The 57,671-nt window shown below is 33.7% G+C and carries 56 protein-coding genes (2 of these 56 running past the window's edge); 27 read left to right on the forward strand and 29 right to left on the reverse strand.

The genetic code is table 11. The features are described from left to right. The 11 genes from ACKXGU_RS00430 to bshA all read left to right on the forward strand — a co-directional run. Nucleotides 1–966: the 3' portion of a 4Fe-4S dicluster domain-containing protein gene (locus ACKXGU_RS00430; protein WP_463466112.1), read on the forward strand. 342 nt of this gene lie to the left of the window's left edge; 966 of the gene's 1,308 nt are visible here — the last part of the coding sequence; the start codon falls outside the window, past its left edge; the stop codon is at nucleotides 964–966. Between the two features lie 9 nt (nucleotides 967–975). Continuing rightward, nucleotides 976–1,320, forward strand: a complete 345-nt coding sequence (locus tag ACKXGU_RS00435; RefSeq protein ID WP_463466113.1) for a hypothetical protein — start codon at nucleotides 976–978, stop codon at nucleotides 1,318–1,320. Between the two features lie 14 nt (nucleotides 1,321–1,334). Further along, nucleotides 1,335–1,781, forward strand: a complete 447-nt coding sequence (locus ACKXGU_RS00440) for an LNS2 domain-containing protein (protein ID WP_463466114.1) — start codon at nucleotides 1,335–1,337, stop codon at nucleotides 1,779–1,781. A gap of 5 nt (nucleotides 1,782–1,786) precedes the next feature. Next, the gene (locus ACKXGU_RS00445; protein WP_463466115.1) at nucleotides 1,787–2,578 is read left to right on the forward strand and encodes a (Fe-S)-binding protein; all 792 of its coding nucleotides are present in this window, start codon (nucleotides 1,787–1,789) and stop codon (nucleotides 2,576–2,578) included. Nucleotides 2,579–2,581: 3 nt separating this feature from the next. Next, nucleotides 2,582–3,061, forward strand: a complete 480-nt coding sequence (locus tag ACKXGU_RS00450; protein WP_463466116.1) for a hypothetical protein — start codon at nucleotides 2,582–2,584, stop codon at nucleotides 3,059–3,061. Between the two features lie 27 nt (nucleotides 3,062–3,088). Next, nucleotides 3,089–3,289 (forward strand): hypothetical protein, encoded by a 201-nt coding sequence (locus ACKXGU_RS00455; RefSeq protein ID WP_463466117.1) that lies wholly within the window; start codon nucleotides 3,089–3,091, stop codon nucleotides 3,287–3,289. Then, a complete protein-coding gene (locus ACKXGU_RS00460) occupies nucleotides 3,289–3,495 on the forward strand; it encodes a hypothetical protein (protein WP_463466118.1) in 207 nt (68 codons plus the stop codon). Before ACKXGU_RS00455 ends, ACKXGU_RS00460 begins: the two co-directional genes overlap by 1 nt. Nucleotides 3,496–3,507: 12 nt before the next feature. Then, nucleotides 3,508–4,266: a phosphatase PAP2 family protein gene (locus ACKXGU_RS00465; protein ID WP_463466119.1), complete on the forward strand. Its 759-nt coding sequence runs from the start codon at nucleotides 3,508–3,510 to the stop codon at nucleotides 4,264–4,266. 14 nt (nucleotides 4,267–4,280) lie between these two features. Then, nucleotides 4,281–4,766 (forward strand): ABC transporter ATPase, encoded by a 486-nt coding sequence (locus ACKXGU_RS00470; protein ID WP_463466120.1) that lies wholly within the window; start codon nucleotides 4,281–4,283, stop codon nucleotides 4,764–4,766. 151 nt (nucleotides 4,767–4,917) lie between these two features. Continuing rightward, the gene (locus tag ACKXGU_RS00475; protein ID WP_463466121.1) at nucleotides 4,918–7,836 is read left to right on the forward strand and encodes a glycoside hydrolase family 3 N-terminal domain-containing protein; all 2,919 of its coding nucleotides are present in this window, start codon (nucleotides 4,918–4,920) and stop codon (nucleotides 7,834–7,836) included. 2 nt (nucleotides 7,837–7,838) lie between these two features. Next, nucleotides 7,839–8,978 carry an N-acetyl-alpha-D-glucosaminyl L-malate synthase BshA gene (bshA, locus tag ACKXGU_RS00480; protein WP_463466122.1) on the forward strand — a complete coding sequence of 380 codons (1,140 nt, stop codon included), beginning with the start codon at nucleotides 7,839–7,841 and terminating at the stop codon, nucleotides 8,976–8,978. On the opposite strand, the gene ACKXGU_RS00485 is transcribed toward bshA, so the two are convergent. Further along, a complete protein-coding gene (locus tag ACKXGU_RS00485) occupies nucleotides 8,970–9,497 on the reverse strand; it encodes a GNAT family N-acetyltransferase (protein ID WP_463466123.1) in 528 nt (175 codons plus the stop codon). The genes bshA and ACKXGU_RS00485 overlap by 9 nt on opposite strands. A gap of 71 nt (nucleotides 9,498–9,568) precedes the next feature. On the opposite strand from ACKXGU_RS00485, the gene ACKXGU_RS00490 reads away from it, so the two are divergent. Then, entirely contained in the window at nucleotides 9,569–10,975 is a 1,407-nt protein-coding gene (locus ACKXGU_RS00490) for a Gfo/Idh/MocA family protein (RefSeq protein ID WP_463466124.1), read from the forward strand. Here ACKXGU_RS00490 and ACKXGU_RS00495 read toward each other — a convergent pair. From ACKXGU_RS00495 to ACKXGU_RS00505, 3 genes are all read right to left on the reverse strand, one after another. Beyond that, nucleotides 10,970–12,064 (reverse strand): phosphotransferase enzyme family protein, encoded by a 1,095-nt coding sequence (locus ACKXGU_RS00495; protein WP_463466125.1) that lies wholly within the window; start codon nucleotides 12,062–12,064, stop codon nucleotides 10,970–10,972. The two genes, ACKXGU_RS00490 and ACKXGU_RS00495, sit on opposite strands and share 6 nt — an antisense overlap. After that, a complete protein-coding gene (locus tag ACKXGU_RS00500) occupies nucleotides 12,046–12,912 on the reverse strand; it encodes a sugar phosphate nucleotidyltransferase (protein ID WP_463466126.1) in 867 nt (288 codons plus the stop codon). The genes ACKXGU_RS00495 and ACKXGU_RS00500 overlap by 19 nt, the downstream gene beginning before the upstream one ends. Nucleotides 12,913–13,003: 91 nt before the next feature. Continuing rightward, nucleotides 13,004–13,522: a hypothetical protein gene (locus tag ACKXGU_RS00505; RefSeq protein WP_463466127.1), complete on the reverse strand. Its 519-nt coding sequence runs from the start codon at nucleotides 13,520–13,522 to the stop codon at nucleotides 13,004–13,006. Between the two features lie 144 nt (nucleotides 13,523–13,666). Between ACKXGU_RS00505 and ACKXGU_RS00510 the strand changes: the two genes are divergently transcribed. Further along, nucleotides 13,667–16,597, forward strand: a complete 2,931-nt coding sequence (locus tag ACKXGU_RS00510) for an FAD-binding and (Fe-S)-binding domain-containing protein (protein ID WP_463466128.1) — start codon at nucleotides 13,667–13,669, stop codon at nucleotides 16,595–16,597. Here ACKXGU_RS00510 and ACKXGU_RS00515 read toward each other — a convergent pair whose 3' ends face one another. Together ACKXGU_RS00515 and ACKXGU_RS00520 are read right to left on the reverse strand one after the other, a co-directional pair. Then, entirely contained in the window at nucleotides 16,598–17,467 is an 870-nt protein-coding gene (locus tag ACKXGU_RS00515; RefSeq protein ID WP_463466129.1) for a hypothetical protein, read from the reverse strand. It abuts the gene before it with no gap. Nucleotides 17,468–17,545: 78 nt separating this feature from the next. Continuing rightward, a complete protein-coding gene (locus tag ACKXGU_RS00520) occupies nucleotides 17,546–18,385 on the reverse strand; it encodes a UDP-2,3-diacylglucosamine diphosphatase (protein WP_463466130.1) in 840 nt (279 codons plus the stop codon). 178 nt (nucleotides 18,386–18,563) lie between these two features. Here ACKXGU_RS00520 and aroC point away from each other — a divergent pair, with 178 nt between their 5' ends. From aroC to ACKXGU_RS00550, 6 genes are read left to right on the forward strand one after another with little or no spacing between them, the layout of a single operon-like run. Beyond that, nucleotides 18,564–19,625, forward strand: a complete 1,062-nt coding sequence (aroC, locus tag ACKXGU_RS00525) for a chorismate synthase (RefSeq protein WP_463466131.1) — start codon at nucleotides 18,564–18,566, stop codon at nucleotides 19,623–19,625. Between the two features lie 22 nt (nucleotides 19,626–19,647). Beyond that, a complete protein-coding gene (locus ACKXGU_RS00530) occupies nucleotides 19,648–20,973 on the forward strand; it encodes a dicarboxylate/amino acid:cation symporter (protein WP_463466132.1) in 1,326 nt (441 codons plus the stop codon). Nucleotides 20,974–21,017: 44 nt separating this feature from the next. Continuing rightward, on the forward strand, nucleotides 21,018–22,055 hold the full coding sequence (gene gshB / locus ACKXGU_RS00535) for a glutathione synthase (RefSeq protein WP_463466133.1): 1,038 nt from the start codon (nucleotides 21,018–21,020) through the stop codon (nucleotides 22,053–22,055). A gap of 14 nt (nucleotides 22,056–22,069) precedes the next feature. Continuing rightward, nucleotides 22,070–22,900, forward strand: coding sequence for a sulfurtransferase (locus ACKXGU_RS00540; RefSeq protein WP_463466134.1), 831 nt, complete (start codon nucleotides 22,070–22,072; stop codon nucleotides 22,898–22,900). A gap of 7 nt (nucleotides 22,901–22,907) precedes the next feature. After that, nucleotides 22,908–23,741 (forward strand): N-formylglutamate amidohydrolase, encoded by an 834-nt coding sequence (locus tag ACKXGU_RS00545; protein ID WP_463466135.1) that lies wholly within the window; start codon nucleotides 22,908–22,910, stop codon nucleotides 23,739–23,741. After that, the gene (locus ACKXGU_RS00550) at nucleotides 23,738–24,898 is read left to right on the forward strand and encodes a flavohemoglobin expression-modulating QEGLA motif protein (protein ID WP_463466136.1); all 1,161 of its coding nucleotides are present in this window, start codon (nucleotides 23,738–23,740) and stop codon (nucleotides 24,896–24,898) included. The genes ACKXGU_RS00545 and ACKXGU_RS00550 overlap by 4 nt, the downstream gene beginning before the upstream one ends. 531 nt (nucleotides 24,899–25,429) lie before the next feature. Here ACKXGU_RS00550 and ACKXGU_RS00555 read toward each other — a convergent pair. Genes ACKXGU_RS00555 through ACKXGU_RS00570 form a run of 4 tightly spaced genes read right to left on the reverse strand, consistent with a single transcriptional unit; the run spans nucleotide 25,430 to nucleotide 29,540 of the window. After that, nucleotides 25,430–26,101: a hypothetical protein gene (locus ACKXGU_RS00555; protein ID WP_463466137.1), complete on the reverse strand. Its 672-nt coding sequence runs from the start codon at nucleotides 26,099–26,101 to the stop codon at nucleotides 25,430–25,432. A 25-nt stretch (nucleotides 26,102–26,126) separates the two neighbouring features. Next, nucleotides 26,127–26,882 carry a DUF3575 domain-containing protein gene (locus ACKXGU_RS00560; RefSeq protein WP_463466138.1) on the reverse strand — a complete coding sequence of 252 codons (756 nt, stop codon included), beginning with the start codon at nucleotides 26,880–26,882 and terminating at the stop codon, nucleotides 26,127–26,129. A gap of 48 nt (nucleotides 26,883–26,930) precedes the next feature. Continuing rightward, nucleotides 26,931–27,350: a thiol-disulfide oxidoreductase DCC family protein gene (locus ACKXGU_RS00565; RefSeq protein WP_463466139.1), complete on the reverse strand. Its 420-nt coding sequence runs from the start codon at nucleotides 27,348–27,350 to the stop codon at nucleotides 26,931–26,933. Nucleotides 27,351–27,365: 15 nt separating this feature from the next. Further along, the gene (locus ACKXGU_RS00570) at nucleotides 27,366–29,540 is read right to left on the reverse strand and encodes an endonuclease MutS2 (RefSeq protein WP_463466140.1); all 2,175 of its coding nucleotides are present in this window, start codon (nucleotides 29,538–29,540) and stop codon (nucleotides 27,366–27,368) included. Between the two features lie 131 nt (nucleotides 29,541–29,671). Between ACKXGU_RS00570 and ACKXGU_RS00575 the strand changes: the two genes are divergently transcribed. Further along, entirely contained in the window at nucleotides 29,672–30,643 is a 972-nt protein-coding gene (locus ACKXGU_RS00575) for an alpha/beta fold hydrolase (RefSeq protein ID WP_463466141.1), read from the forward strand. Here the strand turns inward: ACKXGU_RS00575 and ACKXGU_RS00580 are convergent. The 3 genes from ACKXGU_RS00580 to ACKXGU_RS00590 all read right to left on the reverse strand — a co-directional run bounded on the left by ACKXGU_RS00580 (nucleotide 30,640) and on the right by ACKXGU_RS00590 (nucleotide 32,253). Continuing rightward, nucleotides 30,640–31,428, reverse strand: a complete 789-nt coding sequence (locus tag ACKXGU_RS00580) for a TerC family protein (protein ID WP_463466142.1) — start codon at nucleotides 31,426–31,428, stop codon at nucleotides 30,640–30,642. The genes ACKXGU_RS00575 and ACKXGU_RS00580 overlap by 4 nt on opposite strands. 1 nt (nucleotide 31,429) lies before the next feature. Next, nucleotides 31,430–31,801 (reverse strand): DNA topoisomerase IV, encoded by a 372-nt coding sequence (locus tag ACKXGU_RS00585; RefSeq protein ID WP_463466143.1) that lies wholly within the window; start codon nucleotides 31,799–31,801, stop codon nucleotides 31,430–31,432. Nucleotides 31,802–31,881: 80 nt separating this feature from the next. Beyond that, complete coding sequence (locus ACKXGU_RS00590) at nucleotides 31,882–32,253, reverse strand: helix-turn-helix domain-containing protein (protein ID WP_463466144.1); 372 nt, start codon at nucleotides 32,251–32,253, stop codon at nucleotides 31,882–31,884. Nucleotides 32,254–32,546: 293 nt separating this feature from the next. Between ACKXGU_RS00590 and ACKXGU_RS00595 the strand changes: the two genes are divergently transcribed. Genes ACKXGU_RS00595 through ACKXGU_RS00605 form a run of 3 tightly spaced genes read left to right on the forward strand, consistent with a single transcriptional unit; the run spans nucleotide 32,547 to nucleotide 34,772 of the window. Continuing rightward, entirely contained in the window at nucleotides 32,547–33,713 is a 1,167-nt protein-coding gene (locus tag ACKXGU_RS00595; protein ID WP_463466145.1) for a M14 family metallopeptidase, read from the forward strand. 53 nt (nucleotides 33,714–33,766) lie between these two features. Beyond that, nucleotides 33,767–34,246 carry an Lrp/AsnC family transcriptional regulator gene (locus ACKXGU_RS00600; RefSeq protein ID WP_103052053.1) on the forward strand — a complete coding sequence of 160 codons (480 nt, stop codon included), beginning with the start codon at nucleotides 33,767–33,769 and terminating at the stop codon, nucleotides 34,244–34,246. 7 nt (nucleotides 34,247–34,253) lie between these two features. Next, nucleotides 34,254–34,772 (forward strand): DinB family protein, encoded by a 519-nt coding sequence (locus ACKXGU_RS00605; RefSeq protein WP_463466146.1) that lies wholly within the window; start codon nucleotides 34,254–34,256, stop codon nucleotides 34,770–34,772. Between the two features lie 11 nt (nucleotides 34,773–34,783). Here ACKXGU_RS00605 and ACKXGU_RS00610 read toward each other — a convergent pair whose 3' ends face one another. After that, complete coding sequence (locus ACKXGU_RS00610; RefSeq protein WP_463466147.1) at nucleotides 34,784–35,077, reverse strand: hypothetical protein; 294 nt, start codon at nucleotides 35,075–35,077, stop codon at nucleotides 34,784–34,786. Nucleotides 35,078–35,158: 81 nt separating this feature from the next. Further along, the gene (gene aroB / locus ACKXGU_RS00615; protein WP_463466148.1) at nucleotides 35,159–36,226 is read right to left on the reverse strand and encodes a 3-dehydroquinate synthase; all 1,068 of its coding nucleotides are present in this window, start codon (nucleotides 36,224–36,226) and stop codon (nucleotides 35,159–35,161) included. Nucleotides 36,227–36,319: 93 nt separating this feature from the next. On the opposite strand from aroB, the gene ACKXGU_RS00620 reads away from it, so the two are divergent. Beyond that, nucleotides 36,320–37,495, forward strand: a complete 1,176-nt coding sequence (locus ACKXGU_RS00620) for a proline dehydrogenase family protein (protein WP_463466149.1) — start codon at nucleotides 36,320–36,322, stop codon at nucleotides 37,493–37,495. 1 nt (nucleotide 37,496) lies between these two features. Here the strand turns inward: ACKXGU_RS00620 and ACKXGU_RS00625 are convergent, their stop codons facing one another. From ACKXGU_RS00625 to ACKXGU_RS00640, 4 genes are read right to left on the reverse strand one after another with little or no spacing between them, the layout of a single operon-like run. Beyond that, a complete protein-coding gene (locus ACKXGU_RS00625) occupies nucleotides 37,497–39,848 on the reverse strand; it encodes a GumC family protein (RefSeq protein WP_463466150.1) in 2,352 nt (783 codons plus the stop codon). Nucleotides 39,849–39,858: 10 nt separating this feature from the next. Further along, the gene (locus ACKXGU_RS00630) at nucleotides 39,859–40,650 is read right to left on the reverse strand and encodes a polysaccharide biosynthesis/export family protein (protein WP_463466151.1); all 792 of its coding nucleotides are present in this window, start codon (nucleotides 40,648–40,650) and stop codon (nucleotides 39,859–39,861) included. A gap of 12 nt (nucleotides 40,651–40,662) precedes the next feature. Then, nucleotides 40,663–42,558, reverse strand: coding sequence for a polysaccharide biosynthesis protein (locus tag ACKXGU_RS00635; protein ID WP_463466152.1), 1,896 nt, complete (start codon nucleotides 42,556–42,558; stop codon nucleotides 40,663–40,665). After that, a complete protein-coding gene (locus ACKXGU_RS00640; protein ID WP_463466153.1) occupies nucleotides 42,551–43,672 on the reverse strand; it encodes an aminotransferase class I/II-fold pyridoxal phosphate-dependent enzyme in 1,122 nt (373 codons plus the stop codon). The genes ACKXGU_RS00635 and ACKXGU_RS00640 overlap by 8 nt, the downstream gene beginning before the upstream one ends. 362 nt (nucleotides 43,673–44,034) lie before the next feature. Between ACKXGU_RS00640 and ACKXGU_RS00645 the strand changes: the two genes are divergently transcribed. Beyond that, nucleotides 44,035–45,273, forward strand: a complete 1,239-nt coding sequence (locus tag ACKXGU_RS00645; protein ID WP_463466154.1) for a GNAT family N-acetyltransferase — start codon at nucleotides 44,035–44,037, stop codon at nucleotides 45,271–45,273. Continuing rightward, complete coding sequence (locus tag ACKXGU_RS00650) at nucleotides 45,266–46,243, forward strand: GNAT family N-acetyltransferase (RefSeq protein ID WP_463466155.1); 978 nt, start codon at nucleotides 45,266–45,268, stop codon at nucleotides 46,241–46,243. Before ACKXGU_RS00645 ends, ACKXGU_RS00650 begins: the two co-directional genes overlap by 8 nt. Here ACKXGU_RS00650 and ACKXGU_RS00655 read toward each other — a convergent pair. Genes ACKXGU_RS00655 through ACKXGU_RS00670 form a run of 4 tightly spaced genes read right to left on the reverse strand, consistent with a single transcriptional unit; the run spans nucleotide 46,240 to nucleotide 50,121 of the window. Then, complete coding sequence (locus tag ACKXGU_RS00655) at nucleotides 46,240–47,229, reverse strand: polysaccharide deacetylase family protein (RefSeq protein WP_463466156.1); 990 nt, start codon at nucleotides 47,227–47,229, stop codon at nucleotides 46,240–46,242. The two genes, ACKXGU_RS00650 and ACKXGU_RS00655, sit on opposite strands and share 4 nt — an antisense overlap. Then, nucleotides 47,229–47,819 carry a sugar transferase gene (locus ACKXGU_RS00660; protein ID WP_463466157.1) on the reverse strand — a complete coding sequence of 197 codons (591 nt, stop codon included), beginning with the start codon at nucleotides 47,817–47,819 and terminating at the stop codon, nucleotides 47,229–47,231. The genes ACKXGU_RS00655 and ACKXGU_RS00660 overlap by 1 nt, the downstream gene beginning before the upstream one ends. Continuing rightward, entirely contained in the window at nucleotides 47,816–49,021 is a 1,206-nt protein-coding gene (locus ACKXGU_RS00665; protein WP_463466158.1) for a DegT/DnrJ/EryC1/StrS family aminotransferase, read from the reverse strand. Before ACKXGU_RS00665 ends, ACKXGU_RS00660 begins: the two co-directional genes overlap by 4 nt. 5 nt (nucleotides 49,022–49,026) lie before the next feature. Continuing rightward, nucleotides 49,027–50,121 carry a glycosyltransferase family 4 protein gene (locus ACKXGU_RS00670; RefSeq protein ID WP_463466159.1) on the reverse strand — a complete coding sequence of 365 codons (1,095 nt, stop codon included), beginning with the start codon at nucleotides 50,119–50,121 and terminating at the stop codon, nucleotides 49,027–49,029. Nucleotides 50,122–50,200: 79 nt separating this feature from the next. Between ACKXGU_RS00670 and ACKXGU_RS00675 the strand changes: the two genes are divergently transcribed. After that, nucleotides 50,201–51,127 carry an ATP-grasp fold amidoligase family protein gene (locus ACKXGU_RS00675; RefSeq protein ID WP_463466160.1) on the forward strand — a complete coding sequence of 309 codons (927 nt, stop codon included), beginning with the start codon at nucleotides 50,201–50,203 and terminating at the stop codon, nucleotides 51,125–51,127. On the opposite strand, the gene asnB (ACKXGU_RS00680) is transcribed toward ACKXGU_RS00675, so the two are convergent. The 6 genes in view from asnB (ACKXGU_RS00680) to ACKXGU_RS00705 are tightly spaced (at most 9 nt apart) and all read right to left on the reverse strand, a layout consistent with a single transcriptional unit that may run on beyond the window. After that, entirely contained in the window at nucleotides 51,117–52,997 is a 1,881-nt protein-coding gene (gene asnB, locus ACKXGU_RS00680; RefSeq protein WP_463466161.1) for an asparagine synthase (glutamine-hydrolyzing), read from the reverse strand. The genes ACKXGU_RS00675 and asnB (ACKXGU_RS00680) overlap by 11 nt on opposite strands. Before the next feature lie 9 nt (nucleotides 52,998–53,006). Next, nucleotides 53,007–54,164, reverse strand: a complete 1,158-nt coding sequence (locus ACKXGU_RS00685) for a glycosyltransferase (protein WP_463466162.1) — start codon at nucleotides 54,162–54,164, stop codon at nucleotides 53,007–53,009. Between the two features lie 8 nt (nucleotides 54,165–54,172). Further along, entirely contained in the window at nucleotides 54,173–55,252 is a 1,080-nt protein-coding gene (locus tag ACKXGU_RS00690) for a glycosyltransferase (RefSeq protein WP_463466163.1), read from the reverse strand. Next, nucleotides 55,252–55,434: a hypothetical protein gene (locus ACKXGU_RS00695; RefSeq protein ID WP_463466164.1), complete on the reverse strand. Its 183-nt coding sequence runs from the start codon at nucleotides 55,432–55,434 to the stop codon at nucleotides 55,252–55,254. The genes ACKXGU_RS00690 and ACKXGU_RS00695 overlap by 1 nt, the downstream gene beginning before the upstream one ends. Next, complete coding sequence (gene asnB, locus ACKXGU_RS00700; protein WP_463466165.1) at nucleotides 55,412–57,106, reverse strand: asparagine synthase (glutamine-hydrolyzing); 1,695 nt, start codon at nucleotides 57,104–57,106, stop codon at nucleotides 55,412–55,414. The genes ACKXGU_RS00695 and asnB (ACKXGU_RS00700) overlap by 23 nt, the downstream gene beginning before the upstream one ends. Before the next feature lie 2 nt (nucleotides 57,107–57,108). Continuing rightward, nucleotides 57,109–57,671: the 3' portion of an O-antigen ligase family protein gene (locus ACKXGU_RS00705; RefSeq protein ID WP_463466166.1), read on the reverse strand. Its footprint extends 553 nt past the window's final position; only the last 563 of its 1,116 coding nucleotides appear in the window; its start codon lies off the right edge, out of view; the stop codon is at nucleotides 57,109–57,111.

The following is a 57,671-nucleotide window of genomic DNA, read 5'->3' on the forward strand; positions in this document are numbered from 1 at the left end:
ATATTAGCCGTATTAGTATTGATATCTGTTATTGTTTTTTGGATTCGAAGAAACATTATTAAAATTCAGCGCTTTTGGAAGTCCGAAATGACTGCCTGGCCAAAAAATGACGCGAATTACATTCTATACTTTGAAATGGTTTTAATGACCTTATTTTTGGTTATGAATGCTACAGATATCCCGTTTCAAAACATGGAATCAGGTAATGTCATTAGCCAATTTATAGCTCCTTGGTTCAGTAGTCTATCTGATTCAACTATCCATATCATTGAGCGATCTGCCTGGTGGTTACATATTTTGGGGATATTGGTGTTCTTAAATTATCTGTACTATTCCAAGCATTTACATATTCTGTTGGCGTTTCCTAATACCTACTATGGTAGTGTGAAGCCCAAAGGGCAATTTAATAATCTGGAAGCGGTCACTAATGAAGTAAAAATGATGATGGATCCCAATGTCGATCCATTCGCTGCACCGCCTGAAGGAGCTGAAAATGTGGCTCCGGCAAAATTTGGGGCCAGTGATGTGCAAGATCTTAATTGGGTGCAATTGCTAAATGCTTATACCTGCACCGAATGTGGACGATGCACGAGTGAGTGTCCAGCCAATTTAACAGGTAAAAAGTTGTCACCGCGTAAAATTATGATGGATACGCGGGATCGATTAGAGGAAGTGGGTAAAAACATCGATGCCAATAATGGTGAATTTAAAGATGATGGCAAGCAATTGTTGGATGATTATATATCCAGAGAAGAACTTTGGGCATGTACATCATGTAATGCTTGTGTAGAGGCTTGTCCGGTGAGTATTGACCCATTATCTATTATATTAGAAATGAGACGTTATTTAGTAATGGAACAAAGTGCGGCACCAGTAGAATTGAATAACATGATGACCAATATTGAAAACAATGGTGCGCCTTGGCCTTATAATCAAATGGACCGCTTGAATTGGAAAAACGAGTAAATCTTTGAGATGATAAGATGGCTAACTTTTGGGGTTATTTTGTTGATGGCTAATAGTCTGTATCCGCAGGGATATGCGAAAGACTCGCTACAGATAAAAGTATACACTGAAATTGATTATGAAAATAGAGAGGCAAAAGACATCAAATTAAAAAAGGTATTTTGTGATTATTGTTCTGATGCCCAAATAAGTAAAATAGGTTATGCGGCTTTGTTGCGAGCTCATGATGAGCGTTATTTGCCCGAGAATATTTTGGTGAATGGCACAAAGAAATTGGCTATCATAATACGAATATCTAAAGAAGATTTTGCAGCAATTACTAATGCTGCGACTAATAATGAACAAAAGGAATAAGGAACTTAACATTTATGAAAAGAGAAGACGCAGACAAGTTATTGCATGAAAAAGTTGAAGCAGGTGAAAAGGTAAGCCCCATTTTACCGAAAGGAGTCAAAAATTATTTAATTGATATTGATGGAACCATCACCGAAGATGTGCCTAATGAGGAACCCGAACGGATGGTGACTTGTGAACCGTATCCGGATGCTTTGGCAACATGCAACAAATGGTATGATGAAGGACATTTGATTTGTTTCTTTACATCACGAACTGAAGATCACAGAGAAGTGACCGAAAATTGGCTCAATAAGCATGGGTTTAAATTCCATAGTTTATTAATGGGAAAACCTAGAGGTGGTAATTATCACTGGATAGATAACCATTTGGTTAAAGCGACTCGTTATAAAGGAAAGTTTACCGATTTAGTTGATAAAAAAGTGACCATTCAAGTTTTTGACGATGGTCATCATGAATAAATATTATGAGTGAACAATTAAAAGTGCCTACCATGGCAGAGTATATGGCAGAAGGAAAACAACCAGAATATTTGTTTTGGGTTGGTTCTGCTGGAGCTTTTGACGATAGGGCAAAAAAAATCACCAAAGCATTTGTGAAACTGCTTAATAAAGCCAATGTTGATTTTGCTGTTTTAGGCACAGAAGAGTCAGATTCTGGTGATGCCGCTAAACGGGCAGGAAATGAGTTTTTATTTCAAATGCAAGCCATGACTAATATTGAAGTAATGAATATGTATCAGGTGAAGAAGATAATTACTACTGATCCACATGACTTTAATACACTCAAAAATGAATACCCTGGTTTAGGAGGTAATTATGAAGTGTACCATCATACACAATTCGTACAAAAATTAATTGCTGAAGGAAAAATAAAAGTCACAGAATCAGAATTCAAGGGTAAAAATGTTACATTTCATGATCCCTGTTATTTAGGCCGAGCCAACGAAGTCTTTGAGGCACCAAGAGCTTTAATTCAAACCTTGGGTGTGAACTTTAAAGAAATGAAACGCAGTAAGCGTACATCGTTGTGTTGTGGCGCTGGAGGTGCCCAAATGTTTAAGGAACCTGAAAAAGGAGATAAAGACATCAACGTTTTAAGAACAGAAGACGCATTGGAAACGAATCCAGAAGTTATTATTACGGTTTGTCCATTTTGTAATACCATGATGACTGATGGTGTCAAGGCAAAAGAAAAAGAAGATAGTATTCAGGTTATGGATATAGCCGAATTGATTGCCAATGCCCAGGATTTGTAAAAAATGATTATACCAAAGAACATCTTATCTATATTGCTGTTTTTAATGATAAGTGGCTCTAATGTTGTTTTTTCTCAATCTAAAGGCCAAGTTTCACCAACACAGCTTCAATTTTTGAAAAACAATTTTAATTGGGATGATGAGGACTTTCTCATTATAGGGTATAGAAATTCTAAAAACTATTGTACCCAATATAAAATTGAAAATAATAATGAAGGTGATAAAAATGATTGGATTTTAAGTCTCATGTCCTCTGCGAATATTAAAAATGCTCATGAAATATTAGTCATCAATGGACCAAAATCGTATAAAAATTCAAAGAATATTTTTCAAGATAAAGAGGAGTTTGTTTATAACGAGTTTTTAAATACGAGTTCATGCTATAGTTTACTGATATTTAATGAGAATGGTAATTATATATCAAGAATTGGTGAGTTTACAGAATTTGATATTAGAAAAATAATAAATCAATTAAAGCCATAACATTTAAACTTTAGAACAGATTTATTAATGAAAAAGGAAAAGTTACCATTAAGAACCAGAATTATTTCAGGTTTATTGCAAGGCTTGTTTTTCGCCATTGCTATGGAAGTGTTTTATTATTTTGATGGTGATGATTTTTTAATATGGCGATTCCTGTTTCATGGATCTTTTTTTGGATTTTTTATGGCTTTGGCATTTAGATATAAAGTAAAAAAAGAAAAGTACTAATGGGTCTTAAACGAGAAAAAATATCTTTAAAAATCAGGATTTTTATAGGTGTTTTCGAAGCGGCTTCTTTAATAGCTGGTTTGGGTCTTTGGGACTATTATAGTGAAGTGGATTTACAATATGGGAAATATGTTTTTCAAGGAGTTGGATTTGCTTTTTTAATGTCATGGATGCACAAATATAAAGTTGTTGAAGAAAAGAAATAATACTAGTTGATTTTGAAAAAGGTTTTGTTCTTTTGTCTATTATCCATCAATGTTTTTTCCCAAGTTAAAAAAGATTCTATTTCACCTACTATACGTTCTGTTCATAATCCTGAAATATTCAAACCTCAGGCCTTGATAGTTCCTGTAACATTAATTGGTATTGGAATAATTGGTTTAGAGAGTCATACCATTCAGGATTTTAATAGTGATATTAAAACGGAAGTTAATGAGCATATAGATGAGCAAATTACCATAGATGACTTTTCACAATATGCTCCTATGGTATCGGTATATGCTTTAAATGCACTCAATGTTGAAGGGAGACATAATTTTAAAGAGCGAACAGTCATATTAACAACGGCTTATGCCATTATGGCTTCCAGTATTTTTATTACAAAATCGGTTTCAAATGTTCAGCGTCCAGATGGCACCTCATTTAATTCATTCCCTTCTGGTCATACTGCAACTGCATTTATGGGAGCTGAATTTTTAAGACAGGAGTATAAGCACAAATCCATTTGGTATGGTGTGGCTGGATATTCTGTGGCTATAGGGACAGGTTTATTTAGGGTTTATAATGATAGACATTGGGTTAGTGATGTCGTTACTGGTGCAGGAATAGGTATATTAAGTACCAAGATAGCTTATTGGTTTAGCCCATTTTTAAATAATAAGGTTTTTAAGACCAAAAAAACAAATAAAAATCAGGTACTCTTGGTTCCATATTATAAGAATAAGGAAACCGGCTTGAATTTTGTTATGAATTTTTAATGTTAGAATAAATTATGCTAGTAGATTTTAAAAATTTACCCGAAGAATCTCGGGTTTGGATATACCAGGCCAATCGCTCTTTCACTGAAACTGAAATTGATGAAATAGAAAGCAAGCTGAATGTTTTTATTGAAAACTGGACAGCTCATGGTAGTGATTTACAATCAGGTTATTTAATTAAATATAAACGCTTTATAGTAATAGGATTGAATCAAAACTTGAATAAAGCAACAGGTTGTTCTATTGATGCTTCAGTGCATTTTATTCAGCAATTGGAAAAAGAATATCAGGTGGATTTAATGGATAAAATGAATGTATCCTATAAGCAAGGAGATTTTATAGCCTACAAGTCGCTGGCTGATTTTAAACAAATGGCCAAAGACAAAGCCGTATCCAAGAACACCATTGTCTTTAATAATTTGGTCAATAATATAGCTGAATTTAATGAGTATTGGGAGGTTCCTGCAAGTGAGAGTTGGCACGCTCGCTTCATTAAATAAGTCAAATTCCGTTAAATTTTCTTGGATAGTTTTTATCGGTAAAATTGTTAATTACCTTCTTTATAAATCTATCTTAAAGTTTTGTTGACTCTCTTCAAAATACTGTAATTTGGTATCGTTATTGATAATTATGTAAAAAGCCCTTGATTGTATGCATAGAGTCACATTTCTAGCAATATTTTTTTTAATATTTAATACGACATTTTCACAAAATAAAAATCCATTGGAAGCTAAAAACCCTGTTTTGCAGCAAAAATGGGTGGATAGTGTTTATAATAGCCTCGATATAGATCAAAAAATTGGTCAGCTCTTTATGGTTAGAGCATTTTCTAACCAAGGCTTGAAGCATGAGAATATTGTCAGTCAGTTGATAATGGACCAGCACATAGGCGGTATCATTTATTCTACTGGAGGTCCGGTTGCTCAAGCAAAATTAAACAATAGATTGCAGGCCTTATCAAAAACGCCATTGTTGATCGGGATGGATGCCGAATGGGGATTGAGTATGCGTCTGGATTCTACATTTGCTTTTCCTTGGAATATGACTTTAGGAGCTATTAAGGATAAAAAAATTGTTGAGCAGGTTGGTTATCAAATAGGTGAACATTGTAAACGCATAGGAGTTCATTTTAATTTTGCTCCTGTCGTTGACATCAATACCAATCCCAAAAACCCTATCATTGGCAATCGTTCTTTTGGTGAAGACAGAGATAATGTTACTGAAAAAGCTCTGGCTTTTATGAAAGGGATGCAGGACGCTGGTGTTCTGGCAAATGCCAAACATTTTCCTGGTCATGGCGATACGGATAGTGATTCGCATAAAACATTACCTACGATCAATTTTGATCAAAAACGGATTGATTCCATTGAAATTTACCCTTATAAAAAACTCATTGAAAAAGGATTATCCAGTGTTATGGTGGCACACCTCAATGTGCCAGCGCTTGAATCGGAATCTGGTGTCCCATCATCTTTGTCAAAACATATTGTGACTGATATCCTGAAGGATTCGCTTGGATTTAAAGGATTAATTTATACAGATGCTTTAGAGATGAAAGGTGTAGCTAATTTCAGCGAACCTGGTGATATTGATTTAGCAGCTTTTCTTGCTGGTAATGATGTGATGTTAATTTCTGAAGATGTGCCTAAAGCCATATCTAAAATGCGAGAGGCCTATGACTCTGGTGTCATTACCGAAGAGCGATTGGCACATTCGGTTAAAAAAATTCTTCAAGCAAAATTCAAGGTTGGATTGAATAATTTCAAACCTATTGAAGTTGAAAACCTGGTTAATGAATTAAACAGGCCAAAAGATGTCATTTTGAATGAAGTGGCTTTTGAAAATGCCATAACGGTTGTTAAAAACAAGTCCAATTTGTTACCAATCAGGAATTTAAAAGATAAACAGGTGGCTTATGTGCAATTGGGTGATGACTCCGGTTCTTCATTTTTCAATGAACTTAAAAAATACACTAAAGTCCATGAGGTTAAAGCCGATAATTTGGATGAACTTATTGAAAAACTTAAAGCTTATAATACAGTAGTTGTGGGATTCCATCGGTCTAATGACCACCCTTGGAAAGATTATAAATTCACCGATCAGGAGTTAGTTTGGCTCTATGAAATTGCTAGAACCAATACCGTAATTTTAGATGTGTTTGTCAAGCCTTATGCCTTATTGGATATAGCCACTTTTGAGAATATTGAAGGATTGGTGGTGAGCTATCAAAATAGCGAAACGGCCCAACAAAAATCGGCACAAATAATTTTTGGTGCCGCTGAAGCTAAAGGTCAATTACCGGTTTCCATAGGAACCTTTTATAATGAAGGTCATGGAATTGATTATAATTCAATGGCTCTATTGAGTTATTCGATTCCTGAACGTGTTGGGATGAATTCTGAAAAGTTGGCTAAAATAGATTCAGTTGCCCAATTGGCTGTAGATAAAGAAATGACACCAGGGATTCAGTTGTTGGTTGCTAGGAAAGGAAAAGTGATTTATAATAAGAATTTTGGCCATCATACATATGATAAAGATTCTGAATCGGTTACGTTTAGTGATATTTATGATGTGGCTTCCCTAACTAAAATTATTGCAACACTTCCTTTACTCATGGAACTGGAAGAGAAAGGTATTGTGACTTTAGATTCCAAATTATCCGAATTACTGCCGGAATACGCCAATTCTAACAAGAAGGATGTAACGCTCAAGAAGATGCTTTCGCATTACGCACGTTTAAAGCCATGGATTCCGTTCTATTACGCCACTTTGGATTCTGTCACTAAAAGACCAGATCCGAAATACTATAGCAATGAATTTAGTAGTAATTTCAGTGTTAAGGTTGCGAACAATTTATACATGCGCAAAGATTATCAAGATACGATACAAGGAATTATAAAAGATTCTGATTTGTTGAGTAGACTGCGTTATCGTTATAGTGATTTGCCATATTATATCTTAAAGAAATTTATTGAGAAGCATTACGACAAACCTTTGGATGAATTGGTTCAAGAACATTTTTATCAATCTTTGGGAGCAAATTATACAACATATAACCCTTACAACAAGTTTAGTAATAAATCCATTGTACCAACGGAAGTAGATGATTATTATCGTTATCAAGTAATAAAAGGATATGTTCATGATATGGGAGCGGCTATGCAGGGAGGTGTAGGTGGTCATGCTGGCATTTTTAGTAATGCCAACGATGTTGCCAAAATCATGCAATTGTTTTTACAAAAGGGATATTATGGCGGTAAACGCTATTTTAAACCAGAAACACTTGATAAGTTTAACACCTGTTATTTTTGTGAAAACGATAATAGACGAGGAGTTGGGTTTGATAAACCGCAATTGGGAGAATCGGGCCCTACCTGTGGGTGTATTTCCATGACAAGCTTTGGCCATTCAGGATTTACAGGCACTTACGCTTGGGCAGATCCTGAAGAGGAAATAGTATATGTTTTTTTAGCGAATAGAACATATCCGGTTGCAGGATCCAATACGTTGTTAAAAGAGAACATTAGAACAGAGATTCAGCGCTTGATTTATGAATCAATAGAAGACTAATTATGAAAATAGGAATTGTTTGTTATCCAACATTTGGAGGAAGTGGTGTTGTAGCAACAGAATTGGGTATTGAATTATCAAATAGAGGGCATGAGGTTCACTTTATAACCTACAAGCAACCGGTTAGGTTGGAATTATTGGGTAGCCATGTTCATTTTCACGAAGTCAATGTTCCTGAATATCCGTTGTTTCACTATCAGCCTTATGAATTGGCATTATCCAGTAAGTTGGTAGATATGGTGAAGTTGCATAAAATAGAAATACTTCATGTGCATTATGCCATACCTCATGCTTATGCTGCGTATATGGCCAAGAAAATGTTGCAGGAATCCGGTATTTATGTGCCCATTGTAACGACCTTGCATGGAACAGATATTACTTTAGTGGGAAGTCATCCCTTTTATAAGACAGCCGTTGAATTTAGCATCAATAAATCTGATGCCGTGACTTCTGTTTCGGAGAGTTTAAAGCAAGATACATTGCGATTGTTTGATATTAAAAATACGATACATGTCGTTACGAATTTTATTGATTTATCAAAACATGACCATGGTTTTACGGATTGCCAACGTTCCATGATGGCGCATGATAATGAGCGTATTATTACACATATCAGTAACTTCAGACCGGTAAAGCGTATTCAGGATGTTATTAAGGTTTTTTACAACATTCAAAAGCAAATACCAGCCAAATTAATGATGGTTGGTGAGGGACCTGAAAAAGAATCGGCTGAAAAATTGTGTCAGGATTTGGGTATTGAAGATCAGGTTGTTTTTCTTGGAAACAGTAATGAAATTGATCGTATACTTCGTTTTTCCGATTTATTTATTCTACCGTCTGAAACGGAAAGTTTTGGTCTAGCGGCTTTGGAGGCCATGGCTTCTGGAGTGCCTGTTATTTCAAGTGATACAGGAGGAATTCCAGAAGTAAACATTCATGGTGTTTCTGGATTTTTAAGTCATGTTGGTGACATTGAGGACATGAGTAAAAATGCCATATCCATTTTAAAAGATGTCCCGACCTTGATAAACTTTAAAAAACAGGCTCAAACTCAAGCGCAAAAATTTGATATTCATAAAATTGTACCGCAATACGAGGTTATCTATGAGAATACCCTGTCTAATTGTATGCAGTTAAAGTAGAATTCTATCCTTTTTTAATTCGAAAATGACATTGTTTTCATTGTTTTTGTCTTGTTTTAAGACATCATGCATGAATTGATTTTTTAAAAGAAGTTTTACGGAGTTGTTATTTTCTTTATGAGTAAAGGCTTCAATAGACTCTAGTTTCAATTCATGAAATCCAAATTCTAAAACTGCATTTAAGGCCTCACTCATCATACCTTTTCCTTGGTATTTTGGATGCAGTTCATAACCAACTTCAGCAGTTTTTTTGTCCTCTGAAAAATTCCATAGACAGATTGTGCCAATTGCTTTTGTGTGATTCTTCTCTGAAATGCACCAATAGCAAGACTTTTTGTTCCTATTATTTACTATAATAGTTTCGATGAAGGCTAAAACTTCTTCTATTTTTTTAGGAGCTTTTCTGTCTATGAATTCATTTACCCTTTTATCAGATCTTAAAAACATAATATCTTTGGCATCTTCTAAAGTTAATGTGCGCAACCTCAATCGCTTGGTTTGTAATTCTTGAAACTTCATAATTGAAAGATAGAATATTCCTATCAATTGGTTAAATATTTATATCTTTCTTAAATAAATCAACGATTATTATGAACCGAAAATCCTTTTTAAATCTAACAGCCAGAGCAGGACTTTTTTTAGGTCTATCACCATCACTATTTGCTCAAAATTCAAATAATAATGCTTTAGAGATCGAAACAGTGAACGATATGTTGCGTCAGCAAAAGGCAAAAGGCAATCTTGTTGGTTTAACTGCAGATCCTATAGATAAGGTAAGAGTGGGTATGATTGGAATGGGAAATAGAGGAAGTGTACTCATCCAAATGTTTGAATACTTAATTCAACATAATCATGCAGAGATTGTTGCTTTGTCCGATTTACGGGAGGATAAATTGAAGAAAAACAATGATTATCTTAAAACAATCCAACCAACTGGGGCCGACTTGTATTTTGGTAGTGAAACTGAATGGAAAAAGTTGGTGGATCGGGATGATATAGATTTACTCATTATAGCAACGCCTTGGGAATACCATACCGAAATGTCGGTTTATGGTATGGAAAAAGGAAAACATGTGGCCTGTGAACAACCTATGGCCATGACTTTGGATGATTGCTGGAAACTAATTGAAGTAGCCGAAAGAACCAAAAAGCATTGTTTTTACATGGAAAACTGTTGTTTTAATGGCGAGGAACTTTGGGTTTTGAATATGATTAATGAAGGTGTTTTTGGTGATGTGAATCATGCCGAAGGAGCCTATATCCATGATTTGAGAAAGCATATGCTTGATGAAACCTATTATGAAAACCAATGGCGTATAAAACACCATGAAACCAAAAACGGTAACTTCTATACAGGTCATGGACTGGGACCCGTTAGTTTTTACATGGATATCGGTAGGGGCGATAATTATGACTATCTGGTCAGTATGAGTTCGGTTGAAAAAAGCTTGAGTGAAGCTGCCGAAAAACAAAATTTCAGGACAACGAAATTTGCCTGTGGCGATATGAATACGTCTATTATTAAAACAAAGAAAGGCAGAACAATCATGTTGCAATTTGATACGCACACTGGTCGCCCATATTCTAGGTTAAATACAATAACAGGAACCAAGGCTGCTCATCAGGGGTATCCATCACGACTATACATTGGTCATGAAGAGTTACAATGGGGTCATGCTTGGTTAGATGATGACCAATATAAAACATACAGGGAGCGCTATGATCATCCGCTTTGGAAAAAGTTGAGAGACCAAATTGATGCCAACGCTGTGGGACATGGCGGTATGGATTTTGTTATGGTATATCGATTGATTCGTTGTTTGAACAAAGGTTTGCCTTTGGATATTAACGCCTACGACAGTGTCCTTTGGAGCGCCATTACGCCTTTGTCTGAGATTTCAGTTGCTAATAAAAGTATGCCAACTGTGGTGCCCGACTTTACGGGTGGAACATGGGAGACTCACCGAAAAAATGAAGTTTTAAGAGATATTTTATGATCCGAAGTTGTTTTGGGTTATGGTGTTAACCTGATCCAAGTTTTCGATAAGATTGGTAAATAGAGTAAATTGATTACGGGCTCTAACGAAATTATGCGTTTCATATTGAATTTTGTAATAGGTGTCATGGTTCAAAAAATCAGTTAAAAATCGTAACCCCATAATAAAAATCAATGTTTGGACACCAAGAGGCAAATATTTAATTTCTAATTTGGTGAGTAAGTCTTTGGTTTCTGAAGCAAAGCCTTTACAGAAAGCATCGTAATAGTTTAGATTTAAATAAACATTATCTGGGTTTGCATCATCTTCAGTGGTACTGGAACAAATAGACCTTACAGAATCTCCAAAATCAAATGCCGTAAGTCCCGGCATAACGGTATCTAAATCTATTACTGCCAATCCTTTTGGAGGTTGTGTCTGACTAAACAATATATTGGATAGCTTGGTATCGTTGTGGGTAATTCGTATTGGTAAAACTTGATCTTCTTTCAATTTCCATAATTTGCTCATAGGCAATCTATATTTGGATATTAATTCAATCCAAGGTCGAGAAACCGTTATTCTTTCTTTTGTAGCAGATTTCAAAGCATTGTCAAATTGCTTCAAACGCCATGGGACGCTATGAAATTCTGGAAGGGTTTCAGATATTTTTGATTTATCAACTGTTTTTGTAACATTGATAAAATTGCCATAAAGTTTACCTGCTTCATAAACTAGGTTGCTATTGGTAGCTTTTTCAAAAACTTGAGAATTGTTAATAAATGGCATAAGCATCCAAATTCCATTATTAATTTGATAGTAATAGGAACCTTCATTTGTTTTTATAAACTGAATGGAACAGTAGTTTGAGGTTTTATTTTGGCTGTAGTATTTACTTAAATGGTTGCTTACAATTACTTTGTTTTGAATAACCTGACTGTAGTTTTTGAAAACGGCCGTATTGAGTTTCTGAAGGACGTATCTTTTATCATTATAAGAAAACGCAAGAAAAGTATCATTAATATGACCTGAAGAGATAGGCTGTAACCTTTCTATATTGTCAGTAATTGTAAATTTTTTACAAATTGAGATCAACTGTTCTTGTAACATAGGTTAATAGGGTAGTGGTTTGATTTGATGAGTTGTTCTAGATGCTTTATTATCTCAATGCTATCTTGTTTGTAAGTTATTCCATACCATTGTGTATCGTTAGTTAAAACTTTAAATTCCTGCATGTTGTTAATGCTCGCATCTACAATTGTAGTGATATAAAATTCATCAGTTTTTATATTAGTTGTTTCTCTTAAAAATTTTTGAAAAGCCATTTTGCCTACATCAAATATGCTTGTTGTGAATCCCCAGAAATTCATGGATACTATCGTATTGTCAGAAATAGGGGTATCATGGTCATACACAAGCTTATTGTTTTGAATCCTAATACTGTGCCGTTCTATAATGCGTTTTAAGCAATTGTCTTTATCGACGATACATTCCCCTCTGGAAACAGATCCATGTGGTGATAGTGTTTTGTTGATACTGTAGCCCATTAAAAAATGACTTTGTGCGTCATTTTTATATAAACTATCATGCATTTGTTGAAAAGCTTTTTGTCCATAAAAATCGTCAGCATTGATTAAGGCAAATTTTCCAGAAACAACATTGCTCAATGATAACAATGCATGGCCCGTGCCCCAGGGTTTTAATCGTTGAAGATCTTTTTCAGAATAGTTTGGTAGTTCCAGTGTTTGAAAAACAAAAGTTATTTTAATTCGGGAAGTATCTATATTCAGGAAATGCTTTTGAAATTGCGGTAAAGTTTCCTTTCGGATGATACATATGATTTCAGTGAAGCCAGCGCGCCAAGCATCATATATTGAAAAATCAATGATGGCAAATCCATTTATCAGAGGATGCAACTGTTTAAGACTTCCGAATCGTGTGCCTAATCCAGCTGCCATAATGCATAAGGCTTTTTGTGGCATAGTCACAAATCTAATAAAAAAACCACCTTAAATAGGTGGTTTTGCTGTATGTTTAATATGCTAGATTTTAAAACTGATATCTTACACCAAGTCCAACATCAATATCTAAATCGTTGTTATCGTAAAGGTCGTCGCCAAAACCTAATTCTGGTCTAATATCCAAAGATAGTAATAAAGGAAAATCAAAACTATATTCAATTCCAACCGTTCCTGTTAGGATGGGAAAGGCATCTCGTTTGCTCTCATAATAATAGGTGTTCTGACCAGGAACATATCGTTCATATTCATGCTTAAAGGCAGCAAAGCCAACTCCAGGGCCAGCATACCAGTTAAATCCGCCATCAATGTTCCATACCCATTGATAAAGACCTATAAGCTTTATGCCGTCATAATTCTTTCCATCACGCCATCCAAAATCAAATTCTAATCGATTATTTTCAAAAATAGCTCTTTGATAAGAAACTTCAGCACCAAATCCTTTGCTGTCCCCTAAACGGAGTCCAATGGCATTTTTGGAAATTTCTTGTGCGTTACTGAATGTTATCGTTGCTATACATGTTAAAGCGAATAAAATGAGTTTTTTCATAAATGTTTAAATTTTTTAGATTCAATAATATATACGGTTAAATAATGATGATGGATTAAATCCTCGAAATATGATTCAAAAATAACGCCAAAAATAATGTTATGTTGAATTTCTTTTTAGCTTTATGTCATATCAAAGTTTCTTATGGTTGGTAATCAAGAATTGGCAAAACTAAAGTCTCAATTAAAAGGAGATTTGCTCTATGATGATTTGATGAAATCGTTATATGCTACGGATGCATCTGTGTACAGAATGCTCCCAACAGCTGTGGCCTTGCCCAAAAACGAAGATGACCTTAAAGTTTTAATAGCGTTTGCCAAGAAAAATCAAACCGCGCTTATACCACGAACAGCCGGAACCTCATTAGCTGGACAGTGTGTTGGCAATGGTATTGTGGTAGATGTTTCAAAGTATTTTAACAGGATTTTAAAACTCAATGAAAAAGAAAAATCAATCACTGTGCAACCAGGTGTAGTTAGGGATGAACTTAACAATTATCTGAAGCCTTATGGGTTGTTCTTTGGACCAAACACTTCAACATCTAATCGCTGCATGATTGGCGGGATGGTTGGTAACAATTCTTCAGGAACTACCTCCGTTAAGTATGGAGTAACACGCGACAAAGTTTTGGCTTTAAAAACGTTATTGAGCGATGGTAGTGAGGTTGTGTTTTCTGAAATAGATAAGACTGCTTTTTTTGAAAAATGCCAATTGGATTCTTTGGAAGGTAACATATATCAAGAAATTTATAAGGAGCTTTCCTCTGTTGGTGTTGCTGAAGAAATAATCAATCAATTTCCGAAACCAGAAATTCATAGGAGAAACACAGGCTATGCTGTGGATTCTTTGCTGGATTCCAATATTTTTAGTGAATCGTCCGCACCCTTCAATATGTGCAAATTATTGTCTGGAAGTGAAGGCACATTGGCATTTACAACCGAAATAACACTTAAGCTAGATGTATTGCCTCCAAATGAAACCATTATGTTGGCGGCTCATTTTAGCACCATAAACAGTTGTTTGGAAGCTGTTGAAACTGTTATGAAGCATGATCTTTATAGCTGTGAAATGCTCGATAAAACCATTTTGGATTTGACCAAGCATAATAAAAAACAAGAAGAAAATAGGAAGTTCATTAAAGGTGACCCTGAAGCTATCCTGATGTGTGAAATTAGGGCGAATACTTTAGAAGAAGCTAAAAATCAAGTGGCCAATTTAGTTTCGTCATTATTAGCTTCTCGGTTAAGTTATCATAATGGTATTTTGTTGGGTGAGGATATCGATAAGGCGATAGAATTACGCAAAGCTGGTTTAGGCTTGTTAGGTAATTTGATTGGAGATAATAAAACGGCAGCCTGTATTGAGGATACTGCTGTGGCTTTGTCCGACTTGTCAAACTATATCAGTGAGTTTACCCAATTAATGGATCGTTATAATCAAAAAGCGGTTTACTATGCTCATGCTGGAGCAGGCGAGTTGCATCTGCGTCCAATTCTAAACCTGAAAAAGGCTCATGATGTGGAGCTGTTCAGAAAAATTACAACGGATGTCGCACATTTGGTTAAAAAATTCCAAGGTTCCATGAGTGGCGAGCATGGTGATGGAATAGTTCGTTCGGAGTTCATTCCATTGATGATCGGTGAACGCAACTATCAAATATTAGCACGTATAAAAAACATTTTTGATCCTGATAATATATTCAATCCTGGAAAGATAATTGATGCTCTACCCATGGATAAATCACTGCGGTATGAGCCTGATAGGAAAGAGCCCGAAATAGAAACATTAATGGATTTTTCGGAGTCGTTGGGCATATTACGGCATGCGGAAAAGTGTAATGGTTCTGGCGATTGTAGGAAACTACCGGAGTTTGGAGGTACAATGTGTCCCAGTTATCGCGCTACACGTAATGAGAAAGATACCACCAGAGCAAGAGCCAATGCTTTACGAGAGTTTTTAACACAATCTGAAAAACCCAATAGATTCAATCACACAGAGTTGAATGAGGTGTTCGATTTGTGTTTGAGTTGTAAAGCCTGTTCTAGTGAATGTCCCAGTAGTGTGGACGTTGCTGTATTGAAAGCTGAATTTCAATACCAGTATCAAGAAGCTAATGGATATAAGTTTAAAGATAAGTTTTATGCAAAGTCTACTATTTACAATAAAATAGCCTCAAGGGCGCCAAGTTTTTATAATGCGCTCTTTCAAAGTAGGATGACTTCTCCACTAATAAAAAAAGTTCTGGGTATTCATCAAAATAGAAGTTTGCCGAAAGTAACAGAATCGTATTACAGCATGCAATCTCAAATAGAGAGCTTTGATAATTCATTGCCATTTAAAAAACCTATTAAAACGGTATTTCTTTTTGTTGATGAATTTACCAATTATTTAGAATCCCATATTGCAGAAAAATCTAAATTATTACTCGAAGTTTTAGGGTATAATGTGATTCCAGTCAGTCATTTAGAAAGTGGAAGAAGTTATCTGTCAAAAGGATTTTTAAATGAAGCTAAAACAATGGCGAATAAAAATGTTGAGTATTTTAAGACTGCTATTGATGCTGATTTTTATTTAGTTGGAATTGAGCCTTCAGCTGTTTTGACTTTTAAGGATGAATATATCAGACTGGCTGACGATAAAGAATCAGCCAAGCAAATAGCCAGCAACACGTTTTTAATTGAGGAATTTATTCAGCAGGAAATTGGTTTAGGTAATATTACATCGGATCAATTTACTTTGGAGCCAAAGACCATAAAGTTTCATGGTCACTGCCATCAAAAAGCCTTGAGCAATCAATTGTCGAGTTTTTCGGTGCTGAATCTTCCCAAAAACTACAAGGTAACCATTATACCCAGCGGGTGCTGTGGTATGGCTGGAAGTTTCGGTTATGAAAAAGAACATTATGATATTAGTATGCAAATAGGGGAACAGACGTTGTTACCAGCAGTTAGAAATACACCTTTAGATACTATTATAGCAGCAAATGGAACCAGCTGTAGGCATCAAATAAAAGATGGGACGCAACGCCAAGCATTACATCCCATCGAAATTCTTTATGATGCCTTATTACAATAACTATTCGACAGTTACCATATAATCAGTCAATTCTTGAGTATTAGTTGCCGAACCTGAAGTAGGGAACGGGATTTCGATTTGGGCGAACTCAAAAAACTCTATAGCTGTTTGACTGACTTGATATTCAACAGCGGTTTCAGATTTTACCATTCCAACATTTTCAACAAAATAGTTGGTGGCAACAGTTACGTCTTGGCTATTTAAAATGGGTATTGTTGATCCTGAAATTAGAGGATGAGGAATAGAGACACTTAAGTTTAACTTAAATGTAGCTTTCGAAGCCATGGAATAATCAGTACCGTTAGCTGTTACGGAACTGTTGTTGTTAATTTGATGAGAGGAAACACGGTAATTAATTGTAACAGGGATAATACCAAGGCTACCTCCAGTGTCTATATCCTGTACTAAACTTCCAGAAACACTTGACAATTCACTATTATTTGAAGCGTTCAAATCGTATAGCACCATATCAGTGAAATCAATACTTGATGATTCAAATCCTGGAAATGGTATGGAGATGGAACCATCCAGTAAAAGTGTTGATTCTGTACGCTCTAAAGTTCCGTTGACCAAGATGCCATTCATGGCACCATTGGCAATATCATTGGTGTTAACACCTAAATTGTAAATAGCACCAAGTTGTGAGTCAACAAATAGAAAATCGGCTGAATCCGAATCGTTATTCGAGTCGTTGTTGTCTCTGTAGGCCACATCATAGTTCCAATAGTCGTCTACGGTTAATGGGAAATAATTGCCCGTATTATCAGAAGGCGGGTTTGATGGTGCAGGGTCGTTATTGTCATCCGATGAGCAGGCCATCACAAATGAAGAAACCACAAGTATTAAAAAAAATCGCTTAAATGTTTTCATTGTTGTTTTAAGTTTAAGTTCTTTCAAAAATAAGAATTTTTGATAACGACAAAACAAATAATGACAAAACATTGTTAACTACATCACTTTCTTATCAACAATGGTTATGGCAGCAATCAAATCGGTCATTTCCATTTCCTTAATGTCTTCATCAGCGTAAAACGGTGATAATTTATCATGCTGATAGTTGTAGATTTTCCAGCGTTTAAATTGATATTCCAAGGCGGTGAAGTTTTCAACCCAATCACCAGAATTCAAATAGGTTGTTTCTCCCTGTTTGCTTTTCTTGAGAAGCATTTTGGGTTGATGTATATGACCGCAAACCACATAGTCATATCCGTTTTGGATGGCTAAATCAGAAGCCACCTCTTCAAAATCACTAATATACTTTATGGCACCTTTAACACTATTCTTGATGCGTTTAGACAAGGAGTATTTTTCACGTCCCAAGCGTTCCAAACACCAGTTGACCATACGATTGATTACAATTAATAAGTCATAGCCATATCCGCCAAGTTTGGCCAGCCATCTGGCATTTTGAATGGATGCATCAAATACATCGCCATGAAAAAACCAAGCTTTCTTACCGTCTAGGTTTAAAACCAATTTATCAACAATGGAAATATTCCCCATAGCTGTACCACTGAACTTACGAAGCATATCGTCATGGTTACCTGTTATGTAGATAACTTCAACACCTTCTGAAGCCATGTCAATAATCTTTTTGATGACTTTCAGGTGTGATTTAGGGAAATACCGTTTGCTAAACTGCCAAATATCTATAATATCGCCGTTTAAAATAAGTTTTTTGGGACTGATACTGTTTAGATAGGTTAGGAGCTGTTTTGCTTGGCATCCGTAAGTGCCCAAATGGACATCGGAAATAACTGAAATTTCAATTTTTCTTTTATGCTTCAATACAATACAATTATATATTGCAAATAACTAGCTTTAAGATTATGTAAATATTATCTCATAATTAATTGTTTGTGAGTTATTTGTTACTAAATTGTTAGGTAAGGTGAAAATCAATTTTTGTTTCTGTAATAATACATTTACATTAGCAAGACTAATAATAGCTTTTAATATTGAGACTATGGCCGGTAATAGCTTTGGCAAAATTTTTAAACTGACCACCTTTGGTGAATCCCATGGACAGGCTATAGGCGGCATCATTGATGGCTGTCCTTCTGGTTTGGAGTTAGATCTAAAAGCTATTCAGAGTGAGCTGGATAGGAGAAAACCAGGTCAATCTAAAATTGTAACCCAGCGTCAAGAGTCTGATTCAGTTGAGTTTCTGTCGGGACTGTTTGAAGGTAAAACAACGGGCACGCCCATTGGCTTTTTGATTAAGAACACCAATCAAAAATCAAAGGATTACTCACATATTAAAGATGTTTATCGACCCAGTCATGCCGACTATACATATGAGAAAAAGTATGGTGTCAGAGACTACAGAGGAGGTGGTCGGAGTTCGGCTCGGGAAACAGCTTGTCGCGTGGTTGCAGGAGCTATAGCCAAACAAATAATCAATTCAATAGAAATACATGCTTACACATCTTCAGTTGGTGATATCTTTTTGGAAAAGCCCTATCAATCTTTGGATTTTTCTAAAACAGAAGCTAACGCTGTTCGCTGCCCAGATCCAGAGGTTGCCAATAAGATGATAGAAAAAATCCAGTCTATTAAAAAAGATGGCAATACCATTGGGGGAACGGTTACCTGTATAATAAAGAATGTGCCTGTTGGTTTAGGCGAACCGGTTTTTGATAAACTACATGCCGATTTGGGTAAGGCGATGTTATCCATTAATGCCGTCAAAGGATTTGAATATGGTAGTGGTTTTTGTGGGGCCAGAATGACAGGGAAAGAGCATAATGATCTTTTTAATGAGGATGGTAGTACGAAAACCAATTTATCAGGCGGTATTCAAGGCGGTATTAGTAATGGCATGGATATTTATTTTAGAGTGGCATTCAAACCTGTGGCGACAATTATTCAAAAACAGGAAACTTTAGACAAAGCAGGCAACATTGTGGAAATGCAAGGTAAGGGTCGACATGATCCGTGCGTTGTACCCAGAGCCGTGCCTATTGTGGAAGCCATGGCCGCTTTAGTTCTAGCCGATTTTTACCTAATTAATAAAATTTATAATTAATTCTGAAAACAGAATAACGTCTATGAAAAAATTAGCATTACACTGGAAGATAATTATAGGAATGGTTTTGGGCGTCATCTTTGGATTTTTAATGAATTCCATTGATGGTGGTAAAGGCTTTGTTTCCGATTGGATTGCACCATTTGGCACCATATTCATTAATTTACTGAAACTCATTGCGGTACCATTAATATTGGCCTCATTGATAAAAGGTATTTCGGATTTAAAGGATATTTCTAAAATTAAATCCATGGGATTACGCACAATAGTTATATATGTGTGTACAACTTTGGTGGCAATTGTGATAGGTCTATCCATTGTCAATCTAGTTAAACCTGGAGCAGGCATGTCTCAAGACACTATTGAGAAAATCAAATTGCGTTATGAAAATGATGCAGGTGTAGCTGATAAATTAGCGAAAGCCACTGCTCAAAATGATGCAGGGCCTTTACAGGCTTTGGTTGATATTTTTCCGAGTAACATCTTTACAGCTTTAGGAGAAGCCCAAATGCTTCAGGTTATTTTCTTTGCCTTATTTGTAGGGATTTGTTTGTTATTGATTTCTGAAAAGGATGCCAAGCCTTTAGTGAAGTTCTTTAACTCATTGAACGAAGTTGTTATGAAAATGGTGGATTTAATCATGTTGTTTGCGCCTTATGCTGTTTTTGCCCTTATGGCCAATGTCATTATTGCTTTTGATGATACTGAAATTTTGATCAAGCTTGTTAACTATGCCCTATGTGTTGTAGTCGGTTTGGCTATCATGATTGGATTCTATATGATTTTGATAGGTGTGTTCGTCAAAAAATCACCCTTTTGGTTTTTAAAGGAAATATCGCCAGCACAATTATTAGCTTTCTCTACAAGCTCGAGTGCTGCAACTTTACCAGTGACTATGGAACGTGTTGAAGAGCATTTGGGCGTAGATAAGGAAGTGTCTGGTTTTGTATTACCAGTAGGCGCAACGGTCAATATGGATGGCACTAGTTTGTATCAAGGCATAGCAGCTGTATTTATTATGCAGGTAATCTGGCCCGAAGGTTTAACGTTCACAAATCAATTAGTCATTATAGCGACAGCATTGTTGGCATCCATTGGAAGTGCTGCAGTACCTAGTGCTGGTATGGTCATGCTAGTAATCGTTTTGGAATCTATTGGGTTTCCTGCTGAATTGTTACCAATTGGGTTGGCGTTAATATTTGCTGTTGATAGACCGTTGGATATGTGTCGAACAGTGGTAAATGTTACTGGTGATGCAACAGTTTCAACAATGGTTGCGAAATCTTTGGACAAACTCCATGAACCAAGACCAAAAAATTGGGATGACAATTATGATAAAGTTAAATAAATACTTAATTTAAACTTTAGTTAATGAACTGAAAACGTGAACCGATGAATGTATGTTTTTTAATGTATCCATGGGAGAAGATAGACCCTGAAAACGATACGAGCTTGGCTTTGATAAAGGAATGTGTGAAGCGTAAACATGGTGTTGCTATTTGCTCACCGGCTAATTTGACTATTAGAAACAGTGTTACCAATGCGTTCTGTACTGTTGTTGGGAGAATGGAAAAAGTACCAAATTCATTGCGAGTTTTCTATAAAAGGGCAGAACTTCGAGAAGAAATGCTGCCATTAGCAGGATTCGATGCCATTTTTTTCAGGGCTAACCCACCTTTGGATCCCTTGATGTTGAATTTCTTGGACTCGGTTAAAGACGATGTGTTTATCATAAATTCCTTGGAAGGCATGCGTGAGGCTAATAATAAACTTTATACCGCTGCTTTTGGAGATGCCCATAGTAATATCATTCCGAATACCCATGTTTCTAAAAATAAGAATTACCTGATTAGACAAATAAAAGAATCTAAAGCAGATAAAATGATACTTAAACCACTTAATGGTTTTGGTGGGTCAGGAGTGATACTTATTGAAAAATCTGCTATGAGTAATATTAATTCACTTCTAGATTTTTATATCAATACTAGTGATGGTCAATCCAATTATGTCATTCTTCAGGATTATATAGAAGGTGCAGATCAAGGTGATGTGAGAATTCTCATGTTGAATGGTGAGCCTGTTGGCGCCATGAAGCGTGTTCCGGGTTCTGATGATCATCGTTCCAATGTTTCGGCTGGAGGGTCGGTTCAAAAGCATACTTTGACTAAAGCAGAAAAAGCCTTATGTAAACAGATTGGTCCTAAATTGGTAAAAGACGGTTTGTATTTCGTAGGAATAGATGTTATTGGTGGCAAACTAGTAGAAGTTAATGTGATGTCACCAGGAGGTATAACCTATATCAATAAAGTTTATAAGAATAAATTTAAGGTTGAAGAAAAAGTTATTGACTTTTTAGAAAGCAAGGTATTGGACAACCTTGAAGCCTTTAACAGACGTTCAAGATTGAGAAAAACGGTTGATGAAGCTTAAATATTTGGTTTAATATGGTCATAACAAAGTTCCATAAGCCAGTGGTTTCAGTCGAATGGCTCCATCATAACATTCAAGCCACCAATCTTATCATTTTGGATGCCAGTATTCCAAAAGTGACTGCTGATAATGATCCTGGAAATACGTTTTGTATCCCTAATGCTCGATTTTTTGATCTAAAAAATAAATTTTGTGATACCAATGCACCCTTCCCCAATACCTTTCCATCGGAATCTCAATTTGAGAAAGAAACGCAAAACCTAGGGATTAATAAAGATAGTTTTATTGTTGTGTATGATGATAACGGGATATATTCCAGTCCTAGGGCATGGTGGATGTTTAAAGCCTTTGGATTCCCCAATGTAGCTGTATTGGATGGTGGGCTGCCTTCGTGGATTGAGGCTTATTATCCACTAGAGCGGAAAACGGGTTACAATGGTCCTAAAGGCAATTTTGAAGCCAAGTTGCAGTCGGGTTTTATGAAGTTTTTTGATGATGTGGCATTAATTTCAGAATCGGGCTCTCATATCATTATAGATGCTCGTTCTGAAGATCGGTTTAAGGGCCTTGAGCCAGAGCCCAGAAAGGGTTTACGTAGTGGAAACATTCCGAATTCAATTAACATTCCCTACAATGAATTGCTGAATGGGAACAAACTCAAGTCAACTTCTGAAATTGAGGCAATATTTAAAGAAAAAATCTCGGATTCAACACCAATCACATTTTCATGCGGTTCAGGAATTACAGCCTGTGTTCTGGCAATGGGAGCCGAATTGGTTAATTATAAAAATCTTTCTGTTTACGACGGTTCATGGACAGAATGGGGAACATTAACAAACGAGTAATATTGTTATGGAAAAATTATCCTTAGAATCCATTATTCAAAATATTCAAAACGAGAAATGTTTTCATGCTGTAGTCGATGATTATTCTTTTACTATTAAAATTGAAAGCTATGTGTATTATGTATGTGGTGCAGTACACGATGGACATCAGTTTAGAAAGGAACTATGGGAAAATTGTTTGCATACAGAATATGACCGTTGGTATGAAGAAGACCCTGAAACCAAACACATGATCCAATCTCACCCGATTGTTATTGCAGGTTGTGACTCCAGATTCGAATATGATTTAAATCGTATACCCGAAGAGGCCGTTTTTGAAACAGCTTGGGGAAAACAGCTATGGAAAAAACCACTAGACAGGAATATGAAATTAAAGAGTATACAAAAACACTCGAATTTCTATAAAGTTGTCAATACTTTAATTTCAAAGATTGAAGAAAAGTTTGGTGGCTGTATTGTTTACGATATGCACAGTTATAATTGGCAACGATGGGAACGGGAAGTGCCAACTTGGAATTTAGGTACCAGTAACATAGATAATGATCGTTTTGGTGCTATTGTGGAAGCTTGGCGACAATCATTATCAGAAATCGTTTTTCCCAATGTTATTGTTTCTTCATCTAAAGTCAATGACACGTTTCAAGGGAACGGTTATTTCTTGAAATATATTACGAATAACTTTAAAAATACATTAGTTTTGGCAACTGAAATCGCAAAAGTTTACTGCGATGAGTATAACCAAATCATATATCCTGAAGTTGTTTCAGCAGTTGAGCAGGAACTCCGAATGCGATTGCCAGAACATGCTTCTAAATTTTATAACAATCATATTGCTAAATGATTTCTGATAAGATACTTGAACAGCATCAACATCTTTTTGATATAGACGCTAATCTTAATAGGTTGGTAAAAAAAATTGAACTTTTAAACTATATCAATCCCTTAAACATTGAAAGCGAGAAAAAACAATTCTTTGCTTCAAAATATCAGTACGAACCGCAATTCAAATATCCAAAGATTAAGTTCAATGGCTACAAGCTTCATAGATTATTCTTTTCCCAACGTTTGGAGCGTATAGAAAATGATATTATTAGAAAGTTGTATGAAGATGTTATTTATGAATATTCTGGTTTAATTGAATGTATAGAAACTATTAATCAGGGTAGGAAATTCTATTTCAACAGTCTTAAAAGTTTTGGAACACCCACTGAACGGGATATTGAAAATGCTAAATTCATATTGCGATTTGATGATGGTGATTTTGATGAGGACATGCTGCCCATGTATACTGTTGAAGAAGCAAAGGCATTCTTTGAAGACTATTCTAAGCGGTATGATTTTGAATACAATCTGAAATTTTCAACTAATATTTCAGCGGCAGCTATGGTGCAAAATAATTCACAGACTTTATTGCTGCGCAAAAATCATAAATTTAGCTTAAACCAACTTAAAGTTTTGACCAATCATGAAATAGGCGTTCATATGGTGACAACTTTTAATGGTATCAATCAACCATTGAAAATCTTTTCAAATGGTTTTCCAAATAATGTTGAAACCCAAGAAGGATTGGCTGTTTATTCGGAATATATGTCTGGTTGTTTAACGATTGAACGCTTAAAAGAATTAGCGTATCGTGTCATTGCAGTAGATACTTTGAATAAGGGATATAATTTTTCGGATACATTTGATTTACTTTACAATCAATACAAACTGAACAGAGATAAGGCATTTACAATTACGCTTCGTGTGCATAGAGGTGGCGGTTTTACCAAAGATCATTTATACCTGTCAGGCATTAACAAGGTTTATAAATATGCTAAAGACGGTGGTGATTTAGATATTTTGCTTACAGGTAAAGTGTCGCTTGAGTACCAGGATAGTATTCTTGAATTGCAAAAACTTAGTCTGGCTCATACTTCGAAGTATTATACCGATTCCTATTTAACAAATGATAATTCCAATAAGAATTTGGATTTCATTTTGAAAAGTCTGAAATAAAAACCTCAAAGCAGATATTTTGTCTGATAGCCAAAGCTAAAACTAATTCTGAGGGTAGACTAATACACAGAAATAAGAACTTGATTCATTCCTGATTAACGGAAACCAGGGTCAAATTAACCAATCTGCTTTAAGGTTTTCTAACTTGAAGTTATTTTAAAAACCCATGTTTTAAAAGTGTCAATGAGTGAATGGTGTTTTTGAATGAGAAAAAGCGACTATTTGTTATTTAATCTGTAATAAAAGGATTCTGAAAAGGTGTTTATAGGTAACTTGTTTTAAATGAAATAATTAGCATTTCATAGATGATTTTTGCAAAAAAAAAGTTCTAAACAATTAATTCTACCATTTCATCGAGAAATTAATTGCTTTTTGCAATGTATTTGTACATTTAAATATCAAAATAAGAGTGCTAAAAGCCTAAATATCAGCACTAATTTTTTGTTTGTTTAATTTTTTTGGTTAGTTAAGTTATGAAAAAGGTCTTGATATTATCAAGACCTTTTTCTATTGAGATTATTTTTAATTTAATTATTTCCTTAAAGCATCAGTTATCTTTTTGGTATACTCCGCAGCATTTTTTTGTACGTCTTTAGGATCTTCAATTTGTGATGTTACTACAACTGCCAATTGTTTGCCATCATCTTGACTTAAATCGTAAGCAACGGTTTCTAAAATATAGGTTTTAACAGTATAGGTTGTAGACGACATGGGTACATAACTACCATAAGTAGAATAAGAAAATGGGTGGTAATAATAGCCATAGAACCCTCCGTAATAGGATGGGTAATAAGCAGGCATGTAAGTGGCACCTGCGTAATAGCCACCATCTTCTGTAGTTCTTGTACTTTCTTGATAATCTTTAATGACGGTTAATACAATACCATTATACCCTTCGTTATCTAAAAACTGTCTAAAGTTCTTTTTTTGTTCTTCGGTTAATTCCTTGTCCGGATTTAGGTTAGGCAATTCTCTAAAGCTTTCTGTGGCTTTCATACCAATATCGCGCATTTGATTTGAAATCTCTTGTTCAAAAGCAATACGCGCCTGTTTGTTGTCTGTTCTGGCGATTACCAAAAAATTGTTATCTTTTATTTCACTCACAGAATCAGATTTCCAAGAAGTTAAAACTTTAACGTTCGAACAACTCGAAAGTGTTACAATTGATAGTAAAATAGTAAAGAATTTTAGTGTTTGTTTCATTGTAAATTTATATGATTAATAGTTATTAAAATGTGTAACCTAGTGCTATGCCATATCTAAATGAAAATGCATTGAATTTTGAACGGGAATCAATATCAGAAAATCTAAAATCACCGTTTATAAAATCTAAAATACTATATTCTTCGAGAGCATCGTTCAAGTTGTCGTAGAATTCATCTGGCAAATCTCTTTTATTGGTAATTTTAAAATTATAGTTTCCAGTTCCAGGACCTGCTATGATGAAATCTAAATTTAAACGTTTGGTAATTGGTAATTTATATCCAATCATTAATCCTGTTGAGGCAATATTTAATTTTGCGTCAAATTCAATTTGATATGGTGTGTCGTCAGATGCTGTATATCTACCTTTTAATTCTGAATTGTATTGCGAAAACTTAAAATAGAGTCCTAAATAAAATCCATTTAAATTATTGCTGGATGTGTTTTTTAAATAGTATCTAATTTCTGGTATAATCTGAAATCCAGTATAAAACAGTTCATTGGTCTGCAGTCTTCCGCCGTTAGGGCCGTAATAATCCAATCCAGAGAACTTCAATAACCCGTCTTTGCCCTTGTAACCAAAAGCTAACGCAGCAGAAAAGTTTTTCCAAATATAACGTTCATATGATATTTGGTATACCCCGTTAATAAGTTGAAGTGCTTCAACAGACACCTCGTTTTTAACGATTCGTTTATTGCTTGTAATTGAATCAAGTTCTTGCGAAAAAACAGTATTGTTTAAAAATGAGAAAAATAGGGCTAGACAGAATATTTTTTTCATAACAATGGAATTTTGATTGGTGTTTTAAAATTACAAATATAATTGATGCTAATTCAAAAATTTTGATTTTAAATTTGGTGTTGGAATCATGCAGGCATCTTTTCTTCCAAACCATTTATATCTATTTTTTGCAATTATATCATATACCCAATTTCTAATGAATTTTGGAACAATAAAAAATAAACCAATCAAATTTCTGGGAAACCCTAATTTTAAACCAATTTTAAGGGCGGCTGTTGACTTAAAATCAAGGCCATATTCTTCTGAATATAGAATAATGGAATCGGTTTTGGAGGTGTCAATGTCATAATGGTTGATTAATTTTTGTCCTGTTTCACCTTGAAGCGGTGCAAACAAAAAGTGATTTTTTTTATCGTGTTTGATGACGTATTGTATAGATGAATTACACAAATTACAAACACCGTCAAAAAGAATTAATTTTTTTTCTTTAGGAATCAACGATAACATACTTATTACGTCAGTTTATGGTTGTTTTTTGGATTCGACTAACTCTAATTGGTCTATCGATACATTAGTCGTAAAGATACCATAATTCACAACAGCCTTATTTTTTTCAATTTTGTCAATACTGCCAATAGCCCTTCCGTCCTCTAGTCTAACACGATCACCTATTTTTAAAACGGGTTTTGGTTTGGCAGGTTTTAATGCTTCCTTTTTCTTGGCCTCCTTTTTCTTCTTTCTGATAACCGCCACTTTTTTATCAGCTTCATTTTTTACCTGTTGCTCTTTAGCCTTGAGGGCTTTTTGTTGTTTTACAGAAACTTTTTTGCGTTTGGAGTTTTCAATCTGAACTAGCTTGAATAGTTCGTGCATCAATTCACGCTTTTGTTTGTTATTGAAATAACTTTCAGCTAAATCATTTACCTTTTGACCTAGGTAGATTAAACGTTGGTTGCTATCATATAATTCTTGATAACTTTCCAATTTCTTTTGGATTTTGTTGTTGATTTCCTCCAGTTTTTCTGCTTCGCTTTGTTTTTTACGCTCATTGAGTTTTAAAGATTGCTCTGTTTTTTCAAGTTTTGAGCGCTCTTTCTGTAATTTAGCAATGGTTCTATCAAAACGCACTTTGCCACGTTCAATTTTCTTTTTTGCCCGATTAATTAAACCATAGGGAATGCCATTTTTTTGAGCGACTTCAAATGTGAACGAGCTACCTGCCTGTCCCAAAGCCAGTTTGAATATGGGCTCTAGTGTTTTTTCATCAAACATCATGTTGGCATTTTGCATATAGGGTAGTTCGTTTGCCAGAATTTTTAAATTGGAATAATGCGTTGTAATAATACCAAATGCTTCTCTGTGGTAAAATTCTTCTAAAAAAGTTTCAGCTAAAGCACCGCCTAATTCTGGATCACTACCAGTTCCAAATTCATCAATTAAAAACAAGGTGTTCTTATTACATTTTTTTAGGAAATAATTCATTTGTTTTAAACGATAGCTATACGTACTCAAATGATTTTCAATGGATTGATTATCTCCAATATCTGTGATGACACGGTCAAACAAAAATAGTTTACTGCGTTCATGCACTGGAACCAATAAGCCTGATTGTAACATGATTTGAAGAAGTCCTACCGTTTTTAGAGTAATACTTTTACCTCCTGCATTGGGACCCGATATGACAATAATCCGATTATTTTGATCAAGCTCTACAGTCTGAGGAAAGGTTTTTTCCTTCTTTTTTTTATTGTTTACATATAAAATAGGGTGGAAAGCCTCCCTCAAAAACAAACGACGTTGATTGGTTATTTCAGGTAGAATAGCATTTATGGATTTCGCATATTTGGATTTAGCCGAAATAACATCCATGTCTGTTAAGAAAGCCTGGTAGTCAGATAATAGAGGTTTGTATGGACGTATAAAATCTGTAAGTTCTTTGAGGATTCGAATGACTTCTTCATTTTCTTCATACTCCAAATTGTTCAATTCCCTGGTTTGTTGCAAGGTAGTTTCGGGCTCTATATAAACAATACTGCCCGTTTTGCTGCCTCCCATAATAGCACCTTTAACTTTTCGTCTATACATGGCTTTGACAGCCAAAACACGTTTGTTATCAACAACCGTCTCACGAATATCATCCAGATATTCCAAATTGTGATAAGCGTTTAATGCTGTTGCAAAGCTTTGGTTAATTTTGCCTTTAAGTTTATTTATTTGTTGCCTCAAATCAGCTAATAAAGGCGATGCATTATCTTTTACGTCACCAAATCGGTCAATGATGCCATCTATTTGTTCAATTACAACTTTTGTGAGTTCAATATTTGAAGAAAAACCATAAAGGGTTGGGTAATATTCCTGAAACTTTTTCAGAAAGGTGAGAATGTCATTAGTTGTGATTGATACAGAGGCTATCTTTTTTAAGGCATGTGTTTCTAAAAATGAATTTTCAATACCTAATAGCTTTAGCTCATTGGTAATTGGTTCAAAACCATGATTGGGTATGCGATTTTCGTTGTAAAATGATGCTAGGTATTCGTTGGTTAAATTCAGAGCCAACTTGGTTTCTTCAATATTTTTTAAGGGGGTTATTTGTTGTGCTTTTTCATTTCCCAGTGCCGTAATACAGTGCTCGCTTACCTGTTCTAAAACGGTTGAAAACTCTAAATCTTGAAGTGTTTTATTGTGAATATTTACCATAGCAATCCATTTCCAATGCTCATAAGCATTTTAAATGTGATACAAATTTAAGGATTAGTTTAAAAGAAATGATAAAGTATTAATTGGAAACTTTTTTATTACTAGATTTGACAGAAGCGTAAAACCATGCTATGATCAAAAAATCTTTTATTGGTGCCTTACTGATGATGTCTATGGTAAGCTGCCAGACGGAATATTCAAAATTCGAAAAAAAACCAAAATACATCACAAAACCGGCTGTAGAGCATCAAGCTTATTTTGAAGCTTATGATAAAACACTTGCGATATGGGATATACCATTTCAAGAATTGTACATACCAACAAGTTTTGGTACGGCGCATGTAGTAGTTAGCGGACCTGATGATGGTACTCCAGTAGTGTTGTTACATGGCATGAACGCAAGCTCAACGATGTGGTATCCCAATATGAAGGCATTAGCAGATTTCTATCGTGTTTTTGCAATTGATTTTATCCTGGAACCAGGTAAATCATTCATTACGAAAGAAATGGAATCTACTGATGATATTGCCTTGTGGTATCATGAAATTATATCCAAATTGCAATTGAAGAAATATCATATCATTGGTGCATCACGTGGAGGTTGGCTTGCCGTTAATGCAGCATTGCACAATCAAGAAGGAATCAAGAGCATGGTATTATTAAGTCCTGCTCAAACGTTTATTTGGGTTAGACCCAGCACAAATCTTTTGAAGAATATTGTTTATGCGTTTTCCTCAAAAGAGAAGCAGATGGAAGAAACCTTGGAAACCATGTCTCGTTACCCTCAAAATATCAATAAAACATATCTGGATCAGTATAAAATAGCTGTCGAAAAGGATTCTATTAATAAGTTTACTATTGATATGATGCCTTATACCGCCAACGAATTAAAAAGTTTAAAAATGCCAGTGTATGTATTAATTGGCGATGACGATATGATAAATAATGATAAGACAGTTAGAATGGCAAAAGGCATATTGCCGTACGGAAGAGGCGAAATCATTAGTAGTGCGGGTCATTTTTTATCGGTAGACCAGGCAAGTATAGTCAATGAAAAAGTTCTTCAGTTTTTAAATGAAATCGATCAATTGGAAACTAATTAGTTTTTCTTTTTGGTTATCCTATAATTTATAAATTCTACAAAAAGAGAAAATGCGATAGCAAAGTACAAGTATCCTTTTGGAATAGCACCAACCGTTTTCCCAAATAATGTTGTGTGCGATAAATGTGCAGCTTCAGTAATTAGCATAAATCCAATGAGGATTAAGAAAGCTAATCCCAAAATTTGAATACTAGGATGTGTGTCAATAAACTTTCGTATCGGGTTGGCAAATCCAATCATAACCGCAATCGAAATAATAACGGCAATAATCATCAACACCAAATTGTAATTGTGGTTTTCATGCAGGCCATTGGTCATACCAACAGCTGTCAATATGGAGTCGATTGAAAAAATAAAGTCAATAATCAGAATTTGAGTGATGGCTTGGGAAAGCGACTTGATTTTAGCCCCTTTAATCTTGTCTTCATCATGTTCAGGAGTTTCAACCTTTTCGCGAATTTCTGAAGTACTCTTATAGATTAGAAATAATCCGCCTGCAAATAATATTATGGCTTGCCAGCTAATGCCAATATGAAGCCAGGATGTATCAATCGTGTAAAAAGGTTCTTTAAGACCAATGAGAAATGATACAAAAAACAGTAATACAATTCTTTGAAACATGGCTAATAAGAGACCAATATTAGTGGCTTTTGAACGCTGGTTTTCAGGAAGTTTATTAGCAGCAATAGAAATAAAAACAATATTGTCAATGCCAAGAATAATTTCTAAAAACGTCAAAGTCAAAAGAGCCATAATGGCGTCACTGGTCAATAAAAATTCGAGCATATTACTTTATTTTGAAAGCGGTACCTTTTTGTTTATGAGTGTCACCAACATAAGAATATTCAAATGTATAGCTGGAGTCTGTTGTCGTCAATATTTTCAAATGAATGTCTTTTTTCTCAATGCGATTTTTGGGATTAATGGTTTTAAAGATTACCTCACAATCATTTACCCATCTAACTTCTGATGAATCTATAATATGGTTGTATTTTTCAATTTGTAGCTCTTTTGTTCTGGTAAAAGTTGAAGAGTATATAGAATCATTAATTGAAATTTCGCTTTTAAAAGTACCCAATCTATAATCATTACAATTTCTTTCAGTTTCATAACAGCTAATAAAGAGCATCGAAATTCCAAATAATAATAAACACCTCATAAAATGAATTTTACACAAAATTACAAACTAATCATCCAACTCAAGGCATTCAGCATATTAATTTGATATCAAATAAAAAATCATTGATTGTGGAAATTTTTAAAAGTACCATCTTTAAAAAAAATGACAATACGCTCTATATCTTTGTTATTAGAAATTTGTGTTTCGAAGGTATCGCGAGTTTTGGTTTCAGGCGAGTTAGATTGATTTTCGAAACTAGCCGATTGGCTTGGGAAAATTCCTTTGCCATTTAACAGCCAATATAACTCCACTTCAGGGTAGGCCGAAAGCACTTTTAAAACAAAATCCAGACTGGGCTTATTTCTCCCAGAAAGTATATGCGAAATACTCGATCGTTGCACGCCGATTTTTTCGGCAAAAGAAGATGCCGATTCTCCATAAAAATCTATTATTTTTTCAAGTCTTTCAGTGAATTCTTTGCTGTTTATCATTGTAAACTAATATTATGAAACAGGGATGTTACAAATGTAAATATTTATTCAGTTAATATGTGTTAAATACTTGATAATTAATTAAAATGTTTAATTTTATAATTTAAATAAAATAATTTAAAATATTGATATACAATAATTAATAATTAATAAAGTAAAAAACATTTAAAATATTTTGTAAAATGAAGATGCTGCAAGAAGATTTGTATACAATTATGAATCAAAGACCACTATTTGTTGTTTACAAATGTAAATATCTAAATGTTTAACTTTGTAAAACGCAAATAGAAATCATGTTACTGAAAACATTAAAAGAGTCTTATATTTTACATCAGGAGAAAAGCTTATCGCATCGATATATTTGCTCTGATCATATCAATCCGTTAATAAATAAATTATCCAAAAAGTTTACAATTGGTATTATTGGTGAATCAGTAAATGGTGAAGATATTTTTAGTATTCAATACGGATTTGGTAAAAGTAAGATTCTTTTTTGGTCTCAGATGCATGGCAATGAGTCGACAACAACCAAAGCATTGTTTGATTTGTTAAATACTTTGCAAGCTGATAATGAAATTTCCAAATTCATTGAATCAACATGTCAAATAACAATTATACCTATTCTAAACCCAGACGGAGCTCGCTCATATACCAGAGTCAATGCAAACGCTGTTGATTTAAATAGGGATGCGCAGTATTTAACACAGCCAGAGTCTGTCACTTTAAGACGGTTATATGATTCATTCAAGCCGGATTATTGCTTTAATTTACACGGACAACGAACGATTTTTGGGGTTGGTAAGACCAATAGACCGGCGACAGTATCTTTTTTGTCACCTGCTGTAGATGAGAATCGAACCGTGACTTCAAATCGCTTGCGTGCTATGGAACTGATTACTGTATTGAACGATAATCTTCAACTACAAATTCCAGGTCAAGTTGGCATTTACGATGATTCATTCAATGCAAACTGTGTAGGCGATACTTTTCAGAGTTTGGGCACACCAACGATTCTGTTTGAAGCTGGCCACTATACTGATGATTATGCTCGCGATAGGACTAGAGAGTTTATTTATCAGTCTCTTTTACTATCACTTGATTTTATTGGTAGGCAGCAAAGTATAGATAATGGTGAAGAAAAATACTTTGCCATTCCTGAAAACGAAAAAAGCTTTTTTGATATCATTATCAGAAATGCCAAGTCGGTTGATGATACTGTTCAAGATATAGGAATCCAATTTCAGGAAACTTTAATAGATGAAAAGATAAATTTTATACCAAAAATTGAAAAATTAGGAAATTTGAGCAATTTCTATGCTCATCGTGAAGTCAATGCCAATAGTGGTGTGGTTTTGACGCATAAAGGTGAACCGATTTATGAAGGTTTCGAAAACGATTTCGTATTGATAAATAATGAATTATTTTCATTAAAATTAAAAAAATCTCAAAATTTGATATAGAATATTCAGTGATAATGTATTATTTTTGATTTTTATTTAAAATAATAGCAAAAATGGGAAAATTCAAGTTAGACGATATAGATCATCAGATTTTAGATATGTTAATCGATAATACACGTGTTCCTTTCACGGACATTGCCAAAAAATTAGTAATATCAGCTGGTACAGTTCACGTGCGTGTTAAGAAAATGGAGGAAGCCGGCATCATTAAGGGGTCTTCTTTGACGTTGGATTACAAGAAGCTGGGATATTCCTTTATAGCATATGTTGGTGTATTTCTTCAAAAAACCTCCCAAACCAAGTTTGTTCTTGAGCGTATAAATGAAATACCATTTGTTACCGTTGCTCATATTACGACTGGTAAGTTTAATGTATTTTGTAAAATTAGAGCACGGAATACAGAACATGCTAAAGAAGTTATCTTTATGATTGATGATATTGAAGGTGTTTACAGAACCGAAACCATGATTTCCCTGGAAGAGAGCATTAATGATAAAAAACGATTGATGCATTCTATTTTCAACAACATGTAATCATAAAATGACTGTTTCGGAATTATCGGATAACGAATATCATCCATACTATAAAAATTATATTGACCAAGTTGGAGATGTCAATCTAATTGAAGGATTAGAGGAAAGTCATAGGAAAACGTTATCATTTTTAAAAGAAATTCCAAACGACAGATTGGCCTATCAATATACCGAAGGAAAATGGACAATTAAAGAAATTGTTCAACACCTGATTGATTCGGAAATAATATTTAGCTATCGTGCATTAAGATTTGCCAGAAACGATAAAGCCAGTTTGCCAGGTTTTGATGAGAATGCCTATGTGCCTGCAAGTTTGGCCAAAAATAGAGATCTTAATCAATTGCTGAATCACTATGTTTCTGTAAGACAATCCACAATAGCTTTATTTAGTAGTTTTGACAAAGACATGCTATTAAGAATAGGACAGGCAAGTGAATCGAATATGTCTGTAAGAGCTTTGGGGTTTGTCATTATTGGTCATGAAACCCATCATTGTAAAATAATCAGGGAACGCTATTTGTATTAGTTTAGAAGCAATTACTCTTCTTCATCCTCAATACGCATGTCTTCATCTACAATAATATGCCCTAAATCGTTTATCTCCAAATCGTCTCCAACCTCAAAATTGGTCATGGTATAATGCAGCTTACTGCTCACTTTTACTAAATAAATGCAATCATCGGTCTTAACCTCGACGGCCTCAATGGTTTCATTTTTGTGATTGTCAAATGTGATGATATCATCATCGTCGTAACCGTCTGGGAATTTTTCTGTAAGTAGGTTTAAAATTTTAGGAGTAAGCTTTTTATAATCAACGATAACCCTTTTCATTTCAAAAAATAATTAGCGATTAATAAATTCCAACAATCTGTTTAATAGCATTGTACTAAATTTACAAATATTTTTTTAATGTTAGCTTAGATAGTAATCAAAGGCTTCTAAAATTAAATCATTATCGACTTGACAATTTACTTTGGTTATACCAATGTCTTCCAGTAATACAAAGTTTATTTGCCCATGTTCATTTTTTTTATCAAATTTCAATAGGTGAATTATTGGCGCAAAATCTGAACTTTCAAAGGAAACCTGACCGTATATTTTAATTATTTCCTTTTTAATAGCATCACATTTGTTTTTGTCAAAACCAAGTAATTTATGGGAAATATATGTGGCCAAAACCATTCCTATGGCAACAGCTTCACCATGTAACAGGCTCTTTTTGTCAGGGTTGTCCAAAAAATAGGCTTCTATGGCGTGGCCTAATGTATGTCCATAGTTTAAGGTTTTTCTTAAGTTGTTTTCATGGGGATCTTGTTCTACAATATTTTTTTTAATTATTACGGACTCACGGATTAGGTTGTCCATAACATGGGGTTCTTGAAATAATGCATTATCCAGTTTATCCCAATAGTTTTGGCTTTGTATCAATCCATGTTTAAGCATTTCGGCCAGACCGGAACGCATCTGGTTGTCTGGTAGGGTGGAAAGAAATTGGGTATCTATCAGGACCATCTCTCCAGCATTGATAACCCCAATTTGGTTTTTTAGATGACCCAAATCGACACCTGTTTTACCGCCAATAGAGGCGTCGACCATGGCTAATAGTGATGTTGGTACGTTTATGTAATCAATACCTCTTTTGAATGTAGATGCAATAAAGCCACCAATATCTGTTATAACACCACCGCCTAGATTTATCATCAGGCTTTTTCTGTCAGCTTCAAGTTCGGATAAGGCATTCCATACACCCATACATGTATCAATGTTCTTATGGATTTCCCCTGGTTCAATTTCAATAATTTCGATTTCAACAGAAGTAACTATTTCAGATAGAAATTGCGGTAAACAAAAATTATGGGTGTTTTCGTCAACTAAAATGAAAATTTTTGAGTAGTTTTTGCTATTTAAATGCGCATTTAACTTTTTATAACATTCTGAATTAAAGTGTATATAGTGATTATTGATTTTAATAGAATCCATGGAAATTGATTGCAGTTTTTCAAGTGAAAAATATGGAGTTTTTTTATAAAAAAGTAGTTGAATGATAATTATCTTTGCATTATTTTCAATTTCATGGAAAACCACAAATTATTTGATAACACAGAAGTTGCTTTTCAATTGAAGAGTGACACAGAGCTTGAGCGTGCTCATTTTTTGTTTAAGATGATATCAATTGAGCCTTTGGTAAAAATAGGCACAGCTGTTACTAATTTTGCTATTAAAGCTCACTTGCCAGTTGAGGGTTTAATTAGGTCTACCGTATTTGATCATTTCTGTGGAGGTGTTAACGAGGATGACTGTTTGGATATTATTGAACGTATGTATGATAAAGGCGTGAGTTCTGTTTTGGATTTTTCAGTTGAAGGTAAGGAAACTGAAGACCATTTTGATGCTGCCATGGAAAAAACCCTCAAGATTATCCGATTTGCTGCCGAGAAGGATTCTATGCCTATCGCTGTTTTTAAACCAACAGGTTTTGGTAGGTTTCACTTGTATCAAAAAAAAGGAGAAGGAAAATCATTTACTTCCGAAGAGCAAACTGAATGGAATCGGGTAGTGGCGCGTTATGATGCGGTTTGCAAACTTGCCAAGGAAAAAGATGTAGAAGTATTGATTGATGCTGAAGAAAGCTGGATGCAGGATGCTGCAGATGATTTGGTGACTGATATGATGCGCAAATACAACACAGATGTAACTATAGTTTACAATACCTTACAAATGTACAGGCATGATAGAATGGGGTTTTTAAAACAGCAACATGAAATGGCTAAAAAGGAAGGGTTTACTCTAGGTTATAAAATTGTCAGGGGAGCTTATATGGAAAAGGAAAATGACCGTGCACTGGACAAAGGATACCTAACGCCTATTTGTGAAAGTAAGCAAGCTACCGATATTAATTTTAATGAAGCCGCAAAATATATTTTAGATAATCTATCTGAAATTTCACTTTTTGTCGGGACCCATAATGAAGAAAGTAGTTATATGGTAATTGATGTCATGAAAGAGAAAGGGGTTGCAAACAATGATAACCGCGTTTGGTTTGGGCAATTATTTGGCATGAGTGATAACATTAGTTTTAATCTAGCAAATTTAGGTTACAATGTTGCTAAATATGTTCCTTTTGGACCAGTAAAAGATGTTATGCCTTATTTAATTAGACGTGCTGAAGAAAACACATCGGTGGCTGGGCAAACGGGTAGGGAACTTATGCTAATTAAAAAGGAAAAAGAAAGACGAAAGCTAAAATAATCTATTTAGAAAATTTCCACCATTTTTTCTTGTTGGGGTTTTTCCCATAACCGTATCCATAACCATAACCTCTTTTGTGATTTACAGCATTAAGTAAAATAGCCATGTTTGGTAATCGTTTTTCTTGATACATGGTTTCGGCTAATTTTAACTGTCTTGTTTCAAGGTAGTTGGCACGCATAACGTAAATAAACAAATCAGCATGACTACAAATCAGCATGGTATCTGTTACTAAACCAACGGCTGCAGTATCTACAATGATGTAGTCATATTTTTTTTCAACTAGCTTAAAGAGCTTTTGCATCCGATCACTCATCAATAATTCAGCTGGATTAGGAGGGATCACTCCGGAAGGAATAACATCTAAATAGTCATTTCCCTCTAAATTAACAATGATGTCCTTTAGGGTTAATTTAGGATCACTAATATAGTTTGTCAGCCCAATTTCGTTTTTAACGCTCAAATAGTTGGTTGCTTTAGGAACTCTAATGTCTGTTTCAATTAAAAGTGTTTTCTTTTCTGAATATGACAAAGACAATGCAAGATTTATTGAGGTATGCGATTTCCCTTCTTTACTTGTTGTAGATGTTACAAAAATAGTTTTTGCTCTTCCTTCAATACTTTTAAGCATAAAGTCTATATTGGTCCGCACCATCCGAAAGGCTTCGGCTTTTGGAGAGTAATCAACCTTTGCTACAAGTTGCTTTTTAGAACTAGAGCGAGGAATATCTCCAATGAAGGGGACATCTATAGCTTTCTTTACATCATTTATATTATGAATTTTTGTATCCAATAAATTCAACAAATATATTAGTGCAATTGGAATACTGGAACCTAAAATTAATGCTGCTAATAAAATGATGATTTTTTTAGGAGCTACTGGTTTTGAAGATACGTATGACTTATCAACAATTTTTGCATTTGGAGACGATACGCCATGTATAATGGCAGATTCTTCGCGTTTTTCCAAAAGATAAAGATACAAGGATTCTTTAATCTCCTGTTGACGTTTTATGTCACGAAACTGTCTTTCTTTAATTGGTGCAGAATAAATACGCGAACTAATTCGCGCATTCTCTTCCAACAAGCTATTATAGGTTATTTCATTTGATGATTTTACACTATTTAAGCTTTGGATAAGGTTGTTCTTTAATTGGTTTATTTGATTGGTAAGATTTATTACTGTTGGGTTTTTTTCACTTGAATTTTTTAAGATTCTGTTGCGTTCCAAAACCAATTGGTTGTGTCGTTGGGTTACTTGGGCTATACTATTATCGCTAATACCAATATTGGTTGGTAGTAGGTCATCGGCTGAATTTTTTTCAGCTAAATGTTCACTCATGTAATTAACCAGCTGAATTTGATTTGCTGCATCAATAATCTTGGCTTCGTTTTCTCGCTCATTTTGGAGAACAAGTGTAGATTGGGTTTGTAAATCGGTCAATTTATTAGCTTGCTGCAAGTCTTCGGCTGTTAAATCAACTTGTCCCAATTCCTTAGAGACAATTTCCAATCGATTGTTGATAAACTCAGACGTTGTCTCAACTACTAAATTTTTATCGTTTATAACATCTTCATTATATTTTTCGATAAGTTTGTCCAGGAATAATTGAGCTTTTTCTTTGACATTATCTCTAACAGCCAACTTGACCACGCTTGATAATTCGTTACTTTCAATCTGAAGTTTTGTCTTATAATTACTTGTTATTCCATTAATGGATGAAATTTTAATTTTGATATTGGATCCTATTTTGGTTGCATATTGTCCAATACTTGGGGTAATAATTATGTCACCAAAACTTGTAGGTACACTTTCGCCAAAACCATATAAATCACCGCCTATTTCATCATTTCCTTTTATTTCCTTTAGGAATTTATTTTCTTCAACAATTCCTTGAATATAAAAGTCCTTTGAAGAATTTATCCTAATATTGAGAATTGTGTCTATTTTTTGTATAATGGAATCTGTTGCACTAAAATTAACATTTAGGGGAGGGTTTTTGTAGACTTCGTGATCTTGTATTCGTCCTTCTACAAAATATTGCACATTAAATTTTAAGTCTTTAACAACGCTTTCAACTAGACTTCTTGATTTAATAATTTCTATTTCATCCAGAACATTGTTTTGGTCTTGACTAAACAGTCCATAATTTTGAAGAGAAGATATTTCAGGAAGTTTATTATTGGATTTATCATCCTTAATTTTAATGGTCGCTTGTGCCTCGTATTCATAATCAGCATATCTTAAATAAATAAAGGCAAAAACAATTGCTAGAAAAACACAAAAAAATATAAACTTCCATCTATGCAGATATGGTTGTATTAAATCCTTAAACTCTTCCTTTTGTTTCATGTAAAATATCTTAATTAGCTAAAAATATAGCAACTATAGTTGCTAAAGTCGCTACGGCAGAAATAATTATACCATTATTTTCATTGTAAGAAGCAGACCGTACTCTGGCTTTGTTAGGTTCAACATATAATACATCGTTTTGTTGAAGGTAATATGATGGCGAACTTAATGAGTTAATAGATGTTAAATCTATTTTTGAGTACTGTTTTTTACCATTGGATTCACGAATTAGAAATACATTTTCCCGTTTACCATGAATTGTTAAATCACCTGCTAGGCCTAGCGCTTCGGTAAGCGAAATACGTTCATCTTCTACTGTAAAGGTACCGGGATTATTAACTTCCCCTAAAACAGTTACTGTGAAATTTATGAGTCTAATATTAACTATAGGTTCTTTTATATATTCTGAAAGGCTATTTTTTAAAAACATTGTTGCTTGCTCTCTGGTTAGCCCACCCAATGTAATGGTTCCCAAAACTGGGTATTCAATATTTCCATTGTTATCAACTAAATAAGTAGGCATTTTTAAATTACCGTTTGCTGCAACAGCTGACGTGCTATAAGAAATTGCAGGTAAGTTAAATGGAGCAACGGCATCTTTGTCACCACCAACACTAATGAATAGCAAGTCGTTTGGTTTATATACAATTGCCGACTGTAAGCTAACTTGATTGTCTTGTGAAATGGCTTCGTCTTGAAAATATATAATTTCCTTGCTAGTCATGCAAGATAATGACATCAGAGAAACCAGGATTAGCAGAACTTTACTGCTATATTTTTTTAAGAAATTTGATACTTCCATGTTTAGTGGGGTTTAGTTTAATACGTCGTAAGTAGAGTTATTAGGGATATATTCTGTTACAATTTCCTTGATTTTTGATACAATTTCGATATTTTGAGAATTAGAACCAAGTAAACAAAGATCTTTTATTAATTTTTCAACATTGTCAATATCAATGGTTTTGCACTTGGCAATCATAATTTTCTCATTATAGGTAGGTTTTGTGTTCTCTCCATCAATAAGAAGTTCTTCATAAATTTTCTCACCTGGTCTCAATCCAATGATTTTAATATCAATATCTTCAGGATAATTAAGTCCAGAAAGGGTAATCATATTGACAGCTAAATCAAATATTTTTATGGGTTTACCCATATCAAAAACAAAGATCTCATGTCCGAGTCCCATAGCAGCGGCTTCTAAAACCAATAAACTGGCCTCTGGGATAGTCATGAAATAACGAATAATATCTTTATGCGTTACTGTAATGGGACCACCAGCCTCAATTTGTTTTTTAAAAAGCGGAATAACAGAACCGTTTGAACCTAATACATTTCCAAATCGAGTGGTGATAAATTTGGTTTTGCATTTTTTGAGATTTTTTTGACAGCAAATAATCATTTCGGCTATTCGTTTTGTTGCTCCCATGACATTGGTCGGATTTACAGCTTTGTCTGTAGAAACGAGTATGAATTTATCTACACCATGCTTTACCGATAAATTGACCACATTAAGTGTGCCTCGAACGTTGACACTAACGGCTTCAAAAGGATTTTGTTCCATTAAGGGCACATGCTTATATGCAGCAGCATGAAAAATGATTTCAGGTTTATAACTGTTAAACAAATTGTCTAGTCGGACCATATTCCTAATATCGGCTACAATTGGGTGTACATTTTTAATTTGGTTTCGGACTAATTCTTGTTGCAAATCGTAAAGTGCAGACTCTGCATTATCCAGAAGGATAATTTTTTTAAATTTAAAATTGGTTAATTTTCTAACCAATTCACTACCAATAGAGCCGGCAGCGCCCGTAACGAGAATAGTCTTCCCAGTATATTCATCAATTAAAAGCGGATTATCAATATTTATAGGTTCTCTACCAAGAAGATCCTCTATTTTGATTTCTTTTATTTGACCAATGCTCAAATCACCATCAATCCAGTTTTGTACGGCAGGTACAATTTTTACCTTTAGGTTAAGGGCAAAAAGCGAACTGGTAATTTGAAGTAACCTATTTGAACTAATGTTTTGAATCGAAATAATAACTTCATCAACTCCATGTTTCTCGATAAACTCTTTGGTGACTTTTTTGGGGTGATAGACATTTAATAAGTTGATTTTTTTTCCAACTTTACTATCATTATCATCAATAAATCCAAACACTTCAATGTTGCTTTTGGCATCATTGGTTATGGCATTATAGGTAATCATTCCAGAATCACCAGCTCCATATATAAGTACTTTGCTGAATATATCATAATCGGTAACCAAACTTCTATATACGGATTTGATAAAGAATTTAGCACCAATTAAGAAGAAGATGTTTAATAATAAGTGAATGTATATTATTGATCCAGGAATATCAAAAACATTATGAAACTCATATTTACGACTCATAAATGTCGAAATAATGAGCCCGGTAGCTAGAATATTCACCCCAATGATAATATTTACAACATCCTTAAAGCCAGTAAATCTAACAACCCCTTTATGTGAACTTACAATTAAAAAACTAATAATGGCACCTAAAACAATAAAAGGAATCTGTTTGATAAACATGGCGAAATCAAAATCAATCCGGAAATTATATCTGATTAAATAAGCTAAAAAGAAAGTGAAAGCCACAATACATGAATCAAATAACAGTACAAGCCATTTTGATGCATAGCGATTGGAAAGCTTTCTTAATATGTGATAAACTTTATCCAAAATAACTTTTGATTAGTTCAGTAATCCTTGTCAAATCATGTATTTTTAAACTAGAGCCACTCGGTAAACATAGCCCACGCTTATATAAATCATCGGCAGTTCCATTTAGATAGGCTGGCAACCCTTTAAAAAGTTCTTGTTGATGCATAGGTTTCCATGATGGCCTTGCTTCAATATTGTTTTTGGCTAATAGACTTATAATGTCATCTCGCATTGTTTCTGTCTTCAGTAAAACACAAGTTAGCCATCTATTGGAAAAACAGCCCTCTGATTCTTGTAAGAAAGAAATGTTGTCGTTTTTGTTTAATGAATTATAATAAAAATCATAATTCCTTCTTCTTAATGTTATATGTTCATTTAACACAGTCATTTGACCACGACCAATGCCAGCCAATATATTAGACATGCGATAATTGTAACCTGTCTCAGAATGGGAATAGGAAACTCCTTCATTTTTGGCCTGTGTAGCCAAAAAAAGCGCTCTTTTTTTTGTTTTTTCATCCTTGGTAATCAAAGCACCACCACCTGATGTCGTAATTATTTTATTGCCATTAAAAGATAATACAGAAATATCACCAAAAGTACCACATGGTCTATCATAGTATCTACTACCAAGTGCTTCGGCGCTATCTTCAATAACAGGTATCTGATATTGATGGGATATTTGCTGTATTCTAATTACATTGTATGGCATGCCATATAAATTAATTACTATTATTGCCTTTGGCTTTCTACCAATGGCTATTCTATCTTTAATAGCTTTTTCAAGTAAATCCGGACACATGTTCCAGGTGTTTGGTTCGCTATCTACAAAAATGGGGTTGGCACCAACATAAGTGACGGGGTTGACAGACGCTACAAACGTTTTAGTTTGACATAATACATCATCCCCTTTACTAATATTCAAAAGGATTAAAGCCAAATGAATGGCTGCTGTTCCAGATGTCAACGCAACCACATGTGCATCATGCTCTAAATAGTTTTCGAGGTCTTCCTCAAAACCATTTATATTTGAGCCCATTGGTGCAATCCAATTGGATTTAAATGCCTCATTTATGAACTCCTGTTCATTCCCACTCATGTGAGGAGCGGATAACCAAATTCTTGAATTCAAATTTTCAGCATTTTTAACCATAGTAAATATCATTGTTTCCGTAGGATTCATCAAATAAATACGATAAATAACTAATTTCTACGATTTTTGATTTTTTTCAATTTTGATGAATACTTTGAACCTTTTTTTAAGGCATTTAATCGTATTCAACTAGTTGTGTTTTTAATTAGATAAAAATAGTTAATTAATTGAAGTCACCATTTCTTATATTAATACATAGTTTAAATCTTTGATAATTTATTTGGCGAGATAATAAATTGCCTTTTAAACATACTTTTTTTAATTACATCTAAAAAAACATAATCTGTTCCATATTGTTATTTTTTAGTACTAATTTTAATTGTTGAAATAGTAACCCAAAAATGACAAAAAACCCATTTATTACTGAAACTTTTATTAAAACATGGAGTAACCATTTTCACGATTCCAAATCACCAAACGGTTTTCGGTTTATTGAAGATATCGTTTTTGTAAAGCATGGTTTTTTGCCTTATCATATAAACATTGGGAAGAATTTGACCAATGGTATTACCTATTCCCTGCAGGATGATATTTATGACGATTTTAAGGGAAAGACGTTTTTGATACGAGATTTGCCAACATATCAAAACCATGATATGCCAAAGGGAAAGCGATTAAAGCTTAAAAAAGTTTCTCAATATCAGGGATATATAACCCAATTGAAAAAGTATGATTCTTTAGAACATTATCTAAAAACTATTTACAGGTCCAATTCCCGTTCTAAACTACGCAGAAATGTGAGTAGGCTAGAGTCATGTTTTAAGGTTGATTATACTATGTATCATGGCCATATTTCAGAAGCAGAATTTAAAAATGTTTTTGATGCTTTTTATAAACTTTTAGAAAAACGTTATAGTGATAAAGGGGAACCTTGCGGTGAATTAGACCCATTAATCTGGAATTATTATTGTGACTTGGCCTATAAAATGATTAATGAAAAGACAGCATCTTTGTTTGTAATTTATTGTGATGACACGCCTATTGGTACTACATTTAGCTATCATTTCGGGAACATTTTAATAGAAGCTTTGACCGTTTTTGATATTGATTATTATCGCTTTAATATTGGTCATACCACCATTTTAAAAATGCTGGAATGGAGTTTTGAAAATGGTATTGAAATATTCGATTATACACAAGGTGATTTTGATTATAAGAAGCGTTGGAGCGATGAAACTTATGATACTTACTACTACATTTTTTATGATTCTAAATCATTAAAAAGTCAACTTATGGCTGGTTTTCTTCAGAATTATTTTTATCTGAAGCGATTCTTAAGGGATAAAAAATTCAATGAAAAATACCATCATATAAAGCATAAATTATTCCCAAGGTATGCAGCAAATCATATGGCATCAGAGTCATTTTCTGTAGAGGTAATGACTGATAGTATTCCAGATTTTGAAACTTTGGAGCCTATAGACTTTTATTCAGTTCGCTACAATTCAGAGAGAAGAGCCTTATATGATTTTTTATACATGAATCCAGAACGAGCTAATTTTTTGAAAATTTATGAAAAGGATGGTGTGTTATATGTGAGCGGAAGAAAACAAGCATTTAAAATTTCTAGAAATGATTGATAATCCGTTTGTAAGCACTACTTATCAAAAGATTTGGATTAATCATTATATGATTGACAAACGTATAAGATCAGTTGGACTGATAGACAGTTTGAATTTCTACAAAACTTCTTGGATGCCACTTTATGTAAATTGTGGTCGAAATATGACTAATGGAATAACCTACCGTTTTTTAAATAATGGAAGCCTGATAAAAAACAGTGCTGTTTTAATTTTTGATGTTCCTAGCTTTCATTCAGTAGAGTTACAAAACCAGAGTTACCGTTTTAAAAAAATAGGTCAATATTCAGGTCACTTATTGAATCTTAAAGATTATGACACGATCAATGCATTTTTGAAAAATCATTTTAATGCCAAAAGTAGGGGGAAGTTTAGAGGGTATTTTAATAAGCTAGAGAAGGATCATAAAGTTGAATATGAGATTTTGGGAGCAGATATTTTGTATGATACCTATTTGGAAATCATGCAAGAGTTTAAAGTTTTGCTGGAAACCCGTTTTGATGATTTGGGCGTTGAGAATGATATTTTAACCAAATGGGCATTTTATGTAGATTTAGTTTATCCAATGCTTCAAGAAAAAAAGGCAATTTTGAATGTTATCCGTGTTGAAGGTAAAGTGAGTGCCATATCGCTGGCATTTTTATCTAAAGACTCTGTTATTGGTGCTATAAAGGCTTTTGACATTGCCTATGGTAAATATAGTCTGGGGGTTTTGGAACTGATAAAATTATTGGAATGGAGTATTGACAATGGTTATGATATTTTTGATTTTTCTAAAGGGGATCAAGATTATAAAAAACGCTTTGCTACTGATAGTTATATCTTTGATTGCCACATTATATATAATACTAAAAACTTAAAAAGCTTAATGATTGCTAATGGGGTGAGTACTTTTTATAAGTTTAAGCAATACTTGCGGGAAAAAAATTTCAACAAATGGTATTGGAAATTGAAACATAGATTGCGTTAACCAGTTTTTATAATTTTAGCAAGTCCCCCCATGGTTTCATTACTAAAGTTATACTGTTGGTTTAAACTCTTATAATGTTTAAAAAGCTGTTCCAGATTTTTAAAATTAGCTTCCGTATTATCACCAAAATTGTGAGGATGCCACCAAATGTGATATACCTCATTATTTTTGGCAGCATGTGTCATGCCTTTTTTAATTCTGGAAATCCGTAATGGTTCCAAAAAGGCTAATGCTTTGGAATAAGGTCTGAAGAATTTGCTGGAAGATATACTTACAATACCTGAATAATCTTTGACATTGGACAGACTATAAGTATTGTATCCGGAAAGATTAATATAAGTATCCAAAAGCCTAAATGCCTTGTGAGCTGGGCTTTCTAGCTTCTTGGTATTTTGAGTATCAAACATCCAATGTTTTTCAGTGCCTCTAAAATTTGTGATACCATATTTTTTACAAATTTCTAAACATGATTCATTTATTTGATTTCTTGGAAAAACAATGCTTTTTAAATTTATTTGATTCTTCTTGGCAATGGCAATAGCAGCTTTAAGGTCTTCTTCAAATTGCTCGGTAGTTTGACCAGCTTCATTGACATAATAATGACTGAAAGTGTGACAGGCTATCTCGTGGTTTCCATTATCCTGAATTAAATTGATTAATGAATTGGCATAATGGTAAGGGTCTTCATTTTCATCTGCTCCAAGGCTATCAACCAACCTATATGGGTTAAAATTTTGGTTATTATAAGTTGGCTTTATTTCGGGGATTGCTTCTATAAGTTCTTGTTTGTTTTTAGCAAAAAGAAATCCGATTGTAGCAAAACTTAACTTAATGTTATAAGTACTGGCAAGGTCTAATAACCTTGGAATGACCACACGGACATTTTCAATGTTTTTCTTATAATCGTTTAGTTTTTTTACATCAAAAACACCCCAGAACAACTCAAAGTCCAGAGAAACTATAAAATAACCATTGGTTGGATTCATTAGCTAATGATGGTTAATAGAGTTTTTAAAATGATTTTTATATCAATTAATAGATTGTTTTGTTCAATATACTTTTTATTTAGTGCTATTTTTTTTGGTAAAATATGTTCGATATAAAACTTTTCAGGGTTTTCAGATTCTTTTAAAAGCTCAACCTCATTTCTAAAATGAATGGAAGCATAATCTGTAATTCCTGGTTTAACAGAAAGGATTTTTAAATCACTTTCCGAATAAAAATTAACATAATGTCTTACTTCAGGTCTGGGCCCGACAAAGCTCATATTACCAAGTAATACATTAATTAGTTGTGGGAGTTCGTCTAATTTATACTTTCGTAAAAAATAGCCAACTTTGGTAACTCTAGGGTCTCTGTTACCGACAGTTAGTAGACCTTTTTTATCAGAACCAATAAACATGGTTCTAAATTTAAAAATCTTAAAATCCTGATTATTTTTTCCAACACGGTTTTGTTTGTAAAAAACAGGACCTTTAGATTCAATTTTTATAAAAACTGCTATTATTAAAAGTAAAGGTAGTAATAAAATTAATCCCAAAGAAGAAAAAACAATATCAAAACTTCGTTTTATCATAAATACATTTCCACAGCTTGTTCCACTGATTTTGTAATATAATCCAATTCTTTTTGAGAAAGTTGTGGGTAAATAGGTAATGAGATTTCCGTTTTATAATTGTCATAAGCAATTGGAAAATCAGAAATTTGATATCCCATATTTTTAAACAAACTCAATAGCGGAAGTGGTTGAAAGTGTACATTGACTGCAACGCCTTTTTCTGATATGTTGATGATGATATTATCACGAGTTTCTTCAGTAATGTTTTTTATCCTCAACGCATATAAATGACAAGATGATGTTTTCAATTCAGATTTAAAAGGAGGGAGGATTGCCCAACTTTTGGTTTTGAAAAAGTCCTGATAAAATTGATAGATTGTTTCTCTTTCCTTCAAAATACTTGAAAAGTATGTTGGTAATTGTGCCACGCCAATAGCCGCCAAAACATCGGGCATATTTATTTTTAATCCAGGATAAATTATGTCATATCGCCAACCACCAGCTTTTGATTTGGTGAAAGCGTCTTTTGTTTGTCCATTTAAAGCATAACAACGCAAATAACTGTATTCATCTTGGTTGTCAAATGGCTCTGGGAGATTTAAACAGACTACACCTCCTTCGGCAGTTGTCACATTTTTTACAGCATGAAACGAAAAAACGGTAATATCAGAATACGAACCCAAATAGTCTGTTCCATATTTGGCACCTATGGCATGAGCAGAATCGGATATCGATATAATTCTGTTTAACTGATTTTGTTTCTCATTGTTAGGTTTGAAAAGATGCTTCTTACTTTCAATAACATTATTGATTTCATTATAATCACAAGGCCATCCAGCAAAATCAACAGGTATAATGGCTTTGGTTTTAGGCGAAATAGCCTCATTGATTTTTTCAGAGGAAATATTGAAATCATCATTAATGTCGACCATAACTGGAGTAGCTCCCACATGAATGACCGCCAAAGCTGTAGCAGCATAGGTGTAGGCTGGTATAATGACTTCGTCTCCTTCTCCAATACCATACCATTTTAATGCCAACATCAATCCTGATGTTGCTGAATTTACGCAAAGAGCATTTGGAACACCTATGTGAGCGCATACCAAGTTTTCCAATTTTTTAACTTTTGGTCCTGTTGTTATCCATCCGGAATTCAAGGCATCGGTAACTTCTTCAATAACTGAAGAATCTATAAATGGTGGTGAGAAAGGAATCTTCATTTTGATTAATTATTAATAGCATCTTCAAAGATAGTTATATATTGTTTGGATACATTTTCAAGACTGAACTGTTCAACCCTTTTTAATGCATTTTCAACTAATTTATGACTTAAGTCTTTACTCGTAGCTATAGTAATCATGGCTTGTGATAAACCTTCAGAATCTTTTGGTTCTATCAAAAGGGCTTCTTGATTATGTCTTACAAAGTCGCGTACACCCGTAACATTTGTTGAAATGATTGGTAGTCCAATGGCGGCAGCCTCCAATAAAACCCTTGAAAAACCTTCCCGGAAAGTAGGTAGCACAAAGGCATCAGATTTTAAAAGTAACTCCAATACATCCTGACGCTCACCCAAAACAGTAACTACATCATTATATTCGTCTAATATGTCTTTATTTAAACGTTTAGAGTTTTCCTCAATTGGTCCAACTAAAAGGACTTTGAAATCATATCCAAGTTTTTTACACTTTTCAGCAGCTTCAAGTAAATTGATAATGCCTTTTTCATAAACAACTCTGGCCACACAAATGAATGTAAAAGGGTTGTTTTCTCTTAACGCTCGATCATTAAAATCCTTTAATTCTATGCCACTACTATAAATTAATTTATAGTTAGGCTTTGAAATTAATCCGTTGTTAAGGTAAACGTCTCTATCATCTAAATTTTGAAAAATGGTAGTATAAACTCTTGCTTTAACTTTTTTATGTAAAAGCTTGTAAATGAATCTTAACCATTTGCTCAAAACTGATTTCGACATGAAAATAGTCCCCAAACCTGTTATGGTTCTTGTAATAGGTGTGTTTGTGTTTTTTAATGCTAAAGGAACCAAAAAAGCAGGTTTTGTATCAAACGTATGGATGAGATCATAATGGTTTTCACTAAAAAAATCCCTGTACCAAACTATAGTTTTATAATCATTAATAGGCGAGAGATTCCTTTTTAAATTGTAATTAACGTAAGTTACATTATCTGGAAATGGCTGTTTGCTAGTTCCAATTATGGTCACTTGAAAACCTGCATCAATAAGGTATTGCGATAATTGAATTCTTTTGTGGACATCTTCGCCGCCAACTAAACAAATTGATTTGGATTGAAACAAATTTAAATAATTGAGATTTGTATTTGATAAATTAATTTATCTTTAAAATTACATTTTTCGTACAAATCGTAATGTAATAATGAAGAAAATATTTGATAAAATATACTATGAGTCAAAAATAGGATTTGCACTATTAAATCCTATCGTTAAAATCATTGAGTTCTTTAGATATGGTTTGATTTCAGATGTATCTAAAGTGAGAAAGGAATTTATTATTAATCTTGGCTATAATCCTAATCTTAAAGATCCGAAAACATTTAATGAAAAATGCCAATGGTTCAAGTTAAATGATAGGACTCCTTTACATACGCTCTGTGCGGATAAGTTTAAGGTCAGGGAATATATTAAAGACTTGATTGGAGAGCAATATCTTGTACCATTGCTATTTCAAACAAAAAATATCCGTGAAATAAATGAAAAAACCATTCCTGATTTTCCTGTAATTGTTAAAACAAATCATGCTAGTTCTGGAGGGATAATAATAAAAACCAAAAAAGATGTTAACTGGGTCAGAGTCCAAAACACATTGGGACACCAATTGAGCATTAACTATTATTATAGATTTAAGGAGTGGCAATACAAAAATATAGAACGTAGAATTATTGTTGAAAAATTACTTTTAGATGATCAGGGCAATATTCCAAACGATTATAAATTATATTTTTTTAATGGAGAGTTTGAATTTATTCAAGTGGATATGGGTAAACTAGAGAATAAGTGGAGGCGGAATATTTATGATAAAGACTGGAATTTAATGGATTTTATAATTAAAAGGGAAAATGGTGATGCTGTTCCAAAACCAGAAATATTGGATAAAATGATTGAGTTGGGAAAGAAACTAGCTAAACCGTTCAGTTTTGTTAGGGTTGATTTTTATTACATTAACAATATATTATACTTTGGAGAATTAACGTTCCATCCAAATTCAGGACACTCAATGTTTGAGCCTAAATCCTATGATTTATTTTATGGCGAAAAGCTTAAGTTGCTCGAAACTACCTATTGATTAATAAGTAAGTGTTTAAATACCATTTTTGAAAGGTGTAGAATGTCCACACTTGATAACTGCTGTCTCTTTTTCCTGACAGATGGTCGTTGACCAAATTTTTGATATAATCTTTATAGAAGATGTTTTGCCTATCAAGAAAATCATCATCAATATAACTTTTTAATTCGCTGCTTAAGCCTTTTCTTAACCAATCGCCAACAGGAACTACAAAGCCTTTTTTTGATTTGTTCAGGAAATCATCAGGAAATTCATGCTTAAAAGCTTCTTTTAAAATGTGTTTTTTGTCCCATTTGTTAATAAGAAAGTTTTCAGGCAAACCATTTGAAAAATCCCAAAGTGATTTATTTAAAAAAGGTGATCGGCATTCCAAAGAATTGAGCATACTGGTTCTATCCACTTTCACAAGCATATCACCTTCAAGGCTCAGCAACCTATCGATTTCACGAAAATCATGAAGATTCTTGGGATTGGCTATTTCTTTGGAATAATGAGAGAACAAATTGGTCAAAGAATAATTATCCGATAATAACATGGATGTATTTTGAAAGCCCAATGAAATGATATTCCAATAGTTGTTTCCGGAATAATCAACAGCATCTACAAACTTTTTTAACTTGAAACGCTTTCCACGATTATCGTCTTTAGTACTCAATAACTTTTGGAGAACGGGTTTTAAAGAGTGATGCAGAAATTTCGGAACATATTGTGTGTAACGCGTGTTCAATTTACCCATGTAATACTTATTGTAGCCACCAAATACTTCATCGCCGCCATCGCCAGTTAACGCCACTTTCACATATTCTCGTGTTTGTTTTGATACCAAATAAGTAGGTAGAGCAGATGAATCGGCAAATGGTTCATCGAAATTCAACAAAACATTATCAATATCAGCAATGATATCAGCCTCTTTTAAAATAAATTCATGATGGTTGCTATTTATAAGTTTGGCTACCAGTCTTGATTTATCAGTTTCATCAAACGAGGCCTTGTCAAAACCTATTGAAAAGGTATCGATTTTTGAATTTACAATTTTTGAAAGCCCAAAACTTATAATGGATGAATCTACACCTCCAGATAAGAATGTACCTAATGGAACATCACTTACAGACCTACTTTCAATACTATGCATCACTAAATCATACAATCTGGATGTTGCCTCTTTGAATGACAAATCTGATACATTGCTTACAATTTCATCGATTTTGTTTACTTGATATGATTTGTTTTCAACATCATATTCAATAAAATGATTGGCTTCAAGCTTAAAAATGTTTTCATAAACGGTAAAAGGTGCTGGAATGTATGTTAATTTAAAAAAAAGATTTAAGCCTTCTTTAGATAAATCAGGCTTATTAGGAATTACTGAAACAATAGATTTCAATTCTGAAGCCCATAAAAAATTGCTTTCGTTTTGTGTGTAGTAGAGCGGTTTTTCTCCAAAAAAGTCTCGAGCTATAAAAACTTTGTTTTGAGTTTTATCATGAATGCTAAAAGCGTACATGCCATCAAGCATTTTAAAACATGCTGTACCATATTTTTCATAAAGCTTTAAGATAACTTCGGTATCACTTTTTGTTTTGAAGCCAACGTCTTCCGATTCTAAATTTTCCTTAAGCGATTTGTAGTTGTAAATTTCGCCGTTAAAAACTATGGTTATCGTATTTTCTTCATTGGATATGGGTTGCTTTCCAGTTTTTAAATCTATAATGGAGAGCCTTCTCATAGCCATGCAAACACCACCACCGGTATAAAAACCGTCATCATCTGGACCACGATGATGAATTAAAGTATTCATCTTTTTTATGGTTGATGACAACTCTTGATTTGTAGTTTGGGTATTTGCTATAATGCCATTAATTCCACACATATCAATTGATTAAAGACTATCAATTAAATTTTTAACATGAACCCCAATATTGGAAATATCATAAGTTTTTGCTCTTTCAAAACTCAAACGGCTATATTGGTCTCTATCCTCTTTGTTCTTTTGCAAAAACTTAAGTGCTTGCGATAATCCTACGGCATCATCTACATTTACCAACAGACCATATTTAGCCTTTACAAATGAACCTGATAGGATAGTCACTTTTTCATTATCATTCAAAAGCTCCAATGGACCGGACATACAATTGGTACAAATAACAGGTAGCCCTACAGACATGGCTTCCAATACTACATTAGGAAAACCTTCAGTCAATGAACTCAATACAAAGCAGTGATTTTTAATAATATGTGATTTTACATTTTCTACATTGCCATGAAACATTACTCTTTGGTCAACCTCTAGTTTTTTTGTTTGACCTTTTAATTCGTCTAATAAAGGGCCATCTCCATAGATATCCAGATAGAAATTGCTTGGTAGCATACCAATACTTTCAATAATACTTTTTTGGTTTTTTACGGGTATTAATCGCCCAACAGTAACTGCCCTAAATATTTTTTCTGTATCCAAGTAAGCTTTTAATTTTGGTTTTCTGTTTTGGGTTAAAATAGGATTGTAGATTACCGAAGTGTCAATTTTAATATTGTAGTTAGAAACCAAATCATTATTGATGTAAATGGAATTGGAGAATAATTTGTCATTTTTATTATAGAAAAAAGGAATTAAAAGTTTGGTTAAAAAGGAAGTAGCTTTGTCGTGACTATACATGATAGAAGGGAAACACCTTTCACTAATAATGGTTTTAAGATTTGGGTTGAACATTTTGGCTATACCGTTAAGGATATTTTGTCTAACCAAAAATGAAACTGCCACATCTATTTTTTCAGCTTTTAATGCCTTTTGATATTTGAAGATAAATTTAATATCGTCCATAACTCTCAAAAATGGAGAGGATTTGAATGTTTCTCCTTCTTTTGATAGGATGACTATTTTGGCATTTTTGGCTATAGGTAATTTTATTTCGTCATATAACAATATTAATGTTACATCGAAGTATTTAGTGAGCTCATCGAGTAACAAACTAACCACTTTTTCGGCGCCGCCAAAACCAATTGCAGAAACAAATAGTGCTATTTTTCTTTTCTTTTCCATATTATCTATTAGGCTAAACTTTTAAATAGATTTTCGTATTGTTTTATGATCGACTTGCTGTTAAATCGTTCATTGACTATTTGGCTGACTTTTTCTGGTCTAAAGATAAAGTTTGAATTTAAATTATTTAAATATCTCACATATTCATCAATATTATTAGCTATATAACCATTTTTACCATGTTCAATAATTTCATCCAATCCTCCAGGTGCATTAAATGCTAAAATAGGAGTGCCCACTACACAGCTTTCTATTAGTACGTTTGGAAAACCTTCAACATAGGAACCTTGTAAAAACAAATCACTATTGGATAGGTATTCATTTACCTTCTCCGTATAATTGATATACGTAACATGATCTTCTAATTGATATTTCTTAATTAGGCTAAATATTGCGCTTTTTTCCATTCCATCTCCAATAATGGTGTAAGTGAACTTAAATGGAATTTTTGATAAGGCCTCTAGAATTCTATCGTGGCCTTTTTCTTTGCTCAATCTAGCAACCGTTATTAACTTAAGTTTATTGTTATTAACTCTGTGAGTTTCTTTGATATTGTATTTTTGGGTAATAGGATTATTGATTAATACGGTTTTGTTTTTTGCAACACCATAATTGGTTACCATATCGTGTTGCATGTCTTTTGATTGACAAATTATTTTATCAACCAATCTATAGGCCATTTTAACCATGGATTTTGGGAAAATGGATTTGGTATATGGGTTATACTGATCTAGGGTTGTTAGCACATTGGCTTCTCTGGCAACAAATTTTATTTTAGGAAATCTCAATGAAATGAACGCCGATATAGTGTTAAGGTGTACAATGGATGTAACCACAATATTGGGTTTATTTTTTTTTAAATACTTACTAATAGCTGAAATCGATTTTAAAACGCGTGGTTTGTTTAAATAAACAATTTTTAAATCGTGAAGTTTGTAAACTGTATCTTTTTCATATCCTGTAATCAAAAGTGTCGTGTCAAAAACATCTTTATCGAGTTCCTGCGCCACGAAAGATAAAATGCGTTCGGCACCACCAGGAGCTAGTGACGGGAGAATAAGTGCTATTTTTATTTTTTTAGTATCCATTAAACAATACTATATCCTTTACCATTATTGTTTAGCCATTGTTTTAATACCAATAATTTCCATATGAGTGGATATCTGTTCCAAGTTCCTTCCATGTGTTGGTTTATTCGCAGCTTTACTTCATCAGTGTTTATGTTTGGTATTTGGTTAAGGCCTTCACTATTCAATTCCGATAAGACCATGTCCTTGAGTTCTTTTCGGAACCAATCTGAAAATGGCATGGTAAATCCAGCTTTTTGGTCTGTTGAAATATTCTTGAGGTACATAGTCATAAAGAACATCTTTAAGAACACGTTTCATATTGTTACCATCATATTTAAACTTGGTTGGAAGCATTCTGGAAAATTCAACAATTCGATGGTCAAGCAAAGGTGCTCTACCTTCTAATGAGTAGGCCATAGTAGCTCTATCTACTTTTACATTTATATCCCAATTTAGATAAGCTTTTAAATCAAAATCAGAGATTCGTTCAATTATACTGGACTTTTTGCTGTTTTCTAAATACTTTAATTCAGACAAATAAGCATGATTTTCAATTTTATTGTTTAACCATGAAAAATCCAAATCGGTAATAGAAGCCAGGTAAAGATCATTCATAGTTTGATACTCTAGACCCTTACCAATCATTTTGAGTTTATAGTATGGTAATTTTAATAGGACTTTGGAGGTTAAATGTCTAAAAGCTTTTGGTGATTTATACATTAATTCAACTTGTTTCATCCATTTATACCTATGATATCCAATAAAACTTTCATCGCCACCATCGCCTGAAACGGCTACTGTTACATGCTTACTGGTATATTTTGCCAATAACATTGAAGGAATAGCTGAAGCATCGGCAAAAGGTTCATCGTAATAATGCGAAAAATTTTGAACCAAATCAATTCCTTCGTTATAGTTGCACTCAATGACATGATGGTCAGTTTTTAAATGATTGGCTACTTTTTTAGCATATAAACTTTCATCAAAGCCTTTTTCATTGAATTTAACTGAAAAGGTTTTTACCTTTTTGGGACTGGTTTCTGATGCTATTGATGCAATAAGTGATGAATCGACTCCTCCAGAAAGAAAAACACCAATAGGAACATCTGCAACAAGTCTTGAAGATACAGCATCTTTTAATAGGTGTTTCAATTCTGTTTTTGCTTCATCATAACTACCTACATAGGGATTATTTTCTGTAAGAGGAATATCCCAGTATTGTTCGGTAATCAACGTGTTGGTATTTAGATTAATTACCAAATAGTGTCCAGCATGTAATTTTTCAATTTCGTTAAATATTGTATATGGGTCAGGGATAAAGCTCCAAACTAAATAATAGTCAATAGCTTTTTTGGAAATACTCAAACTGTTGTTATGCAATTGAATTGAAGAAATTTGACTGGAAAATTCAAATTGCTTGTCTTTATAACTATAATAAAAAGGTTTTTGACCCATTCTATCTCTTGCTCCAAATAGGATGTTCTTGGTTTCATCATAAATTACAAAAGCAAACATGCCATTAAATTGTGAAAGACAGTCATAGCCATACTCTAAATATGCGGCACAAATAACTTCTGTGTCACTGGTTGTGTTGAATAAATACCCTTTGGCTTTTAATTGGTTTTTTAGTTTTAAAAAATTGTAAATCTCTCCATTAAATACAATATGAATATTGAAGTTATATGTAAATGGTTGGTTTGAACGAGGGTCCAAGTCTATGATAGATAGTCTGTTATGCCCTAAAGTAATATTGTTATCTTTCCCAAAACTGGCAACTTCAGTATAATCTGGGCCTCTGAAACTAATTCTTTCAAGTTTATGGTTTAACTGTTCAGTAGTATAATTTTTATTTGTTCCGTAAATTCCACACATGGTTAAAGTTCTTTTTCAAGCTCAAGCTTTTGGTTTGAATTGTCAAGTAATTGATTGTATAGCCAGATAGAAACAAAAAGTACATCGTACTTGTCGAAATAATTATGAGCCACCATTAAATATCCAAAAATGGCTATTGAAAGGAATGTATATTCCTGTTGTAACTTAAATATTGATAGACTTTTTGAAAATAGCATAGAATAAATAATAACAATGATCAAAAACGCTACAAAGCCAGCTTCTCCTAAAACCATTAAAAATGTATTGTGAACACCATGACTTATTGTAGTGCTTTCTGAACCACCACGCATAGACTTATAACCTGCACCAAATATCAAATTATCATAGATTACTTCTGAATAGTCGGACCATGTCTCGTCTCGAGATCCTTTAGTAATAGTATTTGTTTTTATTGAATCATCATTGAAAATACTTTGTAGCGCAGAAAACCTATCTTTATTGAGTTGTAGAGAACCAGCAGTAAGAATAATTACAAACGCAACAAGACCAATAAGCATGGTCTGTATGTTTTTTTTATCAGCAAATAAGGAAAAGATATTTATAA

This window comes from Hanstruepera sp. CR43, from assembly GCF_055227665.1.

Coding starts and splice junctions, on each gene's coding strand:
- asnB (WP_463466165.1), bottom strand. CDS start 57,106: ATGTGTGGAATTTACGGAACAAATAAAAATTATACTACTGAACAGTTA.
- ACKXGU_RS00685 (WP_463466162.1), bottom strand. CDS start 54,164: ATGGAAAAGAAAAGAAAAATAGCACTATTTGTTTCTGCAATTGGTTTT.
- ACKXGU_RS00605 (WP_463466146.1), top strand. CDS start 34,254: ATGACTGTTTCGGAATTATCGGATAACGAATATCATCCATACTATAAA.
- ACKXGU_RS00510 (WP_463466128.1), top strand. CDS start 13,667: ATGGTTGGTAATCAAGAATTGGCAAAACTAAAGTCTCAATTAAAAGGA.
- ACKXGU_RS00570 (WP_463466140.1), bottom strand. CDS start 29,540: ATGGTAAATATTCACAATAAAACACTTCAAGATTTAGAGTTTTCAACC.
- aroB (WP_463466148.1), bottom strand. CDS start 36,226: ATGGATTCTATTAAAATCAATAATCACTATATACACTTTAATTCAGAA.
- ACKXGU_RS00585 (WP_463466143.1), bottom strand. CDS start 31,801: ATGAGGTGTTTATTATTATTTGGAATTTCGATGCTCTTTATTAGCTGT.
- ACKXGU_RS00540 (WP_463466134.1), top strand. CDS start 22,070: ATGGTCATAACAAAGTTCCATAAGCCAGTGGTTTCAGTCGAATGGCTC.
- ACKXGU_RS00470 (WP_463466120.1), top strand. CDS start 4,281: ATGCTAGTAGATTTTAAAAATTTACCCGAAGAATCTCGGGTTTGGATA.
- ACKXGU_RS00530 (WP_463466132.1), top strand. CDS start 19,648: ATGAAAAAATTAGCATTACACTGGAAGATAATTATAGGAATGGTTTTG.
- ACKXGU_RS00695 (WP_463466164.1), bottom strand. CDS start 55,434: ATGGTCTTATCGGAATTGAATAGTGAAGGCCTTAACCAAATACCAAAC.
- ACKXGU_RS00445 (WP_463466115.1), top strand. CDS start 1,787: ATGAGTGAACAATTAAAAGTGCCTACCATGGCAGAGTATATGGCAGAA.
- ACKXGU_RS00600 (WP_103052053.1), top strand. CDS start 33,767: ATGGGAAAATTCAAGTTAGACGATATAGATCATCAGATTTTAGATATG.
- ACKXGU_RS00665 (WP_463466158.1), bottom strand. CDS start 49,021: ATGAAGATTCCTTTCTCACCACCATTTATAGATTCTTCAGTTATTGAA.
- ACKXGU_RS00435 (WP_463466113.1), top strand. CDS start 976: ATGATAAGATGGCTAACTTTTGGGGTTATTTTGTTGATGGCTAATAGT.
- ACKXGU_RS00555 (WP_463466137.1), bottom strand. CDS start 26,101: ATGAAACAAACACTAAAATTCTTTACTATTTTACTATCAATTGTAACA.
- ACKXGU_RS00565 (WP_463466139.1), bottom strand. CDS start 27,350: ATGTTATCGTTGATTCCTAAAGAAAAAAAATTAATTCTTTTTGACGGT.
- ACKXGU_RS00675 (WP_463466160.1), top strand. CDS start 50,201: ATGAAGAAAATATTTGATAAAATATACTATGAGTCAAAAATAGGATTT.
- ACKXGU_RS00450 (WP_463466116.1), top strand. CDS start 2,582: ATGATTATACCAAAGAACATCTTATCTATATTGCTGTTTTTAATGATA.
- ACKXGU_RS00650 (WP_463466155.1), top strand. CDS start 45,266: ATGATTGATAATCCGTTTGTAAGCACTACTTATCAAAAGATTTGGATT.
- ACKXGU_RS00645 (WP_463466154.1), top strand. CDS start 44,035: ATGACAAAAAACCCATTTATTACTGAAACTTTTATTAAAACATGGAGT.
- ACKXGU_RS00500 (WP_463466126.1), bottom strand. CDS start 12,912: ATGGCAGCTGGATTAGGCACACGATTCGGAAGTCTTAAACAGTTGCAT.
- ACKXGU_RS00625 (WP_463466150.1), bottom strand. CDS start 39,848: ATGAAACAAAAGGAAGAGTTTAAGGATTTAATACAACCATATCTGCAT.
- bshA (WP_463466122.1), top strand. CDS start 7,839: ATGAAAATAGGAATTGTTTGTTATCCAACATTTGGAGGAAGTGGTGTT.
- ACKXGU_RS00475 (WP_463466121.1), top strand. CDS start 4,918: ATGCATAGAGTCACATTTCTAGCAATATTTTTTTTAATATTTAATACG.
- asnB (WP_463466161.1), bottom strand. CDS start 52,997: ATGTGTGGAATTAATGGCATTATAGCAAATACCCAAACTACAAATCAA.
- ACKXGU_RS00590 (WP_463466144.1), bottom strand. CDS start 32,253: ATGATAAACAGCAAAGAATTCACTGAAAGACTTGAAAAAATAATAGAT.
- gshB (WP_463466133.1), top strand. CDS start 21,018: ATGAATGTATGTTTTTTAATGTATCCATGGGAGAAGATAGACCCTGAA.
- ACKXGU_RS00580 (WP_463466142.1), bottom strand. CDS start 31,428: ATGCTCGAATTTTTATTGACCAGTGACGCCATTATGGCTCTTTTGACT.
- ACKXGU_RS00455 (WP_463466117.1), top strand. CDS start 3,089: ATGAAAAAGGAAAAGTTACCATTAAGAACCAGAATTATTTCAGGTTTA.
- ACKXGU_RS00515 (WP_463466129.1), bottom strand. CDS start 17,467: ATGAAAACATTTAAGCGATTTTTTTTAATACTTGTGGTTTCTTCATTT.
- ACKXGU_RS00660 (WP_463466157.1), bottom strand. CDS start 47,819: ATGATAAAACGAAGTTTTGATATTGTTTTTTCTTCTTTGGGATTAATT.
- ACKXGU_RS00690 (WP_463466163.1), bottom strand. CDS start 55,252: ATGGATACTAAAAAAATAAAAATAGCACTTATTCTCCCGTCACTAGCT.
- ACKXGU_RS00460 (WP_463466118.1), top strand. CDS start 3,289: ATGGGTCTTAAACGAGAAAAAATATCTTTAAAAATCAGGATTTTTATA.
- ACKXGU_RS00490 (WP_463466124.1), top strand. CDS start 9,569: ATGAACCGAAAATCCTTTTTAAATCTAACAGCCAGAGCAGGACTTTTT.
- ACKXGU_RS00655 (WP_463466156.1), bottom strand. CDS start 47,229: ATGAATCCAACCAATGGTTATTTTATAGTTTCTCTGGACTTTGAGTTG.
- ACKXGU_RS00610 (WP_463466147.1), bottom strand. CDS start 35,077: ATGAAAAGGGTTATCGTTGATTATAAAAAGCTTACTCCTAAAATTTTA.
- ACKXGU_RS00545 (WP_463466135.1), top strand. CDS start 22,908: ATGGAAAAATTATCCTTAGAATCCATTATTCAAAATATTCAAAACGAG.
- ACKXGU_RS00595 (WP_463466145.1), top strand. CDS start 32,547: ATGTTACTGAAAACATTAAAAGAGTCTTATATTTTACATCAGGAGAAA.
- ACKXGU_RS00505 (WP_463466127.1), bottom strand. CDS start 13,522: ATGAAAAAACTCATTTTATTCGCTTTAACATGTATAGCAACGATAACA.
- ACKXGU_RS00440 (WP_463466114.1), top strand. CDS start 1,335: ATGAAAAGAGAAGACGCAGACAAGTTATTGCATGAAAAAGTTGAAGCA.
- aroC (WP_463466131.1), top strand. CDS start 18,564: ATGGCCGGTAATAGCTTTGGCAAAATTTTTAAACTGACCACCTTTGGT.
- ACKXGU_RS00575 (WP_463466141.1), top strand. CDS start 29,672: ATGATCAAAAAATCTTTTATTGGTGCCTTACTGATGATGTCTATGGTA.
- ACKXGU_RS00485 (WP_463466123.1), bottom strand. CDS start 9,497: ATGAAGTTTCAAGAATTACAAACCAAGCGATTGAGGTTGCGCACATTA.
- ACKXGU_RS00550 (WP_463466136.1), top strand. CDS start 23,738: ATGATTTCTGATAAGATACTTGAACAGCATCAACATCTTTTTGATATA.
- ACKXGU_RS00630 (WP_463466151.1), bottom strand. CDS start 40,650: ATGGAAGTATCAAATTTCTTAAAAAAATATAGCAGTAAAGTTCTGCTA.
- ACKXGU_RS00620 (WP_463466149.1), top strand. CDS start 36,320: ATGGAAAACCACAAATTATTTGATAACACAGAAGTTGCTTTTCAATTG.
- ACKXGU_RS00560 (WP_463466138.1), bottom strand. CDS start 26,882: ATGAAAAAAATATTCTGTCTAGCCCTATTTTTCTCATTTTTAAACAAT.
- ACKXGU_RS00495 (WP_463466125.1), bottom strand. CDS start 12,064: ATGTTACAAGAACAGTTGATCTCAATTTGTAAAAAATTTACAATTACT.